General features: G+C 60.5%; 46 protein-coding genes and 1 tRNA gene (1 of these 47 only partly in view). 20 read left to right on the top strand and 27 right to left on the bottom strand.

Features of this window, described 5'->3' with window-relative positions; all coding sequences use genetic code 11:
• The 12 genes from HMPREF2630_RS01195 to HMPREF2630_RS01140 all read left to right on the top strand — a co-directional run.
• On the top strand, positions 1-1272 hold the 3' portion of the coding sequence (locus HMPREF2630_RS01195; RefSeq protein ID WP_070483039.1) for a fibrinogen-like YCDxxxxGGGW domain-containing protein. The gene continues 1089 nt to the left of window position 1, outside the view; only the last 1272 of its 2361 coding nucleotides appear in the window; its start codon lies off the left edge, out of view; the stop codon is at positions 1270-1272.
• A gap of 552 nt (positions 1273-1824) precedes the next feature.
• Entirely contained in the window at positions 1825-4182 is a 2358-nt protein-coding gene (locus tag HMPREF2630_RS01190; RefSeq protein WP_246822730.1) for a fibrinogen-like YCDxxxxGGGW domain-containing protein, read from the top strand.
• Positions 4183-4530: 348 nt separating this feature from the next.
• Positions 4531-5388, top strand: a complete 858-nt coding sequence (locus HMPREF2630_RS01185) for an IMS domain-containing protein (protein ID WP_070483033.1) — start codon at positions 4531-4533, stop codon at positions 5386-5388.
• 202 nt (positions 5389-5590) lie between these two features.
• Positions 5591-8950 (top strand): fibrinogen-like YCDxxxxGGGW domain-containing protein, encoded by a 3360-nt coding sequence (locus HMPREF2630_RS01180; protein WP_246822729.1) that lies wholly within the window; start codon positions 5591-5593, stop codon positions 8948-8950.
• Positions 8951-9431: 481 nt separating this feature from the next.
• Positions 9432-10220 carry a CDP-alcohol phosphatidyltransferase family protein gene (locus HMPREF2630_RS01175; RefSeq protein ID WP_070483027.1) on the top strand — a complete coding sequence of 263 codons (789 nt, stop codon included), beginning with the start codon at positions 9432-9434 and terminating at the stop codon, positions 10218-10220.
• A gap of 12 nt (positions 10221-10232) precedes the next feature.
• The gene (locus tag HMPREF2630_RS01170) at positions 10233-11183 is read left to right on the top strand and encodes a glycosyltransferase family 2 protein (protein WP_049343052.1); all 951 of its coding nucleotides are present in this window, start codon (positions 10233-10235) and stop codon (positions 11181-11183) included.
• Positions 11184-11201: 18 nt separating this feature from the next.
• Positions 11202-12548 carry an O-antigen ligase family protein gene (locus HMPREF2630_RS01165; protein ID WP_070483024.1) on the top strand — a complete coding sequence of 449 codons (1347 nt, stop codon included), beginning with the start codon at positions 11202-11204 and terminating at the stop codon, positions 12546-12548.
• Complete coding sequence (locus HMPREF2630_RS09160) at positions 12545-14419, top strand: oligosaccharide flippase family protein (protein ID WP_070483021.1); 1875 nt, start codon at positions 12545-12547, stop codon at positions 14417-14419. Before HMPREF2630_RS01165 ends, HMPREF2630_RS09160 begins: the two co-directional genes overlap by 4 nt.
• A gap of 54 nt (positions 14420-14473) precedes the next feature.
• Complete coding sequence (locus tag HMPREF2630_RS09155) at positions 14474-15706, top strand: GumC domain-containing protein (RefSeq protein ID WP_049332924.1); 1233 nt, start codon at positions 14474-14476, stop codon at positions 15704-15706.
• A 123-nt stretch (positions 15707-15829) separates the two neighbouring features.
• Positions 15830-16309, top strand: coding sequence for a PssD/Cps14F family polysaccharide biosynthesis glycosyltransferase (pssD, locus tag HMPREF2630_RS01150; RefSeq protein WP_049332927.1), 480 nt, complete (start codon positions 15830-15832; stop codon positions 16307-16309).
• A gap of 278 nt (positions 16310-16587) precedes the next feature.
• Positions 16588-17298 (top strand): glycosyltransferase, encoded by a 711-nt coding sequence (locus HMPREF2630_RS01145; RefSeq protein WP_070483017.1) that lies wholly within the window; start codon positions 16588-16590, stop codon positions 17296-17298.
• Between the two features lie 276 nt (positions 17299-17574).
• Positions 17575-18072, top strand: coding sequence for a DUF2505 domain-containing protein (locus HMPREF2630_RS01140; protein WP_049332932.1), 498 nt, complete (start codon positions 17575-17577; stop codon positions 18070-18072).
• 132 nt (positions 18073-18204) lie between these two features.
• Here the strand turns inward: HMPREF2630_RS01140 and HMPREF2630_RS01135 are convergent, their stop codons facing one another.
• From HMPREF2630_RS01135 to rfbB, 7 genes are all read right to left on the bottom strand, one after another.
• The gene (locus tag HMPREF2630_RS01135; RefSeq protein WP_070483012.1) at positions 18205-18702 is read right to left on the bottom strand and encodes an FAD synthase family protein; all 498 of its coding nucleotides are present in this window, start codon (positions 18700-18702) and stop codon (positions 18205-18207) included.
• A 287-nt stretch (positions 18703-18989) separates the two neighbouring features.
• Positions 18990-19460, bottom strand: a complete 471-nt coding sequence (sufU, locus tag HMPREF2630_RS01130; RefSeq protein WP_049343045.1) for a Fe-S cluster assembly sulfur transfer protein SufU — start codon at positions 19458-19460, stop codon at positions 18990-18992.
• 91 nt (positions 19461-19551) lie between these two features.
• The gene (locus HMPREF2630_RS01125; RefSeq protein ID WP_070483009.1) at positions 19552-20850 is read right to left on the bottom strand and encodes a cysteine desulfurase; all 1299 of its coding nucleotides are present in this window, start codon (positions 20848-20850) and stop codon (positions 19552-19554) included.
• Positions 20851-21005: 155 nt separating this feature from the next.
• On the bottom strand, positions 21006-21593 hold the full coding sequence (pth, locus tag HMPREF2630_RS01120; protein WP_070483006.1) for an aminoacyl-tRNA hydrolase: 588 nt from the start codon (positions 21591-21593) through the stop codon (positions 21006-21008).
• Positions 21594-21745: 152 nt separating this feature from the next.
• The gene (locus HMPREF2630_RS01115) at positions 21746-22405 is read right to left on the bottom strand and encodes a 50S ribosomal protein L25/general stress protein Ctc (RefSeq protein WP_012904012.1); all 660 of its coding nucleotides are present in this window, start codon (positions 22403-22405) and stop codon (positions 21746-21748) included.
• A gap of 243 nt (positions 22406-22648) precedes the next feature.
• Positions 22649-24073 (bottom strand): dTDP-4-dehydrorhamnose reductase, encoded by a 1425-nt coding sequence (gene rfbD, locus HMPREF2630_RS01110; protein WP_070483003.1) that lies wholly within the window; start codon positions 24071-24073, stop codon positions 22649-22651.
• The gene (rfbB, locus tag HMPREF2630_RS01105) at positions 24073-25071 is read right to left on the bottom strand and encodes a dTDP-glucose 4,6-dehydratase (RefSeq protein WP_049332946.1); all 999 of its coding nucleotides are present in this window, start codon (positions 25069-25071) and stop codon (positions 24073-24075) included. Before rfbB ends, rfbD begins: the two co-directional genes overlap by 1 nt.
• Positions 25072-25145: 74 nt before the next feature.
• On the opposite strand from rfbB, the gene rfbA reads away from it, so the two are divergent.
• From rfbA to HMPREF2630_RS01085, 4 genes are all read left to right on the top strand, one after another.
• The gene (gene rfbA / locus HMPREF2630_RS01100) at positions 25146-26006 is read left to right on the top strand and encodes a glucose-1-phosphate thymidylyltransferase RfbA (RefSeq protein ID WP_049332948.1); all 861 of its coding nucleotides are present in this window, start codon (positions 25146-25148) and stop codon (positions 26004-26006) included.
• A 108-nt stretch (positions 26007-26114) separates the two neighbouring features.
• Complete coding sequence (locus tag HMPREF2630_RS01095; RefSeq protein WP_070483001.1) at positions 26115-27599, top strand: tyrosine-protein kinase domain-containing protein; 1485 nt, start codon at positions 26115-26117, stop codon at positions 27597-27599.
• A 108-nt stretch (positions 27600-27707) separates the two neighbouring features.
• Positions 27708-28565 carry a nucleotidyltransferase family protein gene (locus tag HMPREF2630_RS01090; protein WP_083298869.1) on the top strand — a complete coding sequence of 286 codons (858 nt, stop codon included), beginning with the start codon at positions 27708-27710 and terminating at the stop codon, positions 28563-28565.
• The gene (locus HMPREF2630_RS01085) at positions 28562-28864 is read left to right on the top strand and encodes a PqqD family protein (RefSeq protein ID WP_049343038.1); all 303 of its coding nucleotides are present in this window, start codon (positions 28562-28564) and stop codon (positions 28862-28864) included. The genes HMPREF2630_RS01090 and HMPREF2630_RS01085 overlap by 4 nt, the downstream gene beginning before the upstream one ends.
• Positions 28865-28993: 129 nt before the next feature.
• Here the strand turns inward: HMPREF2630_RS01085 and HMPREF2630_RS01080 are convergent, their stop codons facing one another.
• The 11 genes from HMPREF2630_RS01080 to HMPREF2630_RS01030 form a co-directional block, all read right to left on the bottom strand.
• Complete coding sequence (locus tag HMPREF2630_RS01080) at positions 28994-30244, bottom strand: glycosyltransferase (RefSeq protein WP_049343037.1); 1251 nt, start codon at positions 30242-30244, stop codon at positions 28994-28996.
• A gap of 13 nt (positions 30245-30257) precedes the next feature.
• The gene (locus tag HMPREF2630_RS01075) at positions 30258-31202 is read right to left on the bottom strand and encodes a glycosyltransferase family 2 protein (RefSeq protein ID WP_070482998.1); all 945 of its coding nucleotides are present in this window, start codon (positions 31200-31202) and stop codon (positions 30258-30260) included.
• Between the two features lie 72 nt (positions 31203-31274).
• Positions 31275-32318, bottom strand: a complete 1044-nt coding sequence (locus HMPREF2630_RS01070) for a glycosyltransferase family 4 protein (protein WP_070482994.1) — start codon at positions 32316-32318, stop codon at positions 31275-31277.
• Between the two features lie 167 nt (positions 32319-32485).
• Complete coding sequence (locus tag HMPREF2630_RS01065; RefSeq protein WP_070482992.1) at positions 32486-33814, bottom strand: O-antigen ligase family protein; 1329 nt, start codon at positions 33812-33814, stop codon at positions 32486-32488.
• On the bottom strand, positions 33811-34938 hold the full coding sequence (locus HMPREF2630_RS01060) for a glycosyltransferase family 4 protein (protein ID WP_070482988.1): 1128 nt from the start codon (positions 34936-34938) through the stop codon (positions 33811-33813). The genes HMPREF2630_RS01065 and HMPREF2630_RS01060 overlap by 4 nt, the downstream gene beginning before the upstream one ends.
• Before the next feature lie 17 nt (positions 34939-34955).
• On the bottom strand, positions 34956-37199 hold the full coding sequence (locus HMPREF2630_RS01055; protein WP_049343032.1) for an N-acetylneuraminate synthase family protein: 2244 nt from the start codon (positions 37197-37199) through the stop codon (positions 34956-34958).
• An 87-nt stretch (positions 37200-37286) separates the two neighbouring features.
• Entirely contained in the window at positions 37287-38015 is a 729-nt protein-coding gene (locus tag HMPREF2630_RS01050; RefSeq protein WP_070482985.1) for an acylneuraminate cytidylyltransferase family protein, read from the bottom strand.
• A complete protein-coding gene (locus HMPREF2630_RS01045) occupies positions 38015-39115 on the bottom strand; it encodes a hypothetical protein (RefSeq protein WP_049332971.1) in 1101 nt (366 codons plus the stop codon). The genes HMPREF2630_RS01050 and HMPREF2630_RS01045 overlap by 1 nt, the downstream gene beginning before the upstream one ends.
• Positions 39106-40104: a CgeB family protein gene (locus HMPREF2630_RS01040; protein WP_070482982.1), complete on the bottom strand. Its 999-nt coding sequence runs from the start codon at positions 40102-40104 to the stop codon at positions 39106-39108. Before HMPREF2630_RS01040 ends, HMPREF2630_RS01045 begins: the two co-directional genes overlap by 10 nt.
• 224 nt (positions 40105-40328) lie before the next feature.
• Complete coding sequence (locus HMPREF2630_RS01035) at positions 40329-41249, bottom strand: glycosyltransferase family 2 protein (protein ID WP_070482979.1); 921 nt, start codon at positions 41247-41249, stop codon at positions 40329-40331.
• 146 nt (positions 41250-41395) lie between these two features.
• On the bottom strand, positions 41396-43111 hold the full coding sequence (locus tag HMPREF2630_RS01030; RefSeq protein ID WP_246822728.1) for an ABC transporter ATP-binding protein: 1716 nt from the start codon (positions 43109-43111) through the stop codon (positions 41396-41398).
• 424 nt (positions 43112-43535) lie between these two features.
• On the opposite strand from HMPREF2630_RS01030, the gene HMPREF2630_RS01025 reads away from it, so the two are divergent.
• Positions 43536-44702, top strand: coding sequence for an arsenate reductase/protein-tyrosine-phosphatase family protein (locus HMPREF2630_RS01025; RefSeq protein ID WP_070482974.1), 1167 nt, complete (start codon positions 43536-43538; stop codon positions 44700-44702).
• A gap of 107 nt (positions 44703-44809) precedes the next feature.
• Here HMPREF2630_RS01025 and HMPREF2630_RS01020 read toward each other — a convergent pair whose 3' ends face one another.
• The 3 genes from HMPREF2630_RS01020 to HMPREF2630_RS01010 all read right to left on the bottom strand — a co-directional run bounded on the left by HMPREF2630_RS01020 (position 44810) and on the right by HMPREF2630_RS01010 (position 47424).
• Positions 44810-45790, bottom strand: coding sequence for a ribose-phosphate diphosphokinase (locus HMPREF2630_RS01020; RefSeq protein ID WP_012904032.1), 981 nt, complete (start codon positions 45788-45790; stop codon positions 44810-44812).
• Positions 45791-45810: 20 nt separating this feature from the next.
• Positions 45811-47265 carry a bifunctional UDP-N-acetylglucosamine diphosphorylase/glucosamine-1-phosphate N-acetyltransferase GlmU gene (glmU, locus tag HMPREF2630_RS01015; protein ID WP_070482972.1) on the bottom strand — a complete coding sequence of 485 codons (1455 nt, stop codon included), beginning with the start codon at positions 47263-47265 and terminating at the stop codon, positions 45811-45813.
• Positions 47266-47353: 88 nt separating this feature from the next.
• Positions 47354-47424 (bottom strand) — tRNA-Gln (locus tag HMPREF2630_RS01010).
• A 253-nt stretch (positions 47425-47677) separates the two neighbouring features.
• Between HMPREF2630_RS01010 and HMPREF2630_RS01005 the strand changes: the two genes are divergently transcribed.
• The 3 genes from HMPREF2630_RS01005 to HMPREF2630_RS00995 all read left to right on the top strand — a co-directional run bounded on the left by HMPREF2630_RS01005 (position 47678) and on the right by HMPREF2630_RS00995 (position 51099).
• The gene (locus HMPREF2630_RS01005; protein ID WP_070482969.1) at positions 47678-49522 is read left to right on the top strand and encodes an ABC-F family ATP-binding cassette domain-containing protein; all 1845 of its coding nucleotides are present in this window, start codon (positions 47678-47680) and stop codon (positions 49520-49522) included.
• A 151-nt stretch (positions 49523-49673) separates the two neighbouring features.
• Positions 49674-50156 carry an acyltransferase gene (locus tag HMPREF2630_RS01000; protein WP_070482966.1) on the top strand — a complete coding sequence of 161 codons (483 nt, stop codon included), beginning with the start codon at positions 49674-49676 and terminating at the stop codon, positions 50154-50156.
• A 1-nt stretch (position 50157) separates the two neighbouring features.
• The gene (locus HMPREF2630_RS00995) at positions 50158-51099 is read left to right on the top strand and encodes a glycosyltransferase family 2 protein (protein WP_070482962.1); all 942 of its coding nucleotides are present in this window, start codon (positions 50158-50160) and stop codon (positions 51097-51099) included.
• Between the two features lie 82 nt (positions 51100-51181).
• Here HMPREF2630_RS00995 and HMPREF2630_RS00990 read toward each other — a convergent pair whose 3' ends face one another.
• The 6 genes from HMPREF2630_RS00990 to HMPREF2630_RS00965 all read right to left on the bottom strand — a co-directional run bounded on the left by HMPREF2630_RS00990 (position 51182) and on the right by HMPREF2630_RS00965 (position 57651).
• On the bottom strand, positions 51182-52375 hold the full coding sequence (locus HMPREF2630_RS00990; protein ID WP_070482959.1) for a glycosyltransferase: 1194 nt from the start codon (positions 52373-52375) through the stop codon (positions 51182-51184).
• An 84-nt stretch (positions 52376-52459) separates the two neighbouring features.
• The gene (locus HMPREF2630_RS00985) at positions 52460-53455 is read right to left on the bottom strand and encodes a 4-(cytidine 5'-diphospho)-2-C-methyl-D-erythritol kinase (RefSeq protein WP_070482956.1); all 996 of its coding nucleotides are present in this window, start codon (positions 53453-53455) and stop codon (positions 52460-52462) included.
• Between the two features lie 68 nt (positions 53456-53523).
• Entirely contained in the window at positions 53524-54396 is an 873-nt protein-coding gene (gene rsmA, locus HMPREF2630_RS00980) for a 16S rRNA (adenine(1518)-N(6)/adenine(1519)-N(6))-dimethyltransferase RsmA (RefSeq protein ID WP_070482953.1), read from the bottom strand.
• A gap of 45 nt (positions 54397-54441) precedes the next feature.
• Complete coding sequence (locus HMPREF2630_RS00975; protein WP_070482951.1) at positions 54442-55263, bottom strand: glycosyltransferase family 25 protein; 822 nt, start codon at positions 55261-55263, stop codon at positions 54442-54444.
• Between the two features lie 407 nt (positions 55264-55670).
• Complete coding sequence (locus tag HMPREF2630_RS00970) at positions 55671-56492, bottom strand: glycosyltransferase family 25 protein (protein WP_070482948.1); 822 nt, start codon at positions 56490-56492, stop codon at positions 55671-55673.
• 331 nt (positions 56493-56823) lie between these two features.
• Positions 56824-57651, bottom strand: a complete 828-nt coding sequence (locus HMPREF2630_RS00965) for a glycosyltransferase family 25 protein (RefSeq protein WP_070482946.1) — start codon at positions 57649-57651, stop codon at positions 56824-56826.
• Between the last annotated feature and the right edge of the window lie 20 nt (positions 57652-57671).

The raw sequence follows: 57671 nt of genomic DNA, 5'->3' as shown, positions 1-57671 counted from the left end.
GCCGGTTACAACGTGGATTCGGGCGAGCTGGTTCGTTCCTTCCGCCCGACCTTCAACGGTCAGATTAAGGCGCTTGAGGCCCTGCCGAATAACCGCCTGGCGGTTGGTGGCGAGTTCACCGAGGTCAACGGCGAGAAGGCCAACCACTTCGTGATTCTGGATGCGACTACCGGCCAGATTGACCGTACCTGGGATGTTCAGGTGCAGCGCCGTAACGGCGATGCGGCTCAGGTGAAGACCCTGCTGGTGCAGGACGGTTACCTCTACATCGGCGGTAACTTCACCCACGTGAAGGGCAACACTTCTAAGGCTTACGCATATTCACGTGGTGCCGCTCGTATTAAGCTTTCCAACGGTGCGGTGGACTGGAATTGGCGCCCGAACTTCAACGGCACGGTCAATGGCATTACCGCCGCTTCCGATAATTCGACGGTTCACGCCGCCGGTTACTTTACCGAGCTGAACAATCAGCGCGCTTTCCGTCTGGCCGCGTTGAAGGGCTCCGACGCTTCGAACATTAAGTGGGAGTGGGAACCCTCGCTGAAGCTGAACATTACTGACCGCATTGTGTACGCGTTCCAGTTCGATGTTCAGGATGCCGGCTCGACCGTGTGGACCGGCGGTGCCGACCACCTGATCGCTAACTACTCGAAGAACGGTTACGGCCGTATTTCTTCGTCCATCTCTAAGTACGGTGGCGACTGGCAGGACCTGCACCTGAGCGGTAACACGATTTACGGTGCTTGCCACTGCGGCGACGTCCTCTTCGAGGGCTCGACCGGCTACCACACGTACTGGAAGGAGTCGAAGGCCGTTCACCGCATGCGCCTGGTGGCCGCTTTCGATAAGGACAGCGGCGAGGTCATCGGCGAGTTCAGCCCGGTGCTCAAGGGCGCCAGCGGCTACGGCGTGTGGGAGTCCTTCGTGGATTCGCGCGGCAACCTGTGGGTGGGCGGCGACATTAACCGCTCGCTGGGTGCTAACGGTGAGCAGCGTACCGTGGGCTTTGCCCGCTTCGCGGCTCGCGACGTGACTCCCCCGGCTACTCCCTCGAACCTCTCGGCCCGTCGAGATGGTTCGACCGATAAGCTCTCGTGGTCCGGCGTTCGTGAGGGTGGCGTGCGCTACCAGGTGTTGCGCGATGACCGCGTGATTGCCACGGTGAGCGGCACCAGCTACGAGGTGGAGCACACCGACGGCGCCCGCTACTACGTGCGCGCCATCGATGGTTCCGAGAATTACTCGGCCTCCACGGGTGCGGTTCAGGCCTAGCACCCCCGTCGCGGGTTAAATGAGCCCGCATCTTTCCCGGCTGTCGCCTGCGAGAGGTTCCCCGCGGAACTCTCGCAGGCGGCGGCGCACCCGGGGTATCGCTACCCCCCCCTAGTTTTGGTTCTTTCCGAGCTCGACGCGGCCCGCAGGGTTCGCATCGGCGGTCAGACCCGTTCCGCATCTTCTTGACGGCCGTTCCGGCGACGTCAGGTGATGCGGTTGAACGCGTTCAGGGGCAGCCGGCGGGTCACCCGCTGACAGGTTCTGAACGTATTCATTCAATTTCCGATAACTACACTCACTGATTCCGATGGTGGACACGCTGTTAGCTCGGGTTGAGTGGCTTTCTTTAAGGCGCTCGCAGCACCGATGCGCAAGAGGCCGAGCATGAGAAACGCGCCCGCTACCGGTTGAGGTCTCTGAGGAGAGACAATGAATTTTCTTCCGTTGATGCGTCGGGGACGTTCTCGTTCCCTGACCTCCGGCGGCGACGCCGTTCCCCCCAGTTCTGGCGTAGCGTCCCGTTCGAGGTCCCGGGCTTGGGGCGCCGCGGTGGCTTCCGCCGCGATGGTGGTTGCTTCGCTGGGCCCGATTGCTTCGGGTGCACAGGCTGCCGACGCCGGCTACTATGATGGTTCCTCGAGCGAGCGAGCCGCGGCCAGCTGCTGGGAGGTTAAGCAGAACAAGTCGAACGCCAAGAGCGGCGCATACTGGCTGTACACCCCGCAGATGAGTGCCCCGGAGCAGTTCTACTGCGATCAGGAGACCGACGGCGGCGGCTGGGTCATGATTGGTCGAGGCCGCGAGAGCTGGACCGAGAACTACAACGGTCGTGGCGATGCCAAGCAGCTGTACCAGAACCCCACCGGTTTTGACGCGGTGCAGTTGCCGGGTCAGACGGTGAACGCGCTGCTGAACGGTACCCGTCCGCAGGATCTGCCCGATGGCGTGCGCTTCCACCGCGCCATGAACGTGAACGGTACCGCGTGGCAGGATTTCAAGGCGACGCGTGCCGCAAGCACCGAGTGGTCCTGGACCTTCCGCGCAACGATGTACTGGTCGAACATTTCGATTACTCATCCGCGACAGTACCGTGGCTACAACTACTACAGCCAGGATAAAACTGAGGGCAATATCTTCCGTTACGGCTATTCGGACGATTACCGTTCCCTGTACTTCGTGGAGAAGCCCTCGCAGGGTTACAAGCTGGGCTTTACCTACGGCCCGAACGCTAGGATTACGGGTTGGTTCCAGAATTACCTGCTGAACAGGACTTCTTCGTATATCTACCGTCCGGCGAACGACCATTCCACTCCCCTGGTCTTTACCCAGATTTTCCTGCGCCCGAAGCTGACGCAGAACGATCTGGCGGCTAAGGGTCTGCACGACTACGGCCAGCAGGGTGCCGAGGCAAGCAACCGCCGCGCGCTACCCAATAGCTACTCCGAGAAGTGGAAGTGGCGTACGAGTAAGACGACCGGTACCGGTAAGAACGGTGAGATGAACACCCAGGTTGAGGCCATTACCGAGGTGGGCGGCGCTGTCTTCACCGGCGGCGACTTTGCCTACGTCGAATCGGCCAGCGGCGAGAAGGTCGACCAGGCTTTCCTCGCGGCTTACGAGGTGGGTACCGGCGAGTTGCGCCGTTCCTTCCGCCCGAGCATCAACGGTCAGGTGAAGTCGGTTGAGGCGCTTCCGAACGGTCTGTTGGCTGTGGGCGGCACCTTCGACACGGTGAACGGTGAGAACCACAACGGCTTCGTGCTGCTGGATCCGAAGACCGGTCAGGTGGCGAAGCAGTGGGATATTCACGTTCAGAGCCGCATCTCTTCCCTGCCGGTGCAGGTGAAGACCCTGCACGTCCGCGACGGGTACCTGTACCTCGGTGGCTCCTTCACGCACCTGAAGGGTAACACCTCCCCCACGTACGCCTACTCCAGGAACCTGGCCCGCATCAAGCTGAGCAACGGCGAGGTGGACTGGAACTGGCGTCCGGTCTTCAACGGCACGGTGAACGGTGTGAGCGCTTCCGAGGGCAACAGCCACGTGTACGTGGCCGGCTATTTCACGCAGCTTAACGGCGGTGAGGCTTTCCGCCTCGCCAACATCACCAATCCCCGCCAGAGCGGCGGCGACTGGACCCACGAGCCCTCGTACGTTCCTTCCCGCGCCCAGACCTGGGACCTGAAGAACGAGCGTAGGATGTGGGGCTTCCAGTTCGACGTTCAGGACGCCGGCTCCTCCGTCTGGCTGGGCGGTACCGAGCACATGATTAGCCGCTACGATAAGTCGAGCATGCAGCGTACCTACAGCGCGATTACTCGCGAGGGCGGCGATTTCCAGGATCTGCATCTGAGCGGTAAGACTATCTACGGTGCCTGCCACTGCGGTGACTTCATCTACCAGGGCGCAACCAAGATTGATGCGGAGTGGAAGAACGCTACGGATGCCCAGACGATTCGTTTGGTCGCGGCCTTCGATAAGGACACCGGCCAGGTGCTGCCGGAGTGGGCCCCGATTATGAACGGCGCGCACGGCTACGGCGTGTGGGAGTCCTTCGTGGATTCGACCGGTACCCTGTGGGTCGGCGGCGACATCAGCAAGTCTCTGGGTGCTAACGGCGTGCAGGACACCGTGGGCTTCGCTCGCTACGCTGCTCGCGACGTGACTCCCCCGGAGACCCCGCAGAACCTGCAGGTGAAGCATAACGGTGCGAAGGATCAGCTGAGCTGGTCCGCTGTGCCGGAGAAGCGAGTGACCTACCAGGTGTTGCGCGATGACCGTCCGATTGCGACGGTGACGGACACGCACTACTCGGTTGATCATCGCGATGGCGCCAAGTATTACGTGCGTGCGGTGGATACCTCGGGCAATTATTCCGCGAGTACCCAGGCCGTGCGGGCAGCATAACCCCTTTTCAGAGCGGATATCGAGTAATATAACGTTTAATTCAACGTGATATTCGCCCTAATGCCCCGGGTTAGTTGTAAAACTAACCCGGGGCATTTTGCACATAGTGTATGCATTTCCCTCGGATGCATCACAGTTTTCTCACCTAAAGATATACATTTCCTTCATATGCAGGTTTATGCCCAGCAATACCTGTTCTTTATTCTCAAATGTTATGAAAATGCAATCTTTAAAGTCCGGGTATTTTCCCAGCTTGGCGTGATAGCCTTTAGGGGGCCGAGCCTCCGGGCGCGGTATTATCCTTCCGGAATATTGACCGTCTCACTCCAACCACCAAAGAGGCTTCCCATGTCTAACCTTTTCTCTGCGGGTTCTTCAAAAGCCCGTCGCCTCGGCGCTCTGAGCACCCTCGCGGTGTCTGCGCTTCTGTTCAGCGCCTGCGCTTCCGAGAACTCCACCGCGCAGAGCTCTTCGTCGGCCACGCCCTCGGCGAGCGCTTCCACCAGCGCCTCCGCAGCTCCGTCTTCCTCGGCTACCGACGCGCAGGCTTCGGCCTCGTCCAGCCGCATCCCCGATCAGGGCTCCTCGGAGGCTAACCCCTCCGCAAGCACTGAGGCTACCTCCTCTGACGGCCAGAAGCTGGAGGAGATTTACACCGGCTCTGAAGACATGAAGAAGGCCTCTCCGGTGCCCACCGATAATGCCGAGGTCAAGAAGACCACCGAGCTCGTAAACTCCTACGAGGACATCCTCTCCAAGGTTAAGCCGGCTCCCTCCGCCGCCGCTTCGCCGGAGGCAACTAGCGAGCCCACCAGCGATGAGGACGCTCAGGCGCAGAACACGGAGAAGGCTCGCGCGGTCCTCGATGAGGACACGATTCGTGCCATCGAAAACATTGCCGTGGATTCCGCCGCCTCCGAGTTTGCGGTGCAGGCCTCCGAATATGCTTTGGCTGGTTGGCACTATGAGGGTTCCTCCACCGTGGTGGGCACGCCCCGCATGGCCGATACCGAGTACAAGGGTCAGCCCGCACGCCTGCTGGAAGTGTGCATGGACTCTTCCTCGGTCAAGATTTACGATGAGAACAATCAGCCCGTCAAGGATGATAGTTCTCCCAAGCGTTCACTCAATATCTATACCCTCGTTCAGGTTAACGGTCAGTGGAAGATTGCAACCCACGATTTCCCGAATAACCCTGATTGCTAGGGACTAATTGAGGTGCCGGTCTGCGCGGTTTAGTTCGGGCCGGTATCGTACACAACGCATTAATGATGCTGCGTTTTCATACAATTTTTGGCATTCACCTGGAGATATTATGAAAGCCCTTTTTGAGATAACGGGGTCCGGCTTTTCTCGTTCCGCAATAACTCGTTCGACTCTGTGCCTCAGCATTGCAACCGCGTTGGCAATGCCCGCGGCTCTTCCCACACTGACACCGGGTGCCGCGGTCGAGAAGACCGCCGAGCAGACGAACGTTCAGAAAGATTCGTCCTTCTACAACGGCACCACCTCCGAGCGTGCCGCTGCCAGCTGTTGGGAGGCTAAGCAGGCCAACCCCGAGGCAAAGAGCGGCGCCTACTGGCTGTACACCCCGGCTATGAGTGCACCGACCCAGTTCTACTGCGATCAGGAGACCGACGGCGGCGGCTGGGTCAAGATTGCTGAGGGTCGCGACGGTTGGACCGAAGGCTACGAGGGTCAGGGCGACCCGGCTCAGCTGTATAGCTCCGCGGCGCCCGCTTCCTCCGGCCTGACGCTCAGCCAGGACCAGGTTCGTCCCTACTCTTCGCTGCCCGCGGCCACGACCCCGGTGCAGCTTTCGGGCACCACCATTAGCGAGCTGCTCAACGGCACCTCTCCTCAGGATCTCACCGATGGTTACCGCTTCCGCCGCGTGCTGAACACCTCCGGCACCAAGTGGCAGGAGGTAACCGTGCAGCGCCGTCAGACCTCCGAGTGGACCTGGGCCCTGCGTGCCGACGCTATCTGGTCCAACACCGTGATCCAGAACCCCGACGAATTCTCCGCGTACAACGAGAACGGTCGCCGGGATTGGGCCAACGGCACCTGGCAGGATCACCTGTTGCGTGGCCAGGATAACGGTTTCAAGGCTCTGCTCTTTGAGGAGATGCCCAAGCAGGATTACCGCATTGGCTTCCGCTACGGTAAGAATTCCCCCATCTCTCAGGACGGTTCCGAACCCTCCATGAGTGATTCGCGCAACTCCTACATCTACACCAACGAGGGTACGACCCAGAGCGCTTTGGGCTACACCCAGATGTTCCTGCGCCCCAAGCTGACCCAGAGCGACCTGAAGCTGACCCAAATTGGCGTGAAGGGCACCGAGGCCAGCCAGCGTCGTAAGCTGCCCAATAGCCGTTCGGCTACCTGGCGCTGGCGCACGAGTTCCGCGACTTCCAGCGGCAAGACCGACGAGATGCACACCTACGTTGAGGCCATCACCGAGGTCAAGCACGACGAGAACTCCTCTACCGTGTTCATCGGCGGTGATTTCAAGTACCTGGAGTCTTCCACGGGCGAGGTCGTGAACCAGTCCAACATCGCGGGCTTCGATCCGAAGACCGGCGAGCTGCGCCGTGACTTCCACCTGACGCTCAACGGCCAGGTCAAGGCGGTTGAGGCCCTGCCGAATAACCGTCTGGCAATCGGCGGCTACTTCACCACGGTAAACGGCCGCCCCTTCTCGGGTTTCGTGGTCGTAGACGCCTCCACCGGTGAGGTTGCCCCCGAGTGGGAAAACGTGAGCATCTCCAACCGCATTAAGGGCAATGAGCTCGTGGTGAAGACCATTCACCGCCAAGGCGACTACGTGTACATCGGTGGCTCCTTCACCCACGTCAAGGAGAGCGATAACTCGGGCGTCGCATACTCCCGCAATATCGCGCGCTTTAAGTTGGGCGCCCCCTCCAATGGTGTGCCCGGTATCGTGAGCATCGACCGCGACTGGCGCCAGGTGTTTAACGGCACCGTGAACGGCATCAGTGCTTCCAAAGATAACTCGCACGTGTACGTAGTCGGTTACTTTACCTGGCTGAACGGTGCCCTGGCGTACCGCGTGGCGGATATTACCGAGAACCTTCAGAAGGGCGGTAACTGGTCTTACCAGAACTCCGAGATTCCCGCCGGTGCGAACGTGAACGACCTGATGCACGAAACGAAGGTCTGGGGCTTCCAGTTCGACGTTCAGGATGCTGGATCCGGAGTCTGGGTTGGTGGTACGGAGCACCTCATCTCTCGCTACGACAAGAGCGATATGCGTCCTACCTACACCGCGATTACCCGTAATGGCGGCGACTTCCAGGATCTGCACCTGGATAAGGAACGTAATACTCTCTACGGTGCTTGCCACTGCGGCGATTTCCTGTACCAGAATTCGCACACCAAGCGTGCGCCGCTCACCGAATCCACCGTGATTCATTCGGTGAAGCTTGTGGCTGCCTTCGACCCGGAGACCGGTAAGATGCTGCCCGAATTCGCCCCCGCCATTAAGGGCGATCACGGCTTCGGCATCTGGGAGTCCTTCGTGGACTCCACCGGCACCCTGTGGGTCGGTGGCGATATTCACCGCACCCTGGGCGTCAACGGTGTCCAGAACACCGTTGGTTTTGCGCGTTTCGAGCAGCGTGACGTGACTCCGCCGGCTACGCCTCAGAACCTGAAGGTGGAGCTCAAGGACGATAAGGACGCTCTGACCTGGAATTCCGTGGCCGATAGCGGCACCGTGCGCTACCAGGTTCTACGCGACGACCGTCCGATTGCTACCGTCTCGGGCACCTCCTACGAGGTGGAGCACCGCGATGGCGCGCACTACTTTGTGCGTGCCGTGGATGCCTCGAATAACTTCTCGGCTTCGACCGGAGTCCAGATTTCGCCCGTCCGCCCGACCCCCGAGGCCACCGCCTCGGAGAGCCCCATCGAGACTCCCACCGCCAGCCCTTCGGAGAGCCCCACCGCTGAGGCCACCGCCTCGGAGAGCCCCGCGGAGACTCCCACGGCAAGCCCCACGGTTGAGAACCCGAAGACCGAGGAACCGCAGCCTGACCCTGCACCCAAGGAGCAGGTTGTCCTGCCCTACGGCTCCACCTGGAATTACGTTGTATCCGATAGGACACCGAACCGCGCGAAGGCGTGGAAGTACGACTTCCACTTCTCCCTCGAGGATCTGGCCACCACCAGCTGGAACAAGGGCCGCGCCCCCATCGGCCTGGGCGCGGGTAACTTCAACACCCGCGTTCCGATTCGTTACAGCCGCGTGTACAACAACATCTACGCCTACACCACGATTACCCTCACCCGCGATCAGGCAAGCCGCGACCTGAAGCTGACCACCTACGCGGACGATGCCGTTGCGGTGGCGGTCAACGGTCAGGAAGTGGGTCGCGCAGGTTTCGGTACCAAGCTGCCCCTCTGGAACACCGCCGTTGCGACGCGCAGCGTGTCTGCCGAGCAGGCCCAGAAGGCCCCGGTGACCTTCACGGTTCCGGCTTCTCAGCTGAAGGCGGGTACGAACCTCATCGCCGTTGAGGTGCACGGCGCTCGAGGCGGTTGGTTCACCCGCACGGGTGTCAGCTTCGATCTGCAGGCCATCGTCACCGCGGCCGCGCAGAACCAGGAAAAGCCTGCCGCCCAGAACAATGAGAACGGTGAGCGAGCCGCCACCGCTGAGAATGCTCAGCAGGGCCGCAGCGTCCGCACCGTGCGTGAGGGCGTGGGCACCCACGTTCCTCTTTCCACACGCCGAGGCTAAGCACTCCGTCTAGCGCGGGGCACATTCTGCGGATTCCGCCATGGGGTTTGATTTTCCGAATGATTTCGGAAAATCAAACCCCATTTGTGCGAATAAAATACTTTTTCGTGTTCGTGAGAGTGAATTATTCTCAAATGATTAGAGGCATCTAATTATTCGAGCCCCAGCGATATACCGGGGGTGTTAGTCGCACTCCAGAACGGGATTCGTACCGCTCAAATAGACCGGCGCATATCCCTCTTCACACAAGGGAAAATACACCAAAGGGCTTAGTCAGTGAGTTTTAAGACATATTGCTAGACACCTATCCTGCGAGAAGGTTTCCGCTTTATCTCGTTGTAAAATATCGATATAGTGGTGTACTGAGAAAAGGAGCTAACCACTCATTTCTTAGGCGAGACTTCCGGACTTTCTCGCGCCCATCCCGAAAGGGAGTAATTCGCTCTCCTTCACTCCTCTCACCGATTCAAAGGAATTGTGCATGTCCACCTCCGAGGCACCTCACACCCCGAATTCAACCCCCTCATCGGGATTCGCCGCCACCTTCTCCAGCACCCTGCGTTCCCTGGAGGCCGCTCAAAAGCCCGGTATTGGCGTGCCCGCCTACACCCGCTGGGTCAACCGTCGCGTCGCCCGCTACTTTGCTGCCTCCGCCGTGGCCCTGGGCATCACTCCCAACGGAGTCACCGCCATCTCCGCCGCCTGCTCCGCAGCCGGTCTTATCGTGCTCATCGCCTGCCCGCCCTCCGTGGGTGTGGGCATCTGCGTAGCCCTGCTCTTCGCGCTCGGTTACGGCCTGGACTCCGCCGACGGCCAGGTAGCCCGCGTGACCGGCGCATCCTCCCCCGCCGGCGAATGGCTCGACCACGTGGTCGACTCGATTCGAGTGCCCTCCGTGCACATGGCCACCCTGCTCTCCTTCTTCCTGTACCCCGCGCACTACTCCTTCAGCGGGTCCCACGCCTTCAACGGCTGGCTTATCGCCATGCCCATGATTTTCACCGCTCTCACCGCGGGCCACTTCATGAGCCAGATTCTTGCCGAGCAGCTGCGCAATAACCGCAAGACCGCCGCTCCCCCGACCGGTGGCCCCCTGCGTTCCTTCGTCAACCTGCACATGGACGCCGGAACCCTCTGCTGGATTTACATCTTCCTCGGCTTTGGTCCGCTCTTCGTGGTCGTGTACGCCCTGCTGCTGCTCGCCAACGCCGCCACGATTCTGGTGTCTATGCGCCGCAAGTACGTCAGCCTGTCCACCCCCGCCGAGTAAGGAGAAAGACCAATGATGCACTTCACCTCTCGCAACCCCGCCGTCTCCGCAGTCATCGCGACCAACGGCAAGCGCCCCGAGCTGCTGCGCGTGGCCGTGCGCTCCATCCTGGACCAGAGCTACCGCGGCTTCGTCGAGGTCATCGTCGTGTTCGACCGCGTTGAGCCCGACCGCCTCGAAGACATCGAGGTCGGCGAAAACCGTGCCCTGAAGATCGTCTCCAACACCCGCACCGGCGGCCTGGCCGGCGGCCGCAACAGCGGTATCCTCGCCTCGACCGGCGCCATGATTGGCTTCTGCGACGACGACGATTACTGGGTGCCTTCCAAGCTCACCCAGCAGGTTGCCCTCTGGCGCGAAAACCCCGAGGCCGCGGGTATCTCCTCGGGCATCACCGTGCGCTCCGGCGGCCAGGACATCGTGCGCCTGGCACCCGAGCGCGCAACCTTCGCGGATTTCCTGCGCTCTCGCATCACCGAGATTCACCCCTCCGCCATGCTGTACTCCCGCGAGGATCTGCTCGGTGTCGACGGTGCGCCCGCCCGCATCGGCCTAGTCGATGAGGAACTGCCCGCCGCCTACGGCGAGGACTACGACCTGCTGCTGCGCGCGACCCGCACCGGCGATATCCTGAGCGTGCCCGAGCCGCTGATTCTGGTGCTCTGGGATCGTCCCTCCTTCTTCTCGGGCAAGTGGCAGTCCATGGTGGACGGGCTGACCTACATCCTGCGTAAGTTCCCCGAGTTCGAGCAGGATCCCAAGGGCCTTGCCCGCATTGCCGGTCAGGTCGCGTACGCTCAGGCATCCCTGGGCAACAATAAGGAGGCGCGCGCCTACGCACGCGCCGCGTTGCGCCGCGACCCCAAGCAGCTGCGTGCCTGGGCCGCCTACGTGGTCTCCACCGGCATTATTAAGCCCGCGACCCTGCTCGAGCTCGTCCAGAAGACTGGCCGAGGCCTCTAACCCGGATACCGCACAGACATGGTTACTTCATCCGTTCCCTCCTATCCGGGTACCTCGCCACTCGCGCTGAAGGACTCCTCGACGGGGCTTCCCAGCGCGATTGCGCGCGCCCGGGTGCGGCTGCATCCGGAGCCGGTCGCGCAGAAGAAGCTGCCGGCTTGGCCGCTCATGACGCTGCTCTACGGTTTCCCCGCGCTGTGGGCGCTGGGCGTCCTGCAGATCGCTCCGATTGTGCTGGCCGCCATCATGCTCTTTTACCTCATCATCCGAGGTAATGTGCGGGTGCCCGGCCCGATGTGGGTGTGGGCCGCATTTAGCCTGTGGGTTGTGGTTGCGGCGCTCGCGCTGACCCGCTCCACCGACATTATCGGCTGGGGTCTGCGCTTCGTGAACATCCTCAGCGCCGGAGTCTACGCCCTCTACTACTACAACGCTCGGACTTCCATCAGCCTCAACAAGCTGCTGGGCGGCCTGGCGACCCTGTGGGGCACGCTCATTGTGCTCGGTTACGGCGGCGTGTTCTTCCCCGAGTTCCGTCTGCGCACCCCCATGAGCTTCATCATGCCCTCGGGCTTCATGCAGAACCCGCTCGTACGCGACTACATGCTGCCTCCCCTGGCGGAGGTGCAGCGCCCCTGGGGTGCCCCCGAAGCGTATGTGCGCCCCTCCGCGCCTTTCCCCTACGCCAATAGTTGGGGTCTGGCCTACACGCTACTCACCCCGGTGATGCTCGCTTGCCTGTTGCGTCTGCGCTCCATCTGGACGCGTATCGCGCTGCTCATCGCGATGGCCCTCTCCACGGTCCCCGCGATTGCTACCAGTAACCGAGGCATGTTCATTGGCCTGGGCATCAGCGCCGCCTACGTGCTGCTACGTCAATTCCTGGCTGCCAATTGGCGCGCCGTGGGTATCGGTGTTGCGGCGATTATGGCTGTGGTGGTGGCTCTCTTCGCCTCCGGTACTGTGGACCACATTCTGGGTCGACAGGATTACTCCGATTCGACGGGTGGACGTGCTGCCCTATACCGGGCCACGTGGAAGGCTACGCTCGAGTCCCCCATCATCGGTTATGGAACCCCTCGCATGGAGCCGAGCATCGGTGTGTCGATGGGTACCCAGGGCTACCTGTGGACCCTCATGTTCTGCTTCGGTTTTGTGGGTCTGGCACTGTTCCTGCTCTTCATCTTGAGCACGGTGGTGGCGGGGGCCCGAGTGAAGACCGCAGCGGGGTACTGGCTGCACAGTCTGCCGGTGGCTAGTTGCGTCGTCTTCATCTTCTACAGCTTCGATATCGCGCAGCTGAGTATCCTGCTGCTCGCCTCGATGGCTTGCCTCCGCTCGATTCGGGAGGGTGAGGGCCTATGACGAATCCCGCTGAGATAACCTCGGGAGGCGAGCACCCCCGCCGCCGGGCCCGCCTGCGTGAGGAGGCGGAAACCCAGGCCGAGGATGTCGCGCTAGCCGAAGAGTACGGGTACGATTTCGCCCCCACCGTGGACGATATCCGTTCGGGTCGTTTCCCGGCCACTACGGCCCTGTCGATTGTGCCTCCCGCTCAGGGCTTCGCGCCTGCCGGGGACGATTCGGTTCTCCTCGGGTCCTCCCCCGCCGTTGCTTCGGCCGCAGCCGCAGATGCGCGCCCGGGTGGTGCACATCGCGGCGGGCCTCACCGCATGGTGCAGGAGGGAACCACAAGCGAGGCTACCCCCGCGAGCGCGGTTCAGACGGCAAAGCCGGCGCAGGGCAAAAAGCAGCCCAGCCTCGCCAAGAGCGGTTCGCTAGCTTCGCTGTGCGTAATCTACGGTGCCGGCATCGCGTTCGTGACCACAATGGTGGTTTCCAACGGTATTGGCGCGGCAGGTTCGGGTGAGTTCTTCCGCCTTATGGCTCTCTTCGCCATCGCGATTTCGCTCGTAACCTTCGGTGCGGATACCGGTCTGGTGCGCACCATCTCGGCGCAGCGTGCCCTGGGGCGCTACGGGCTACTTCCGCAGCTCATCCGCTACGGCCTCGTGCCCTCGCTGGTGACGTCGGTTTTCCTCGTTGTGGGCGTGTACGTGTACTCGTCCCTGGTGCCGATGGCTCCCGAGTATCAAGCGGCCATGCGCGTCAGTTCGGCCTTTGTGCTGGTTGCGGCGCTCATGACGGTTTTCTTCGGGGCGTTGCGCGGTCTGCACCGCGTGGTGACCTTTACGATGCTCCAGAACGTGTTGCTGCCGACGCTGCGCTTTGGCGCGGTGGGGCTGGTGGTGCTCTTCTCGGGTCAGCTGATGGACCTGGTGTATGCCTGGACCGTTCCGGTGGCGATTACCGCTATTGTGGCGTTGTGGCTGTTGGAACGTGCCTTCCCGAATGAGGAACACGTGGAGGTCTTGCCTTCCGAGGATTCCCCGGAGGAGACTTTCCGTTCTTTCTGGAGCTTCAGCTCAGCCCGAGGCGTGGCCACCGTGGTCGAAACAATCCTGGAGTGGATTGACGTGCTGGTGGTGACGGCCTTCCTGGGCGCGGCCGCCGGCGGCGTCTACGGCGCGGTCAACCGTTGCGTCCGCGTGGGCACCATGATTGAGCACACCGGTCGCGTGGTGACCGGTCCGTCGATTAGCGCGGCGCTGGCGACCCGCCAGCTGGATCGAGCTCGGGATATCTTCCTGTCCACCACTCGTGTGCTGACGGCTCTGTCGTGGCCCTTCTACCTGTCCCTGGCGTTCTTCGGACCCGTGCTCTTGCATTTCTTCGGTAAGGGCTTCGAGTCCGGCGCGGGCATCCTCTGGGTAATTTGCCCGGCGGCGATGCTCTCGATGAGTGCCGGTGGCGTGCAGTCGGTGCTGCTAATGAGCGGTAAGAGCCGCTGGCAGCTGCTGAATAAGCTGTCCTCGCTGGTTGTGGCCGTGGTCCTGAACTTCACCCTGGTTCCCGTGTGGGGGCTGTACGGTGCGGTAACGGCCTGGTCTTCGGCTCTGCTCATCGATACGTTCCTGGCCAGCTATCAGGTGTTCCGCCTGGTGGGTATCCGCGCCTCGTGGCGTGAGATGGCTCCCTCGCTGTTCCTGGGGGCCGCGGTACCCACGGCGTGTGCGCTGGTGGCGCTGCTTCTGCTGGGGCAGAGCGTGCTGGGCGTGATTGTGTACGTGGTGCTTCTGGTGCCGGTGTACGGCGGTGTGCTCTTCCGCTTCCGCAAGGCGCTGGGCATCGAGCGATTCCTGTCGGCCCGCCGCGCGAAGTCCGCCGCCTCCTAACCTTCCAAACTTTCTCCGATATTAGTATCCGTTTTCTCTTCCAAGGATGTCCTCATGGATAACACCTCTCACACTTCCTCGGTGACGCTGGGTAGCCAGGTTCGCCGTATTCTTCGTCATCCCGTGCTGATCCTGGTATCGGTCGTGGTGTTCGCCCTGGCCGGTGCGGCCTACGGCTACATGACCAACGGCAAGTACACCGCCAAGGCTTCCCTGGTGGTCTACCCGATGGTGGTGGACCCGGCCGGTACCGGTAGCGCCAACTCCGCCAAGGTCGACATTGCCACCGAGTCTCGCGTGGCTTCCTCTCGTGAGGTGGCTACCCAGGCTGCTAAGACCCTGATTAGCGAGGGCGATACTCTCTCCGAGGCGCAGCTGACCAGCCGCCTCATGAACTCAGTGAAGGTGACCGGCACCTCCCAGACCTCGGTGCTGGATATCGAGGTCACCCGCTCCAACCCGGACGACGCCGCACGTTACGCGAACGCGATGGCAAACTCCTACCTGCAGGTCCGTTCCGATGCGCTCAAGAGCAGCGTGGACTCGGCAACCAAGCAGCTGGACGAGCAGATTGCCGCCGCGGAGGGGGATGCGAACCGCAACGCCCTGGTATCCCAGCTGCAGGAGCGTCGCGCTCAGATTCAGCTGACTTCTACTACCGGTGGCCGCGTGATGAGCCAGGCTCAGGTTCCTTCTTCTTCCTCGGCTCTTGGCCCGGTGAAGCTGGGTATTGTCGGCGCCGTGGCGGGTCTGCTGATCGGCCTGGTTCTGGCGTACGGCCGCGACCGCATGATGCGCAACGTCGGCTACGCTGACCGCCTGCAGGATGCCGGTATCCCCGTGCACGAGCTGGGTTCGACCTCGGAGGCGAACGATGCCTTCATGCTGCTGCGCACTGTGGGTGCTCCCGATGGTGATATCAAGAGCGCCGGCGCCTCCGGCGTGGTGATTCTGCCGGGCACCGACCGCGGCGTGGAGCACCTGTACCAGATGCTGAAGCGCGTCCTGCCCAGCGAGTACGCACGCTTCACCGATTACGCTTCGGTACGCGAGGACCTGACCCGTTACACTCCCGAATCGATGGTGACCAAGAGCGAGGCTCCGCTGGTCATCAGCCTGAGCACCGCCACTCCCCTGTCCACCCAGCTGCGTTTCGTGCAGGCTGCCGGCCTGGCCCTGGTTCCGGTCACCGCAGCTACTTCGCTGAAGTCGGTGCGTGAGCTGTTCCAGCAGCTGGAGCAGTTGGAGGGCGTCACCTCCCTGGCGGTCTTCCTGGACCGCGAGTAGCGTCGGGGCGCACCCGCGCGGGTATTCACTCTATGGTGCGGGGCTCGGCGATTCCGGTTTGTCGAGCCCCGACCGCTCATCACATTTTTGTTTCTCCCTTTGTGGGGTATTAGGAGAATACTTATGACTGAGGCAACCTCCGCCCAGGCTCGGCCCAAACTCCTGTTGGTTTCCAGCAGCGGTGGCCATTTGAAGCACCTGACGGCTACCGCCGCCGCCTGGCAGGATTACGATCGCGTGTGGGTTAGCTTTAAGCAGCCCGACGTGGAATCCTCGCTGGCCGATGAGAAGACTTATTGGGCGTACTATCCGACGACGCGCAATATTAAGAATGCTATTCGCAACCTTTTCTTGGCGTTTCGAATTTTTCCGAAGGAACGTCCGGATGCGGTGGTTTCCGCCGGTGCGGGTGTCGCGGTCCCGTTCTTTATTGCGGCGAAGCTTTTCCGGGTAAAGACCCTGTACATCGAGTGTTTTGACCGCCCGACTCTGCCGACGATGACGGGTAAAATGCTGTACACCATTGCTGATCGCATCATTGTTCAGAGCGATGAACAGCAGAAGAATTTCCCCGATTCTCGCGTAATTCACCCCATTTTTTAAGAGTGATTAACCTATCCCGAAAATAATACCTTCCAGTGCATAGAGGGTATTATTTTCGGGGTATAGTATTTATTAAACATACAGATACATAAAGGTCGTGCGCTCCGCTGAGGACTCACCATCCACACGAACTAACCACTCGTCAGAGAAGCGTATGCGGGGATTACTCACCATTCTCTCCGGCACGACGCCACCACGTATATCCATACGATGCCCTCCGGATTTTTGCATCGGATATGCGGGGTTACTACCGATAAATACATAGAGAGGAATAGGCGATGTCTATTCAGAACTTCCCCCAGGTCAGTGTCGATACCGCCAAGTTCGACCTGCCTGTATTTACCCCCGCTGTCGCACCGGTTCGCATCCCGACGAAGACATACGATCTGGTGGTTTCTCTTGGCACCGACGTTCACACTTTTGACCGTCTTCTGCGCTGGGTCGAGGCCTACCTTGAGGCTCACCCGCAGGTCACCTGCCTCGTGCAGCATGGCCACACCGCACCCATTAAGCACGCGGATAATCTGAAGCTTCTTCCCGCGGCCGAGCTGCTGGACTACTACGCCAACGCAAGCGTTGTGCTGGTTCAGGGCGGCCCCGGTTCCATCCAGGATGCGCGCCGCACCGGTGCCCTGCCCCTGGCCGTTCCGCGCCGCGCGGAGTTTGACGAGGTTGTCGATAACCATCAGGTCCCCTTCACCGCTCTGATGGAGAAGCGCGGCCACGCCGTTGTGGTGGAGAGCCGCGAGGACCTCTTCCACAAGCTGGATCTGGCGCTGTCGAACCCCTCTCTCTTCCGCACCGCCGAGCCCTACGTCTCCACTCCGGAAATCTCCGCGGCCCAGCTGGGTGAGGAGCTGCACGACCTACTGGCCGGTAAGATTCACCGCCGCGATTCCTTCTGGGGCCGTTGCAAGCAGGCCGTCCGCGCGCACCGTGCGGGTAAGGCCGAGATGGCACGCATCGACGCCATGGCTCCCAGCGCCTAGTAAGCGCCCTGTACCGGCGCCTAGCAGCACGGGCTGAATATTTCGGTCCGCTCCCCTATTCGTGCAAGACGCCCCTGAGTCTTGCATCTTAGACCGGCACGCGAACCTCCGACCGAGAACGCGGTGACCTGCGGGTATAGGCCCGTTGCCGCTATCTGCCCACGGCGTATTCTCGGCAGAATTCGCATCGTATTATTAGGTTGCGAAACCCCGCGCACCGTATCCTAGAGAGGAATGATGCGCGGGGTTTATCGCGCACTACGAAAGGAAAATTTCATGGCAGTTCAGGAATCGACCGTCATCAATGCTAGCGTCGACCAGGTCGTCGAGGCTTTCTCCAGCGAGGATTTCGCACGCTTCGTCTGCTCCGAGGTGGGCGTTGAGTTCGGTAGCTTCTCGGTCTCCGGTGACACCTCCGCCGAGTTCACCGCAACCACCGAGCGCACCATCCCGGCCGACCGCGTTCCGGATATCGCCCGCAAGTTCGTGGGCAACGGCGTCTCCATGACCCAGGTGGACAACGTGAGCGCCCCCGCGGCTGACGGTGCGCGCACCGTCGCAACCGAGGTGAAGGTCAACGGTATTCCCGTTTCGGCCAGCGCCACCCAGCACCTGATTCCCGAGGGCGACAAGACCCGTCTGGACGTCAACGGCGAGGTTTCCTGCTCCATCCCGCTGGTGGGCAAGAAGATTGCCGCCGCTGCCGAGCCGCAGGTTGGCCGCGTGCTGAAGGTTCTGGGCACCTCCGCCGAGAAGTGGATTGCTCAGCGCTAATCGTTTCAGCGCTAATCTTTCCCGCCCAGTAGGCCGGCGTACCGCTAGTCCTCACGAGGGTTAAAGAATCCCCGCCACCCGATTGGGTGGCGGGGATTTATGCGTCTTGGGGGTCACGAGAGCGGCAGGGTTTTAGGAGGCGATAATCGCCTCGGAGTACTCGCGGTCCCCCAGCAGCTCAGCGAAGCGGTGCATCTCCGCGCGCAGGTCGTGCTCGGCCTCGAGCAGGTCGACGACCTTGCGCAGCTTGGTGCTGGAGGTGTGCTCGGTGTAGGGGAAGTAGTGCACCTCCACGCACACCTCGGCGAAGCGTTCCTCGAGGGCGAGGCCCTTCTCGGTGCCCTTCCAGTCGTCGCCCTTGAAGAAGACGTTAAAGGGCTTCTGCTTCCAGGTTTCGAGCTTGTCGGGGGTGGTTTCGATGTGCACTTCGTCCACGTAATCGATGTGGCTGACGATGGCGGCGCGCTCCTCAATGGGGATGACGGGGCGGCGGCCCTTGGTGACTTCGAGGACATCGTCGTGCACGACGCCTGCGATCAGGTAGTCGCAGTTCTCCTTGGCCTTGCGGAGAATCTCGAGGTGACCGTAGTGGAAGAGGTCGTAGGCACCTGCGGCGTAGCCAATAATCATGAGGGGTTCCTTGTGGTTGGTAGCGGCGATGGTCACTCCGGCGCCCCGAAGGAGTCGGAGGGTGAGGAACGCATCCGCCCCGTTCATGCGGGCGGGGCTGGTCCGAAAAAGGTTCCTCGCGGGGCGCTGGTTAGGCGAACCGCACCTATTATTTTACCAGTCATCTTTTCCCGCGGGGCTCGGATAAAACGCGGAATGAGGCGGACGCGCTGTAGCGTCCGCCTCATTCCGTTGCGATCATCTTTGGGCCGCCCAGCAAGGAGCTGGTGGGAGCCGCGCGGGCTGTGCTAGTCCTCCAGAGCGGCTTCCTTGGCGGCCTCCTCGACGGCTACCCAGGAGAGCATCGCGCACTTCACGCGAGCCACAAACTTCGAAACGCCCGCGAAGGCAGCCATATCGCCGTACTCCTCCTCGTCCAGGGTCACCTGGCCGCGGGAACGCAGCATCTCGCGGAACGCATCCACGTGGCGCTGCAGCTCAGAGAGGGTCATGCCCGGAGCCATATCCGAGAGCACGGAAGCAGCCGCCATCGAGATGGAGCAGCCGTCGCCCTCCCAGGAGACCGACTCAATGGTCTTCTCCCCGTCCTTCAGCTCGTCAGAGAGCACCACGCGCAGGTTGATCTCGTCGCCGCAGGTGGGGTTGTACTGGTGGTTATCAGCGCTCGCATGGCCGGCGGGAACCTCCACGAGGTGCTCGCCGATGCGCTCCTTAGAATGCTCCAGGATGATGTCCTGGTAGAGAGCTTCGAGAGACATTTTGGTCTTCTTCCGTGTGTTGAATCGTCTAGTGAGGATAACGCGGCCGCGCACGGCGGCCCGGGTATGCCCGCCGTGCGCGCCGTAGAGGTTAGAGGCCGAAGTAGGGGCGCACCTCGGCGAGAGCCTTCAGGAACGCGTCCACGTCCTCGGTCGTGTTGTAGATGTAGGTGGAGGCGCGGGTCGAGGCGGTCACGCCGGCGCAGCGGTGCAGCGGCTGCGCGCAGTGGTGACCCACGCGCACGGCGATACCCTGCGTATCGAGCAGCTGGCCCACGTCGTGCGGGTGCACACCGTCAATGGCGAGGGCCACCAGGCCCGCGCGCTGGGCGGGATCGGTCGGGCCCAGCAGGCGCACGCCCTCGATCTTCTGCACGCCCTCAACCAGGCGAGCGCCCAGCTCGTGTTCCCACGCTTCAACGTTCTCCATGCCCAGGTGCTGCAGGTAGCGCACGGCGGCGGCGAAGGCGACCGCCTGCGAGACGCGCTGGGTGCCGGCCTCAAACTTGATGGGGGCGGGCATGTACTCGGCGTCCTGCAGCCCGACGCGGGTGATCATGGAGCCGCCGGTCAGGAAGGGCGGCAGGGCGTTCAGCAGTTCCGCGCGGCCGTAGAGGGCACCGATGCCGGTGGGAGCCAGCATCTTGTGACCGGAGAAGGCGGCGAAGTCGACGTCCAGGGCATGGAAGTCCACGGGCATGTGCGGTACGGACTGGCAGGCGTCCAGCACGACGAGTGCGCCGTGCTTGCGGGCCAGAGACACCAGGCGCGGCACGTCGGTAATCGCGCCGGTCACGTTGGAGACATGGGTGAAGGCCAGGATGCGGGTCTTCTCATTGACGATGCCCTCGGCGGCCTCGTAGTCGATGCGGCCGTCCTCGGTGGCGGGGATGTGGCGCAGGGTTGCGCCGGTGCGCTGGGCAAGAATCTGCCAGGGAATCAGGTTCGCGTGGTGCTCAATCTCGGTGGTGACGATTTCGTCGCCGGGGCCCAGCGCAAAACGCTCGGCAGGCTTGCCGCCGATGCCCTGGGAGGCGTTACCGATGCTGTAGGCGATGAGGTTCAGCGCCTCGGTGGCGTTGGAGGTCCACACCAGCTCCTCCTCCGTGGCACCCACGAAGCCGGCCACGGTGCGGCGAGCGTCCTCGAAGAGGTCGGTCGCCTCGACGGCAAGGGTGTGCGCGCCGCGGTGTACGGCGGAGTTGGCGCGCAGGTAGAAGTCGCGTTCTGCGTCGAGAACCTGCAGGGGTTTCTGGCTCGTAGCCCCGGAATCCAGGTAGACCAGGGGGTGCCCGTTGACCTCGGTGTTGAGGATCGGGAAGTCCCGGCGGAGCTGACGCACAACGTCGTCGCTCAGGGGGATATTGGCGGGGGTGGAGTATTCAGCCACGGGGACCTTCTTCTCTCGCTCATACGCTCCACGGGGCGGGTATTTTCCCGTCGTGGAGCGTATAACGTCATTCTTTTCTAGCTTATTCCCTTGAGTGGCTCTTGCATAGTTAGGTAGAGCCTAGTTCGCGGGGCGCACAGCGGCGAGGCAATCGGCTAGGATGCGGCCCCGTGGTAGCGCTGCTGGGTAGCCTGTAGGCCCTCCTTGATGAGCATGACGGTTGCATCCGCGGCGTTCGAGATGAGGAACGGCAGAGCCTTCGCCTCGGTACTGCTGAAGGGTTTGAGCACGAAGTCCGCGGTGTCCATGCGTCCGGGCGGACGACCGATGCCGGTACGCACACGGTAGTAGTCCTTGGTGCCCAGAGCCTTGGTGATGTCGCGCAGACCGTTATGGCCGCCCTCTCCCCCGCCAATCTTAAGCTTGATGGTGTCGAAGGGGATGTCGAGCTCGTCGTGGACCGCGATGATACGGTCGGGGTTAATATCGTAGAACTTGGCGATGGCGCTAACGGGGCCGCCCGAGGTGTTCATGTAGCCGAGGGACTTCATGAGCACCACCTTGGGGCCGCCGAAGCCCAGGCGCCCCTCCACCACGACCGCGGATGCCTTGGAATGCTTCTTGAAGCTGCCGCCAACTTCCTTGGCGAGCTCGTCCAGGACCATCTGGCCGATATTGTGGCGGGTTTTCTCGTACTCCGGGCCCGGGTTCCCCAGACCAACAATGAGCCACGCATCAGACATATCTTCGCCCTTTCCACGGCGCTGTAAAAGGTTTTTAGAAAATTCATGGACTACACCATTCTATGAGTATGGCCCGCTACCACCTCAGAAGAGAGGTAGCGGCGGGCCATCCACAAATCATTGTTGCGCTTGCGCTAGGCGCAGGGCGCGGTCTAGTGCTTTGAGTTATCTGAGTCGTGAGCTTCGCCAGCCTGATCTGATTCCTCGGAAGCTTCAACGATGTCACCCTCGGGTGCGTTTTCGCCTTCTTCACCGGGCTCGGGAACGTCGAGTTCCTCGGGCTCAGAAACGTTAACGATCAGCAGTTCAGCGTCTGCAACCAGGGTTACGCCTGAGGGCAGTTCAACGTCTGATGCCAGAACGTGAGCGCCAGCTTCGCGGCCTTCGATGCTCACGGTCAAAGCTTCGGGTGCCTTCAGTGCGTCAGCTTCAACCAGAAGAACGGTTTCTTCCTGGTTAGCAACGGCGCCAACAGCAGGCTCGCCTTCAACGTGTACAGGAACCTCAATCTCAACGCGCTCGCCGCGCTTAACGGTCAGCAGGTCGATGTGCTGCAGTTCGGGGCGGATTGCGTGACGCTGGATGTCCTTGATCATTGCGAGGTGTGATTCACCTTCGATGTCGAGGTCGAGGATAGCGTTGGGGACGCGGGCAGCCAGGGTGGTTGCGTGGCCGGGGAGTACTACGTGCTTGGGCTCTTCGCCGTGGCCGTAGATGACGGCGGGGATGTCGCCTGCCATGCGGATGCGGCGCGCGTAGCCCTTGCCGAAGTCGCTACGTACGGTAGCTGAAATTTTGATGGTATCTGACATGAGTTGTCCACCCTTTCTTGGTTAGAAGTTATGCGCCAAGTGGAATAGGGACTGGCGCCAGAAATCTCTTTCCAACCAGCCACCGTCAGTTACGGACCTACACGTTTCGTGTATTCCACCGCCTTGGCCAAGACAATATTGTACAGGTTCCCGGCTCTTCTTCAAGAGCCGGGAACCTGTGATATGGCGATTTTCACGCCTTTTATGCTGTTGTCAGCGGTATGAGTCCGAATCCTTAAGGGATTAGGAGCCCATTTCTGCAAGGTAGGCGGCGAGCGCCTCGCGGTGATCGCGCGGGGTGAAGCCCGCGGCAATCAGCTTGGACAGGTCCATCGCCGAGTTCGTCGGACGGTGAGCGAAAAGCTCAACGTTGGCGAAGTAGGCCTCGGTGGTGGTGTCGCTGACGCGTGCCGGGTCGTGGCCGGTACCCTCGTACACCGCGCGGGCGAACTGGGCCCAGTTGATGACCTCACCGGTGTTCGACACGTTGTAGGTGCCGTATTCCGCGCCCGAGAAGAGCAGGTGCAGAGCAGCAGCTGCCAAATCCTGGGTGAAGGTCGGGCGACCCCACTGGTCGGCAACCACGGACGGGTCGATGCCGCGCTCTGCCAGGGAGGCCATGGTGCCCACGAAGTTCTTACCGGCACCAACAACCCAGCTGGTGCGCAGGGTGTAGTGCTTACGCCATGCGGCGGCGGCAACCTCACCGGCTGCCTTGGACGCGCCGTAAACACTCAGCGGTGCCAGGGGGTAATCCTCCGGGTACTCCTCGCCCAGGGGCAGGGAGCCGTCGAAGACGTAGTCGGTGGACACGTGCACCAGCGGCAGGTTGGCTTCCTCGCAGATGGAGGCGAGCGCGCTCACGCCCAGGGCGTTGGCTGCCCAGGCTTCACGACGACCCTCGGGGGTCTCGGCCTGATCCACGGCGGTGTAGGCCGCAGCGTTGATGACCGCGCGGAAGGAGCGCCAGCGGAAGGCGTCGCGCCACTGCTCGGGCTTACCCAGGTCCAGGCGGTCGCGGTCGACGGCCAGGAAGGGCACCTTCTGCTCGGTCAGCTGGCGAACCAGCTCGGTGCCGAGCTGACCGCCCGCGCCAATAATCAGGATCGGGTCGGCTTCGAGGGGCTTAATCTCGCTCAGGCGCGGGTGGTTGCGGTCCTTCTCGGAGAGCTCAGCCTTTGCCAGGTCGATAGGCCAGTCGATGGCGACGGTCTCATCGGCCAGGTTCAGGAAGCTGTAGCCGGATACCGCATCCGCCGACCAGTGGTCGTTGACCAGGTAGGTGTAGGCGGTGTTCTCTTCCAGGGTCTGGAAGGAGTTGCCCACGCCGCGGGGCACGAAGATTGCGGTGTCCGGGCCCAGCTCAACGGTGACGACCTTGCCGAAGGACTCGCCGGCACGCAGGTCAACCCATGCGCCGAAGATGCGGCCGGTCGCAACCGACACGTACTTGTCCCAGGGCTCGGCGTGGATACCGCGGGTGGTACCCACCGAAGCGTTGAACGAAATGTTGTTCTGCACCGGGTTGAAGTCGGGCAGGCCGGCGGCGACCATCTTTTCGCGCTGCCAGTTCTCCTTAAACCAGCCGCGGTTATCGCCGTGCACCGGCAGGTCGATGATGAGCAGGCCGGGAATCTCGGTCTCGGTAACCTTCAGCTCCTTGGTCATTACTGACCAGCCTTCGCGTACTTAGCCTCGACCTCAGCCTTCAGGGGCTCCCACCAGCCGCGGTTGTCGGTGTACCACTTGATGGTGTCTGCCAGGCCGGACTCGAAGTCGGTGAACTTCGGCTCCCAGCCGAGCTCTGCACGCAGGCGGCTACCGTCGATGGCGTAGCGCAGGTCGTGACCGGGGCGGTCGACAACGTGCTCGAAGTCGTTCTCGTCCTTGCCCATCAGGCGCAGGATGGTGCGCAGAACGGTGATGTTGTTCTCTTCGCCGTCCGCACCAATGAGGTAGGTTTCGCCAATCTTACCCTGCTCCAGGATGCGCAGCACGGCCGAGGAGTGGTCGGATGCGTGAATCCAGTCACGAACGTTCAGGCCCTCGCCGTACAGCTTCGGGGTCAGGCCCGAGAGGATGTTGGTGATCTGGCGAGGAATGAACTTCTCGATGTGCTGGTAGGGGCCGTAGTTGTTCGAGCAGTTCGAGATGGTGGCCTCGATGCCGAAGGAACGAACCCAGGCGCGCACAAGCAGGTCGGAGCCTGCCTTGGTGGAGGAGTACGGGGAGGAGGGGTTATAGGGGGTGGTTTCAGTGAACTTAGCGGGATCGTCCAGCTCGAGGTCGCCGAAGACCTCGTCGGTGGAGATGTGGTGGTAGCGGGTACCGTGCTTACGGACCGCCTCCAGCAGGCTGAAGGTACCCACCAGGTTGGTGTGAATAAAGGGTTCGGGGTTGGCCAGCGAGTTGTCGTTGTGAGACTCCGCTGCGTAGTGAACAACGGCGTCAGCCTTGCCGACCAGTTCGTCTGCCAGCTCGCGATCCGCAATGTCGCCGACGACGAGCTTGAAACGAGATTCGGGAAGACCTTCCAAAGACGCAGCATTTGCGGCGTAGGTCATCTTATCCAGCACGGTAATCGTGTGATCAGTGTTATCGATGAGGTGGTGAACAAAGTTCGAACCAATAAAACCGGCACCGCCGGTAACAAGAATGTGAGCCATACGGTAGATTTTACCCGGCTAAAGAGCGATTTTTACGCCTCAACAAAGAGATAAACATGACACAATAAGAAGTTATGAAGGGAATTATTCTTGCCGGCGGTACCGGTAGTCGTTTGCACCCCATCACTCAGGGTATTAGCAAGCAGCTCACTCCGGTCTATGACAAGCCGATGATTTACTACCCGCTGTCCACTCTGATGCTTGCGGGTATTCGCGATATTTTGATTATTACCACTCCGGCCGATCAGGAGCAGTTTAAGCGTTTGCTCGGCGACGGTTCTCGTTTTGGTATTAATCTCGAATATAAAGTTCAGCCTTCCCCGGACGGCCTGGCTCAGGCATTTATTCTGGGCGCCGATTTTATTGGCAATGATCCCGTAGCGCTCGTGCTCGGTGACAATATTTTCTACGGCCCCGGTCTCGGCACCCAGCTGGCCACTTACGAGCAGAAGGACGGCGCGACCGTCTTTGCATATCGCGTGGCTGATCCCCGCGCCTACGGTGTGGTGGAATTTGATGAGGACTTCAATGCCCTCTCTATTGAGGAGAAGCCCGAGAACCCCAAGAGCGATTACGCGATTCCGGGTCTGTACTTCTACGATTCGAAGGTCGTAGAGTACGCCCGACAGATTAAGCCTTCGCCCCGCGGTGAGTTGGAAATCACTGACCTTAACCGCGTCTACCTGGAACAGGGTAAACTGAAGGTTGAGGTTTTGCCGCGCGGCACCGCATGGCTCGATACCGGAACCTTTGATTCACTCGCTGATGCCACTAACTTCATCCGCACCGTCCAGAGCCGTCAGGGTCTGTCCGTCGGTTGCCCGGAGGAAATTGCGTGGCGTCACGGTTGGCTTTCCGACGAGCAGCTCCGCGAGATTGCTACCCCGCTTACCAAGAGCGGTTACGGTAGCTACCTGCTCGGATTGCTCCGCTAAGCTTCACACCGCAACCCAGGGGATATACCGTATCCCTTCACCGCCCGCGGCAGTACTCCACGTCACGGGCACACACTAACTCAAACTTTCTGGAGTATTCTCACTACTATGACCATTTTGGAATTCTTCCGCACCACGAGGGCTAACCTCTGGTTGCTGATTATTGGCATCATCATTGGTGCCGCGGTGGGCTTCGGCTATGCATCCCTGCAGCCGAAGGTGTACGCCGCCTCGTCCTCGGGCTACGTGACCGTGGGCGAGTCCGGTACGGTGGATGTTCTCTCGGGCTCTACAGCCGCTAAGGAGCGTGCTCGCTCCTACGCAGCTATCGTCTCCTCTGAGGCCGTGGCACAGAAGATTAAGCAGAACACCCCTGAGCTCTCCCTAACCACCGGTCAGATTCGTTCTAGCCTCACCGCAACTGCAGGTGACAATGCTGCGCTGATTACCGTGAGCGCCCAGGCTTCTTCCCCGAAGAACGCACAGCTGCTCGCCAACAGCGCTCTGCAGGCTACCGCTGACTACATCAAGGAAATTGAGCAGAACCCCGGTAACGCTCAGGCCCTGGTTAACGGCGATAGCAACGCTGCGGCAACCCCCCCGGCAAACAGCAATACCGTCCGTGTGATTCCGCTGAACAACGCAAGCGTCAACCCGCCGCTGGTTTCCCCGAACTACCAGCAGAACACTCTGATTGGCGCCGTTATCGGCCTGGTCGTGGTGTACACCGCCATCTTCCTGCGCCGCGCACTGGATCAGCGCATCCGCACCCGTGACGACGCCACCAAGGCAACCGGCGCAAGCATCCTGGGTGTGCTGCCCGTCAGTGAGGACCTGAACGAAGAGAACATCGTGAACGGTGACACCGACGACCACATCGCGCAGGAATCGATTCGTCAGCTGCGTACCAACCTGCGCTTCGTGAATGTTGATACTCCCCCGCGCTCATTCATCGTCACCTCCGCTGTACCCGGTGAAGGTAAGTCGACCGTGTCGCTCTCGCTGGCTCGCTCCCTGGCCGACGCCGGTTCACCCGTCATCCTCATTGACGCCGACCTCCGCCGCCCGACCGTGGCTAAGAAGCTGAAGCTCGACGCCAAGGTCGGTCTGACCCAGGTTCTGGCCGGTCAGGTGGAGATTGCAAACGCCGTGCACCAGCTGGGCGATTCGAACCTCTTCGTGCTTCCCGCGGGCCGCATCCCCCCGAACCCCTCTGAGCTTCTGGGCTCGGACAAGATGCGCCAGCTCATCAAGGAACTCTCCGAAGAGTTCATCGTGGTCGTCGACGTTCCGCCGCTGCTGCCCGTGACCGACGCGTCGTTGCTCTCCCACTCCGTGGACGGCGTGATTCTGGTCGGTTCGATTGGCCGCAGCCACCGCGAGCAGATGACCGAGGCTTCCAGCATCCTGAAGAAGGTCAACGCAAACCTCTTCGGTCTTGTTCTGAACCGTGCACCCCGTAAGGGCCTGGGTAACTCCTACTACGGCTTCGGTTACGCAAGCACCTACGTGGGCTACGCAACCTACTACGGCTACGGTAAGGACGGCGATAAGAAGTCCTCGAAGTCGAAGTCCTCAGCCCCCAAGGCATAACCTTTCGACCCTCTCCCCACGGGGAGCAACATACGGCGGGAAGGGCAGTGTTTCTGTCCCTCCCGCCGTATACTTATTTGGTATAGACCGGTGCACCGAAAGGTTATTGTGACCACTCACTCCACCAATACCCCGGAGCCGCTCACCACTCCGCTCGCGGCACGGATTCGGCTTGCGCACGCCTACTTCCAGCACATAGCCGATAAGCATTCCATCGACGTTCTGCATATCAAGGGCTATGCGTTCTCGCAGGAAATTTACCGCAAGGGTAGGTACAGCTCCGACGCTGACCTGTTGGTCCGTCCATCGCAGGTGGACCGCTTTGTGCAGATTCTCCTGGCGGATGGCTGGCGTATCCAGGCCCACTTTGAGACGGGCTCAGTGTTCGAGCACGCCATGACCCTCTACCATGCCTCCTGGGGCCTGACCGATATTCATCGATTCTTCCCCGGCCTCGGCCGCCACGGTGACTACGAGAAGACCTTTGACCGTGTGTGGACAGCCCACCGTACCCGATTCATCGCTCACCGGCCCTGTACGGTCCCCTCAGACCTGGATGCGCGCCTTATCGTGGTGCTACACCGCGCCCGAGCTGCGTCCCGTTACAGCGCGGATATCAACTATCTGGTGAACCGCATGTCCTACGCAGACTGGCAGCGGCTTAAGGAACGTGCCAACGAGCTCGATTCAAACCTGGCCTACAGCGCGGCCATGGGCGGGCTTGAACAGTACCGAGGCGATCGCGACTATCTGCTGTGGCTTTCCGTTTCGCAGGATGTCCCCCACTACGTTCAGTGGATTGGTCGGCTTCGGTCGGCAACCACCCTGCGCGATAAGCTACGCACCCTGAAGAATATCTTCTTCGTCAATAAGGACCACCTGGCCATGCAGCTTGGCCGTACCCCCACGCGTGCCGAGGTGCGTGCCAAGTTCTTTGAACGCTTTGGAATCGAGGTGAAAAAATGACCGCAGAATCCCCTCAGCCCGTGTATGGTATCCCGGAAAATATCGCCTACGTACATTCCGAGGAGTTCGCCAAGTACTCCCCCACCGCCACGTATATCGCGAATCTAGACACCGGGGAGCACTCTATCCTGCAGGGCTCGGCCTCCATCATCTGGGGTCTTTTCGAGGAACCCACGAGCGAGGAGGAAGCGATTGAGACCATCTGTGAGCTCTACGAACAGCCCGCAGAGGTTATCGCGCCGCAGATTGAGGATTTCATTCCCGAGCTGCTCTCCAAGAACCTCTTGGAGACTCTCTAGGGCCTCTCTGTAGCTCGAAAGCGGGTATAACGTAAAGAAGGCCGGGGCGGTCAGACTTTTAGTCTGACCGCCCCGCCTTCTTTGTCTCCATGAACGATCGGAGAGCACGGACAAGCGAGAGAAGCGCCTTTACTGGTCTTCGGGAAGCGCCTGGATGTAGGACTTCAGTCGGCTGATGAACCGTGCCTCCGAGAAACTATCCACGTGCTCACGGATGTAGTCGGCGTCCCAGTCCTTCGGGTTGAAGACCTCCAGAGCTGCCTGCAGCTGCTCCACCGTGGGCTGCTCGATGAACACGCCCGTCTTACCTTCCTGAATCGTATCCAGGAAGCCACCCGCGCGGTAGGCGATGACCGCCTTGCCGCTCGCTCCGGCCTCCAGCGGAGTGATGCCGAAGTCCTCGTAGGAAATTGCCAGCAGCGCCAGGCAGTGGCGGTAGGCGTAGCGCAGCTGCGCATCCGTCACACCCGAGGCAATCCGAATCGTGTCACCCGCAATTTGCTGCAGGTGTTCCTTCTCGGGACCGTGACCAATCACCAGCAGTTTCTTGCCCAGGTTATTGCAGGCTTCCACGGCCTTGTCCACGTTCTTGTAGGGCAGCAGACGCGAAACAATCAGGAAGTAATCCTCCCCGCTCATGAACTCTTCAAGACCCGGAATCGGCTCCGTCGGAGCTTTAGGGTCCACCGAGTGCGGAGGGAAGAAGATCGGAACGTCCTTCTTGCCGTACACGTTCTCGATGCGCTTCTTAATGACGCTGGCGTTCGCCACGTAAACCGCCGAGCGGTGCGCAGCCCAGTGATCCCACAGCATCAGCGCCGGACGTAGCGTCTTCAGCAGCAGCGGCACGGGACCGGTGCTCTTCTCGCCCAGGTACTGATCGCTCAGGTAGAGCCAGCGAGCCGGCGAGTGGCAGTAGATAAACTTGCGACCCGCGTAGTTGAAGCCGTGCGCCCAACCCGTCGTCGATACCACGGCACGCTCCGCGGGAACCTTCAGAAGGGAGGAAGCCAGCGGAAGAATCGGCAGGGCCATGCGGTGGTTACGGCGCAGGTAGCCAATCTTGTTCAGAGGACTCGTGATGATTTTAGCGTCCTTGAACTCGGGGAACGTTCCCTCCGGATCGTACAGGGTCGTGTAAATCGGGGCGTCCGGGAACGCGCGATGCATAGCCAAGACCACGCGCTCGGCGCCTCCACGCTGAGTCAGGTAGTCGTGAGCAATTGCGATTTCCTCTGTTGCCTCCGGCTTCACAAAGGGTACGTAGCGACGCACCAGGTGCGCCACCTTCTTCAAGCCCTTCGGAATATCTGCCAGCACCGCGTCGGGATTCTTCGGCCCGGTAAACGGAGCGGAGGTCAAGAGCTGAGCGAGTGACATTTTCTTTTCCCTCCTAGAAAACTTTCTGTGCGCGTTCGGGATAGTGAATACCTGCGTAGGATGCAGCCTCAACCTGCAGAGCCACCAGCTTCTCGGCCAGCTTCGCCGGCAGTTTGAGCAGAATCTTATCGCTCGCATCGCCCAGGGTCTTGATGGTCTTCTCGGTCGTGAACCGGGCCAGGGTCTTGACCAAGAAACCCCACGGGCCGCTCGGGTTCGGGGCCGGATGTGCAGCATCTCCGTGCTTACGGACGAAAATCGTGCGGGCAGATCCCGAGTGCAGGGCGCGCAGGGCACGCACCGCGGTGGTGGTGGCCTCAGCATAGTGCTTGACCTCAACATCGTCAGAAATAATGATGCGGCCACCGGCATCGTGCACCATCTTGCCCATGTCTACGTCTTCCCAACCGTAGAGGCGGTAAGCCGGATCATAGCCTCCGGTACGCTCGTAGAACTCAGCGGAAATCGACGAGTTTCCGTTCCAGTACAGCCAGCGTCCCTCTTCGGCCACGCTCAGGGCACCTTGCTTAAAGCGCGCATCGCGGAAGTTACCGTACACACGGGAGTACGGGGTGTCCGGGTACACGTTCTTGAGGGTACCAATCACGCCGTCGTAGTCGCGGTGCAGACGAATCTGGTTAGCGACGTAATCGGGAGCCGGCTGCAGGTCGTCATCGCAACGGATGAGGATATCGGCATCAGCCGCGCGGTGGCCGGCGTTCAGCGCCGCCACTCGGCCGCGGTTCTCCTCAAAGACAATCTTGGTCAGGTTCAGCTTGCCCTCGGCGATGTAGCGATCAACCACGGCCTCGCTGTTATCGATATCGCCATCGAGGACCACGATGACCTGGAAGTCCTTCTCCGTCTGCTCGGCAAGCGCATCCAGCGGGTAGTGCAGAATCTCCGCGCCACCGCGAGAGGGGATAATGACCGCAGCCTTGTAACGGTGAGTCGTCATGCTTTTCCTTCGGGTTGAGGTGAGATGAGAGTTTGAGTGAAGTATCCCGTGGGGAGGGATCAGACATAGGGATTAGCGAGCGAAGCGTTCCAGAACCTCGCCCACGCGAACCTTGCCCGCCTCGGGAGAGTAGTTCTCCTGCCAACGCCAGAACAGTTCGGAGGTACGTTCTGCCAGGTCGGAGGAGTTCTCGCGCAGCTCCTCCCCCAGGCTCTTGATGGCGGCGGCCAAATCCAGAGGCTGACCGGCCGAGACGATATAGGGGTAGGATTCACCACCCACGACCTCGGCCAGGGCACCGGCATCGCTCACAATCACGGGGATGCGGGCGCTCATCGCTTCAGCAACCACAAGACCGAAGGACTCGGGGGCGATGGAGGGAACCACCAGCATATCGATGGAACCAAAAAGCTGGTCCGGGGTGGTCCAGCCGAGTCGGGTACTGAAAGACGACACCTGCTTCAGCGCTTCCTCCACCTCGGTGCGCTCCTCATCCGAGGCGAACACGGGTTCACCGCCAATGACCAGGTCGTAGGCGACCTCATCAGAGTTCAAGGCGCTCATGGCCGAGCAGAGGGTCGCAATACCCTTCGAGGGGGTCAGACGACCCAGGTACCCCACGCGCAGGCGGCGGTCGCCCACGCTGTGGTCCAGGGCGGTGGACACGCCGCTCACCCAGTTTGCAAAGACTTCGCTGCCGGGGCAGGAGTGCTCCACATAGCGGCTGGGAACCAGAGTCACGGAAGCCTTGCGGCGGGCGAAAGGCACCAGCTTGGCGTTCAATCCGGCCGGTAGCTGGTGCAGGTGCACAATGCGGTTCTTACGACCGCCAGTGGCCGCTGCAGGAACCAGGCCGTTGCACCAGAGCAGAACGTCCTTGTGGCGAGCGTGCCAGGCGCGCAGTGCCAGCATGTACTGGGCTCGGTTTTTCGCCGGAAGCACGACGCGGGCGAAGCCCTCATCGGCGGCCGCCTCCACGAGCTGATTGGGCTCGGAGGGACCGACGATGGTGACCTTATAGCCAAGGCTCCGGGCCGCGCGGGCCACGTTCAGGAGCATGACCTCGCCGCCGCCCATGTCACCGTTATTGGTAGCAATATACAGTTCTTTTTTCATTGTTCTACTCCTAGAGCAATTCACCAGGGAAGGGGATATTGTTCTTCTACAGAACCATCTAGGTTCCCCGGATACGCCAGAACAAGGCGCTCCAATAAGCGTTGCGCGCTATGCTCAAGACTTAGAGAAACTGCCTGTCGAGGCAGAGGATACAAAGTGGATATCCTCTACGCCTTATGGGCATTCTGGGCAGCTATTACGTGGTTATCGGCTTCTTCAGCATCACGAACCTCAATTCGCTCGTCGAAGCCTTCGACGCTCGACTCATCATGGCCGGTGCCCAGACTCTGTTCGCGTTCCAGTACCAACACGCGAATTGCCAAACCGCAGGCCACAGCCCACGGCCAGGTGTAGAACACCTCGCCCAGACGCGATGCACAAATCATGATGGCAACTCCGGCGCCCTGGACAACGTAGAACTTAGCCGGCAGGGTCTTCTTACCGCTAAATACGTTCACGATGTAGAGCACGGTAATGGCTACGACCAGAATCATCCAGAGCCAGCCGCCCTCCACCAGAGCAGACCAGTACGAGTTGTGGAAGAACCACGTCTTGGACCCGGTATGGGTCAGGTAAACATACGCTTCACCCAAGCCCTGGCCGAAGAAGCCGGTGTTCTGCACCTTGACCTCCGCAGCCTGGTCAATCAGCGAGCGCAACGCATCGGTACCGGTACGGTCCGCGAAGACGCCGGACTGCGCGTAGTCGCTGGTCAAAATATCAATCAGCCAGTACAGGGCAACGCCCAGCGCAATACGACCAAAAGTCTTCAGGCGGTTCGCAATGACAATCCAAATCAGGCCCGCTACATACGCCGCAATCGAGGTACGCGAACCCGTAGCCCACAGCAGACCGGAGAAAACCACCACGGCAAGGATGACTTCAATCTTGTTGCGGGCAAAGCTCAAAATCAGCAGGCCAAAGAGACAGTACACCAGACCCGAGAAGTTCTTATCGTTCAGCCAACCGGTCAGGTAGCCGTAGTAACCAGTCACCGGAGCAAAACCAGCAAAATAAGCTACCGCGTTGAAAATGATTGCTGCAGAATATCCCAAAACAATGGAACGAATATGCAGACGCCCATCCGCGATGACCCAGATGAGGACTGTCGCCGCAACCAGGCGGAGCAGACGTCTCGTCCAGTCTGATGCGTCTTCGGAGTGCACGCCGTTAAGCGAGACAATTGCGAGGTAACCCATCGCGATAAACATGATGGTCCGCAGGGTTGCGTAGCGGCTCACGTCAAAAGTCGGTTTACGGGTCAAACCGTATGCCGCCAAGACAATAACAACCACCTGGTTAAAGGGCAGACCGACACCCGGCACAGCGTCACCAAACAGCAGAAGAAACGCCATGATGAATTCAGGCATGCGAATCTGACCGCTCTGGCGACGCACGTATTCGCTACCGCGGGACACGGTTTCAGAGAAGCGCGAAACCTCGGGCTTCTCAGCGGGCTCATTCAAGTGCGCGGAAACCTGCGAAGTCTGGCTCATCGTCGGCCTCCTCGAAGTACACGTGCGTAAATATCAACCGTTTGAGCAGCCATCTGCTCGTTCGAAATCCAGGTGAAAGGCTCCTTATCGCCCTTCTGTAGCTGCCGGCGCATCGCCTGCAGAACCTCTTCGGTGAGCTTGAGGCTCTGACGGTCCACCAGTTCGTCGGCGTTCAGAATCTCCGGGTTACCGCCCACGGCGGTTGCCACGGTCTTCAGCCCGGCTGCTTTGGCGTCCAACAGGGTGTAGGAGCAGTTCTCCCACACCGAAAGCTGAACGATCATATCGCTGCGGCCCATCGCCTCAATGGGGTTAACGAAGCCGCTAAAGGTCACCGAATCGCCCAGGTTCAGACGCTTAGCGTGGGCTTTCAGCTCCTCCCCCAAATCGCCCGAACCGGCAATCTCGAGGTGAGCCTGCGGGTACTCCTCGCGCAGGCGCGCGAAGGCGTCCAGCAACACGTCGATGCCCTTCTCAGGCGACAGACGCGAGAGTGAGAGAATGCGCGGGCCGCCCTCGGCGGGCACGCGCTTCTCGGCGACGGCGGCGGCCACTACGGGGATGTCCACGCCGTTGTATACCAGCTCCACGCCGCGAGCACCCCACTTGGAGCGCATCTGGTCGGCGGTCGAGCGGGACACGGCAATCGCGCGGTTGGTGCCCCACAGGCGCACGCGGTGCACGGTCTCCATGAGCTTCGAACGCCAGGAGCTACCGTGGTACACCGAGTCATTACCGGCGATGCCGTGCTCAGTGGTCAGAAGCTTCGGCACGCAGGTACCACGCTTGATAACGCTACGGATGCGCAGGGCATTCACCACGGCAGCAGCCACAACATCCGCATACGCCAGGTGGCTGTGCACAATCTCCGGGCGAAGCTGCTCAATAGCCTTCTTCAAAGAAGCAAAGGAAGTCTTAAAACCGTAATTGGGGCCGAACTCGGCCTTCACGACGGTGACGCCCAGTTCCTCAAGACGCTCGGTCAGCTTACCCTCGGGTGCGAGAACCACCAGGTTAAAGCCGGGGAGCCCGGCACGTGCCATATCGACAACGTGCCGAGCTACTCCACCAAAATCGGGAACCGGAACGACCCACAGGGCCGTGGGAACTCCGTTTGAATTCATGAGTGAGTGTCTACTTTCTACAGCCACTTCTCGAGGCGGTCCAGGGCGGTGAAGAAGCCTTCACCGTTGTTGATGTGGCCCTGCCAGATTTCGGGAATGAAGGATGCCTTCGGGGCCAGCTCACGCAGCTGCTTGCCCAGCGCGGCCCAGTCCACGTCGCCTTCGCCAACCTGAACGCCCTCACCGTCAACACCAACGCCGTCCACCAGGTGCAGGTGAATCGACAGCGGTGCCAGCTGCTCAACAGCCTCCGACAGCGGAATGTTCAGGAAGTTAGAAGCCAGCATGGTGTGGGAGATGTCCAGGCAGAGCGCGGTGTCGTAGGCACGCGAGAACTCCGCGGTGTCCTTCGGATCCAGGAACAGGTTGTGGTACTGCTGACCACCCATCAGCCAGGGGTACGGGGGCAGGGTCTGAGCGGCCAGGCGCACGCCAGATGCGTCCAGGTGCTTCAGAGCCTCGCCGATACGCTCGTACTTTTCGGCACGCTCGGAGACGGGGATGTGCTTGTCCTTGGTGAAGCCGCCCATGGTCACAACCATGATCGGGTCCTCGTCCACGGTGAAGTAGCGGGTCAGGTCACGGGTGATGTCGATGGTGCGCTGCACCTCGGCGATGGAGCGTTCCCACACCTCGGGGTCCTTCGAGGCGAGGTCCACGAGGAAGTCGCCGGCGAAGAGGTCGGGCAGGTGGGTGGTGAAGCCCATGTCCAGCTTGGAGTCGAAGACATCGTCGATGTTGATGTCCAGGTCCTTGTAGGAGAAGTGGAACTCCAGGAAGTCCGGCTTAGCCTCTTCAATCAGCGGCTTGTAGTCGTGGTAGCGGACGGGCAGACCCCAGGGGCGATCGAACTTGAAGTCGCGGCGGGTGACCAGGTCATCCTTCAGGTCGCCCTCGAAGAAGAACGAGCCTTCTTCAACGTCGCGCTGCATGGTACGGCCGACCAGCTGCGGCAGGTGGTTCGGCTGCAGGCCGCGGCCGGGGGACTTCACGGCCACGTCGGCCTCGGTCACGACCTCGCCCTTAGCGATGTGGCGGGTAGCGACCAGGGACTTGGCCAGGTTCACGCGGTTCATCAGCTCACCGGTGGACACCTCGCGGGGAGCGGCAGAACCGATAGCTGCCTCAACCTCGCGAATCTGCTGGACCATGGCCTTGAATTCCTCGGGCAGCAGAGAGACGGTGTGGTCGTTACCCTCGAGGGTCTTGTCGGTGGTGAAGTGCTTCTCGATGATCTTTGCACCGCGAGCAACGGCGGCAATCGGCACGTGGTAGCCACGCTCGTGGCCCGAGTAACCGACCAGGCACTGGCCAATCTCGGCCAGGCGGTCCATGTAGGCCAGGTTCACGTCCTTGAAGGGTGCGGGGTAGGCCGACTGGCACTGCAGCAGGGCGTAGGATGCGCCGGCGTTACGCAGCAGGGCCACGGACTCGCGAATCTCTTCCTCGCGGCTCATACCGGTGGAAACCAGCATGGGCAGACCGCGGGATGCGACGTCGCGCAGCAGCTCGTGGTTGGTCAGGTCGGCAGAAGCAATCTTCATGCCCTGAATACCGTAGTCGACCAGTGCCTGCACCGAGGGGGCATCCCAGGGGGTGCACATGATATCCATGTTGTGCTGCTTGACGTGGTCGAAGACCTCGTACATCTGGTCCACGCTCAGGGAGAAGCGGGAGAGCAGGTCCAGGGTGTACTGCACGCCCAGGTCCTCGCCAGCGGTGGCGGCACCGCGCTGACGGTAGAGGGCGTCCATGTCACGCAGCTGGAACTTCACGGCGTCGGCACCGGACTCAACGGCCAGGTCCACCAGTTCCTTAGCGAAATCAACGCTACCCTGGTGGTTGTTGCCGATCTCGGCGATGATGAAGGCCGGGGAGTCCTCGCTGATGGTGTGCTTACCGATGCGCAGGACGTCCTGCTCGTCCATGGCGAGCGCCACGAGGTGGCCGCGCTCGTCGGTCAGCGGAACGTGGTTGATGCCCTTGGCAAAGTATGCGCGCAGGGTCTCGGGGTCGGCATCTGCCGGAGCGGTCTGCGGGTTGGTGTTAGCGGCATCCAGGGCGCTGGTCTCCAGGGATGCGGTCGGGTTGGCAATCAGCCAGCGGCGGAAATCGCCGTCGGAGAGAGAACCGCGCAGAATACCGGACTCGTTGACCAGGAAGATGATGCGCTGGCCGTTGGCAGAAATCTTCTGCAGTGCGGTAAGAATCGGGTCTTCAGCGAAGACCACATACGGGGCGATATTACGTTCAATAATCATAGGTTTGAACCTTTTCGTGAGTGTTCTATTGAATGACTGAGTGCCGGTCAATCCGGGACGGCGACGAGAATGTCGCCGGGACGAGGGTTACTTGCTCTCGTTCAGAATCTGAGTGAGCTGATGTTCCGCCACGGAGAAGTCAATCGGCGCGTCGATGTCGACGCCCTCAACCTCGTTGAGCATGAACAAGTCAATCGTACCGCCGGGGTAGCCGGCCAGGCGGTTGTGGTGCTCAGTGTACACAGGAGTCTTCGTGATGTACATGGAGCCGTTCTCGCGGTAGCGGAAGGTTTCCTTAGTCAGCTCCTGACGGCGCGGACGATGCATAATCTCGAAGGCTGCGGTGGGTTCCCCATCGGCGTGCCAGGTCCAAATGAACGGACCGATCGGAATCACGCCGACCATGGAGTCCTTGTCGTTCTCGACGAACTGGCGGACCGCGCGTGCCAGGGTACCGGGCAGACGCACGGGGCTGGTTGCCTGCAGCAGCATGACGGCTTCGGGTGCCCAGTCGTTCTCGGTGTAGAACTCGATGGCGTGCTCGACGACCGGCTCGGTTGCGGTGGTGTCCTCCGCCAGGTGGGCCGGGCGAATGAACGGCACCTCGGCACCGTACTCGCGGGCGATATCGGCCAGCTCGGCATCATCGGTGGAGACGACAACGCGCAGCTCGTGCTCACCGGCAAGCTCTTCCTTCGCGGCCAGGGCCTGCTCGATGGTCCATGCGACCAGCGGCTTACCCGCGATGGGGCGCAGGTTCTTGCGCGGAATGCCCTTCGAGCCGCCGCGTACGGGAATGACGCAGAGAATACGCATTATGCCTCCAGAGTTTCGATGATGAGTTCTGCGATGCGGCGTGCCGGTTCCTTCTCGGGCTGAACCGGGGCGGGGGTGGGTTCGCTCCCCCACCGGTTCATGCCGTAGCGGTCCCAGAATTCCACAAGCCATGCGGGCGGTGCCGGGTGGTACACCCAGGCCGGGATGCCGCGGATAGCCGCCTCCAGCACACCGGTGGAGAAAATCGACACGACGGGGTTCGGTACCTCGTTCAGAGGGGTTCCGGAACGATCAATGCGGATGCCTTCCTTCTCCCACAGCTTGTGGGTCAGCACCGACAGCTTGTCCTTCTCGCTCGGGTGCGGGCGGTAGATACCGCCGTACTTCTTCAGGAAGGAGTGCGCGGCGAAAGCGAAGGATGCTCGCGGCAGCTCGGCGCCGTGCATCTGGCCCAGGAAGATGGGTTCCAAATCGTTCTGCTTCTGCGCCTCGGCACCGGCGGCTTTCTGAGCGGCCAGGTAGAGCAGCTGGGAACCCACCGCGTGGGTGGTCACGTCGCGGCGACCCGACGCCCAGAACTCTGCGTCGGCTTCGCTGAACGCCAACAGAGTTGCGCCAACCGGCAGGGGCGGTGCCTGCGGCACGAGCAGACCGTGCTGTACGACCCAGTACTCAGCACCAATCGCGCGAGAGTACTCGTAGGCGGCCGCGCCGCGGGCCAGGTAGTGGCCGAGGGAAAGGACCACGCGCACACCGGGCAGGAGCCCCTGCAGCTGGTCGCCCGTCACTTCCTGTTCGGTCCAGGCATCACGGCCGTAACGCTCGGTGGCGTACTGGCCGTTGAGGTACTCCGAGGCATCCTCGGGGACCCACAGGGCCACGCCCACGTTCTCGAGGTACTTGAGCGGCTCCAGCAGGGAGTTACGGCTCGTCGGAGAGAAAGAATCGAGCACGATGAGCACGCGGGGTACGGCGCCGCGGGTGTAGAGAACACCGCCAACAGGGGCTTCCTGTTCCGCCGCGCCCCCGCGCAGACGTCCGATAAGGCTGCGGGCCTCGCCCTTAGCCCAACGCAGGGTGTTCTGGCGCTTCTGCCAGGCGGCCCATGCATCAATGTCGAGGGGGTAGGTTAGGCCCATAGTTGCTCCAAAATCTTGACGCGCTGATCAAAGGTGTGCTCGGCCAGGGTTCGCTTCTGACCGGCTTCACGAATCTTTCGCGCCCACTTCGGGTCACGGAAAATGCGGGTACAAATCTCGATGAGCTCATCGATGCTCTCGTACACCAGAACCTCTTCACCCGGAATGTAGTAGCGGTCCACGTCGGGGCGGTCAATCACCTGCAGGGCGCCCACGCCGGGCGCCTCGAAGGTACGCATGGTGAAGCCGTCCTGGTTGTTGTGGATGTTCAGGGTAGCAGGGGAAGACGCCATGATGCCGTAGGCCTCGGAGCGGTCGATGTCGCGGCCGGCGGGAACGCCGGAGTCCTTGAACTGCTTGGTGCGCAGAATATCGTAGGGGTGACGCGACCAAGCACGACCGTAAGCACGCACCGGCAGACCGGCGGCGACGAGGGCCTGCAGGGTCTCCTCGCGGTTGGGGTACTTGGCGCCCACAAAGTTAATGGAGTCCTCGCGGACGGGAACAATCGGGCAGTGGGTGTCGTAGGCGTTCGGCATGTCGAGCACCTCGAATCCCTGTTCACGCAGGTGCTGCGCATCCAGCGGGCTGTAGCTTGCCAGCGAGCCCAGGTGGTGCAGGTCCTCTTCGGTGTAGCTCATGCGTCGCATTTCGTCGTAGAGCCAGGTGCCGTAGCGAACGCCGGAGGTCTCCAGCAGGTCCCACCATTCGCGGGAGAGCATATCGCCCTTAATGACCAGCACAATATCGGGGTGGAACTCGTTGAAAGCATCGATAGCCTTTCGAGTTGCCTGAGCCGCGAAGCTTTCGGGGCGGTACTTCTCGGGTAGCTCGTGGGCGAGCTTGTTGAGGATGCGCTCGGAGAGGGTACCCGGAGCATCATAGATGTGGGTGCGCACATCGTATCCGTGCACTTCCAGGGATGCCTGAATCGCCTTCCAGTACCCGTGGAATGCGGGTGAGAGTAGTAGAAGTTTGGGCTGAGTCATATGAGGATTGGATCCTGTCGGCGTTTGCTATAAGAACCCGCAGGGCAAAACCGTGCGGTGCTATGTGTTGGAGTGAAGCAGAGAGGCACGTTTCAAGCAGAGCTTGCGCTCAAACATACCTACTAAAATTTTACAACGAAAGCAGAAGATGACACATGCTTACGCAGTGTGTCACCTCCAACGTTTAGCTATGGGGCGCTCCGCACCGGGTGCGGACACTAGAGCTAGTTTTCGCGGCGCTCGGCCTTGGCGATGCGCTCCAGGTCGGCGGCGAGGAACCCGCGAGCGTCTACATCCTTATTGCGCAGCGCACGCACAGAGTTCACGAGGAAGTTCGCGTAGCTGGTCGCACGCAGGGCTACGGCCAGCTTCTTTTCCCAGCCCCACTTGTCGGCGTAGATGAAGCGTGCGGTGGTCAGCCACTGGATGCGACGCTCCGAGGGGGAAGACCCGCCGCCCTCGTGGGTAACGGTCACCGAGGGAATCAGGTAGCGGTCCACGCCGGCCTGCGAGAGGCGGTATTGGAAGTCCACCTCTTCGCTGTTCATGTAGAAGCGCTCGTCCATGCCGCCGAGGCGGTTGAATACGGCGCGAGGCACGACCATGCAGGCACCCATAACCCAGTCGACCTTCGCGTCGGAGGTTCCGGTGCATGCCTCAACATCGTGTCCAACGCCGCGGTGCCACCACTTCGTCGGCTTGAAGCGAGCCAAGGGGGTGAACCATTCCCAGGCGATATGTCCGGCGGTGGGGAACTTGCGGGCCACCCACTGCTGCTGGCCGTCGTGGCCGATGACCTGCGGGCTGGCCAGAACCTGGCCGTGTGCCTCGGTTGCGGCGAGCATGCGGGAGATGAAGGTGTCATCCAGCTCCAGGTCGCTGTTGAGGATGAACACCCATTCGCCGGTCGCAGCAGCGACGCCGGAGTTCACGGCCTTACCGAAGCCGCCGTTGACGGCACGGCGCACGACGGTCACGCCCTCAACCTCGGGGAAGGGAACGGGCGAGACGTCGTCCGAAACGACGATCTCGACATCGGAGGGGTCAATCCCCTTCTGCGCGCGGAGGGTGTCAATGATGGAGAGAACCGGTTCCGGCTCGCCGTAAAACGGGATAACCGCAGAGATGCGGGGTGAGTGGGTCATAACATGTCCTTTGAGCGAGGGGGGCGGGCCGCATCAGCGGATGGGGCCCGGCGGTAAGAAAAGAAGCTGAGGCGTGGAGAGGGGCGATTGCGCCAACGCGTCTGTACTATTCGTACCACTGCGTCGCCACAACCGCCCCGCGTCTGCTAGTCCGGCAGCTGGCCCAGGCGAACGAGGTTCGCAAATTCTTCGTTGGCCGCCTGAACTTCCTTGAAGGTGCCCTTATTAGCGATGCGGCCCTGAGAGAGGTACACCAGCTGATCAACGTTGCGCACCGTGGAAAGGCGGTGTGCCACGATAATCACGGTAATCTCCTGAGAGATGCGGTTAATGGTCTGAGTAATCTTGTGCTCGGTCTCGTTGTCCAGCGCACTGGTTGCCTCATCCATAATCAGCAGGCTCGGGTTGCGGTACATCGCACGCGCAATACCCACGCGCTGACGCTGACCACCCGAAAGACGGTTACCGTTCTCACCAATCGGGGTGTTGATGCCGTTTTCCAGAGTCTCGACAACGGGCATCAGCTCCGCCAGCTCGAGGCAGTAGAGCACTCGCTCATCATCGATGTACTGATTGGGAATGCCGAAGGCGACAGCCTCGCGCAGAGTGCCGTTACCCAGGTAGGGGTCCTGAGGAACATAACCAATCTTCTGGTACCAGGAGGGCAGGTCCGTATTGACGTCCTTACCCTGGCTGGAGATAACGCCTCGAGTCGGGGTGAGCAGGCCGAGGATGAGGTCCACAAGGGTCGTCTTACCCGAACCGGAACCGCCCACGAAAGCCACCGAAGTGCCTGCGGGCACATCAAGCTGGATATCGCGCAGAACATCCTTATCGCCATCCGGGTAGCGGTAGACCAGGTTATCGACCAGAACATCCACGGGCTCATTAGTCGGGTTAATAATGGTTGCCGGATCAATATCACCCTTGAATTCAATCATCCGTAGGCGCTGCTCTTCAGGGCTCATCGAGCGGATAACCTTAGCGACTTCTTCACTAGCAAATTCATTCGCGCGAATGCCACCTAGGGAAGCAACCATACGGGTAGCGTTCGGCAGAATACGGATACATGCGGTTGCGAAAAGCATCAGGGCAGGCAAGCTATCGGCGCCCTGGGTAGAGGTCATCAGACCCAGAAGACCCGCAATACCGACGATGAAGATAATTTCCAGAGCATACTTAGGGAAATCAGCGAAGAAGGAAATATTGACGTCACTATTGACGCTACGCAGCGCATGCTGGCGGTACTCTTCAACAGTCAATTCGCGCGAGTTAGAAATACGAATCTCGCGGAAGCCCTTGACGTTATCGAAGAGAGAGCGGAGGGCGTCACGACCGGCGCGGGCAGAAATCTCACCGTACTTAGCGTTTCCTCGACGCAGGAAGAGCTGCATCACAGAGATCGTGACACCGAAGTACACGAAGGCAATCAACGCAGGAACGGGCATAACGAACAGAATCATCGCCAGCAGCACAAGAATTGAGAGCATATCACCGACGAAGTTGATAATTGAGCCAACAAAGCCGCGGTAAGCGAACACCACGTAGGTACCAATCAGGTACACGGTGTCTTCGGGCTGAGACTTCCTGTGATTGAAGTAGCTATCCTTCATGTAGTGGTTAAGGATAGTCGTCGACGTCGCCAGCTGCTGATAACCGGTGAACTTCAGGCTCCAACGTTTAAAAGCGAGCGATGCAATGCCCTTAATGACGAAGGCAAGCACCAGAACGGTACCCAGGTAGAGCACCAAATCAGAACGCTGAGGGTTGCCGAAGATATCAGAAATTACAGCCAGGTAGCCGGTAATTTCAGCGCCCATCGCAATATTCACGATGGGAAGAACAGCAGCAACACCGACCATTTCCATTAGCGAAAGAAGGAATAGGCCGATTAGATTCACAATTAGTAGCGTAAAGCTCCGTCCTGGGAAAAAGATACGAAGCTTAGTGTAAATACTCTTCATTGGTCCTCGTTGGTGAGTGTTTGCACTGGCTTCCGAGTGAGAAGAAGCCCAGCATTTCACGCCAATTCTAGCATGTGACCTCTAAACCCTTTCACTATAAAGTTTGTACTTTAGGTCATCATCACGTCCCCAAGTTGAAACTTTCAGAGCGACCTACATTGAAGATGTATCGGACGAGGCCTTAGGGAATTCGCCACACTCGAGATTCAGAGACCTTTGAAGAGTCAAGCAACTCGGTATGATAGATACTATTCGTTCAACTTCACCCGACACTTCCGGCTTCCCTGTTCACCGTTGGGTACGTCAAGAGAAAAGGCTTTTGATGGGCATCTTCAACATCAAGTCCTTGAAGGACAAGTACACCCGGGGCTCCGCAGAGGAGATCACCGACTCCTCCAAGGCCCCCGAAACCACCGCGACCACTGCGCCGGCATCCGCCCCCTCCATTGCGGAAGGGGTCCGCTCGCTGATCCAGAACAACCCCGACCTGGCAGGCAAGAACCGCCGCGGGGCCGCCCAGCGCTCCATGGTCCCTTCGGGTTCGCTCCGCGAAGTCATGGGCGAGTATGAGGCTCACTCCCCCGCCGAGGTCGCCGCCCAGACGCCCCTTCCCAAAGCATCCGAGCCTTCCCACGCCGAAGAAATCTCTGAGGACGGCACCGTCACCATTGATGCGCAGCCGCTGAACCTCACCGAAACCTCGGGTACCGCCGCCGATATCCTCCCCCTGGACGAACCGTCTGCAGAGGGCTCCTCCTCACGCTCCGTTCACGTCGAGGAACACCACGCACCCACCGTCGCCTCGGGTGTTCTGGCCGACACCGCAGAAGAACCCGCTCCGACAGCCCTCGCGGCACGTGAGGAGACCGCAAGCGCCCCGCAGGGTGAACGCGAACGCACCCCGCTCTTCAAGCTCTCCCCCGGCACCTTCACCCGTAGCGGCGCACACGACACCGACGGCCCCTTCCAGGCGCTCTTCGTGTGCACCGGCAACATTGCCCGCAGCGCCTCCGGCGAGGTTATTTCCAAGCACCTGGCCGCAGAGTACGGGCTGGAGGACAAGTGGACCTTCGCCAGCGCCGGTACCGGCGCGCTGGTCGGTCAGGGCGTGTACGAACTCATCGCCAACGAGCTCATCGAGCGTGGCTACAACCCCGAGGGTTTCGCCTCCCGTCAGCTGACCGAGGAGATCATTAAGAACGCGACCATCATCCTGGTCGCGGAGAAGGTGCACGCCGACTGGATCGTGCGCGAGTGGCCCCAGTACCACTCCAAGATCATGCTACTCAAGCAGGCTGCTCGCCTTCGTGAGGAAGCGCGCCGTGCCGAGCCGCTCTCCTACCTCTACTCCTACGGTGGCACTCCCCTCGCGAGCGATAAGCTCGAGGACCCCTACCGTCGAGGCCCGGCCGCCGCGAAGAAGGCCGTAGACGAGGTTGAAGAGTCGCTACGCGTGATTCTGCCGTGGCTGGCGCGAGCCCACCGCTAAATCTCCGCAATACAGAATCTGCAGGGGTCTGCCCCCCTCAGAAACGTAGAAAATCCCCCGCTACCACAACCGTGGTAGCGGGGGATTTTCTACAGCCTATTCAAGCCCTAGTGATCGAAAATCTCGGTCACGGAGCCCTCGTCAAAGACCTCACGAATAGCGCGAGCGATGAGGGGCGCGATGGAGAGAACGGTCAGGTTCTCGAAGCGCTTTTCCTCCGGGACGGGCAGGGTGTTGGTCACCACGACCTCGACCGCGCCGCACTCGGACAGACGCTCAACGGCGGGATCGGAGAGAACCGGGTGGGTTGCCGCGATGATAACTTCCTTCGCGCCCTTATCCATGAGGACCTTCACGGCGCCGGCGATGGTTCCGCCGGTGTCAATCATGTCGTCAATCAGCACGCAGGTGCGGCCCTCAACGTTACCCACAACGGTCTTGGAGACCGCGTGGTTCGGAACGTTGATGTCTCGGGTCTTGTGCACGAAGGCCAGGGGTGCGCCGTTCAGCAGGGTGGCCCAGTGCTCGGCCACGCGCACACGACCGGTGTCCGGGGACACCACGGTCACGTTCGACAGGTCCTCAACGCGCTCGCGGATGTGCTTAGCCAGCACCGGAATTGCGAAGAGGTGGTCCAGCGGGCCGTCGAAGAAGCCCTGAATCTGCGAGGTGTGCAGATCGACGCACATCAGGCGATCCGCGCCGGCGGTCTTGTACAGGTCAGAAATCAGGCGAGCCGAGATGGGTTCGCGGCCCTTGTGCTTCTTGTCCTGACGAGCGTAGGGGTAGAACGGGGACACCACGGTAATGGAGCGAGCGGAGGCACGCTTGAGCGCATCAATCATGATGAGCTGCTCCATGAGCCACTCGTTAATCGGTGCCGGGTGCGACTGAATCACGAATGCGTCCGCACCGCGCACAGACTCCTCAAAACGGACGTAGGTCTCGCCGTTGGCGAAGGTGTATGCGGAGGTGGGCAACAGGTCGTGGTCAAGGGCCTGCGCAATCTCCTCGGCGAGCTTGGGGTGTGCTCGACCGGAGACCACTACAAGCTTGCGCTCACCGGGGTTGGTAATCTCGCTACTCATGGTGTTGTTCTTTCCTCGGATTAGGATTCTGCCGGTTCCTGTGCGCCCGCGGCCTTTGCAGCCTCAGCGGGTTCGGTACCGGCACGGTTCTTCAGAACCCAGCCCTCGATGGTGCGCTGGGAAGTCTCAGAGTAGGCGAGGGCGCCCGCAGGAACATCCTTGCGGATCAGCGCGCCCGCGCCGGAGTAGGCACCGTCACCCACGGTGACCGGTGCAACGTAGATGCCCGCGGATCCCATGCGGGCATGTGCGCCAATAACGGAACGGTTCTTCACCAGACCGTTGTAGTTGGCGAAAATGGAACCCGCACCAATGTTGGCGCCCTCACCGATGGTGGCGTCGCCAACGTAGGACAGGTGCGGAACCTTCGCGCCGTCACCAATCTGCGAGTTCTTGGCCTCGCAGAAGGTGCCGAGCTTCGACCCCTTACCCAGGGTCGTACCGGGGCGCAGGTAGGCGAAGGGACCGACGGTTGCGCCCTCGCCAATCACGGCGCCAAAGCCGTGGGCGCGGATGACGGTAGCGTCTGCCTCAACGGTCATATCGGTCAGGGTGGTGTCGGGGCCAATGGTTGCGCCGGTGGCAACGGTGGTGGAGCCGTGCAGCTGCACGCCGGGCAGGAGGGTCACGTCATTCTCGATGCGCACGGTCACGTCAATCCAGGTGTTCTGCGGGTCGACAATGGTCACGCCGTTACGCATGTGAGCCTCGAGGATGCGGTTGTTGAGCATGCGGCCCAGCTGAGCCAGCTGCACACGGTCGTTAGCGCCCTCAACTTCCCAACGGTCCTCAATGGCCAGGGCGGAGGTACGGTGGCCCTTCGAACGGGCGATGGACAGCACATCGGTAATGTACTTCTCGCCCTGAGCGTTATCGGTGGTCACCTCAAGCAGGGCTTCGCGCAGCACGTCGGCGTCAAAGGCGTAGATACCGGAGTTGATCTCGGTAATCTCGAGCTCTTCGGGGGAGGCGTCCTTCGCCTCGACGATGGCGGTCACCTCGCCAGCCTGGTTACGCACGATACGGCCGTAGGAGCCGGGCTCGTCCACGTGGGTGGTCAGCACGGTGACGGAGTTCTTGTCCTGCTCGTGGAAAGCGATAAGCTCGCGCAGAGTCTCAGGACGCAGCAGGGGCACATCGCCATAGGTCACCAGCACGGTACCCGAGACAGGGGCCTGCGCATCCAGAGCATTCAGGCCGACCTCAACGGCGCGACCGGTGCCGGGGACTTCGTCCTGGTCAACGATGGTCACGTCGGGGTCGAAAGCGAGCACGTGCTCGGCGACCTTGTCGCGCTGGTGGCGCACCACTACAGCGAGGCGTTCAGGGTTCAAGTCACGGGCCGCGGCAACGGCGTGCTCCACCATGGAGCGGCCACCAATACCGTGCATGACTTTGGGGGTTGCGGACTTCATGCGCGTGCCAGCGCCGGCGGCGAGAACAATCACCGCGGAGGGTGCCAGTTCAGTGTTCACTGAGAAGACTCCTTATACGAGGTTGTAAGAGTGAGAGGTGAGCGCGGAACCGCCGACTCTCATTCAACGATTCCGTTGAGTGCTTACGCTCCGCCACTAGGACTCGAACCTAGACAAACGGCTCCAAAGGCCGCTGTGCTGCCATTACACCATGGCGGATTATTCCCGTGCCGGTGCGGGTACCGCCTCTGGTGGCAGTCGCCATTCGCTACCCTAATTTTGGGCAGAGAACAGCGCCGTGCAGGAAATGCTTCCCTCAGTTTATCAAATATCCGCCGTGGGCTCGCCCCACGCACGGCGCAAACGCGGGCTTTCGACGGGTACTTCAGCTATCTTTTCAAACCTTCAACCGTTCCCCCATCGATTACATCACCGGCACCTGAAAATATCCTCACCCTGTACCCTAGAAGGCGTGGCACATCTACTTGGCGGCGAATCGCTGCATCTTGAGTTTCCTACCCGAACCATTTTCGAGGGCATCACGGTCGGCCTGAACGAGGGCGACCGCATCGGCATTGTCGGCCGTAACGGCGACGGCAAATCCACCCTCATGAAGATCCTTGCCGGCCGGCTCGAACCGGACTCCGGCCGCGTTACCGTGCGCGGCGGCACCCGCATCGGCTACCTTGACCAGTCCGATGTTCTCGACGACGACCACACCGTCGGCTACGCGATTGTGGGCGACACCCCCGAATACGAGTGGGCCTCGCAGGCTCGCATCCGCGACGTCATCTCGGGCCTGGTCTCCGACCTGCCCTGGGATGCGCCGGTCTCGTCCCTCTCCGGCGGCCAGCGCCGCCGCGTGGCCCTGGCCTCCCTGCTCGCGCAGGAGTGGGACGTGCTCATGCTCGACGAGCCCACCAACCACCTGGACGTCGAGGCCATCACCTGGCTCGCCGGCCACCTGAAGTCCCGCTGGTCGAAGAACGCCGGAGGCCTCATGGTCGTTACCCACGACCGCTGGTTCCTCGATGAAATCTGTACCGACACCTGGGAGGTGCACGACCGCATCGTCGAGCCCTTCGAGGGCGGCTACGCTGCGTACATCCTGCAGCGCGTTGAGCGTGACCGTCAGGCAGCCGCGGCTGAGGCTAAGCGCCAGAACCTGATGCGCAAGGAGCTCGCGTGGCTGCGCCGTGGCGCCCCCGCGCGTACCTCCAAGCCGAAGTTCCGCATCGATGCGGCCAACGCCCTGATTGCGGACGTTCCGCCCGTGCGCGACACCGTGGAGCTGAAGAAGATGGCGGTCTCCCGCCTCGGCAAGGACGTGGTGGACCTCGAGAACGTCTCGGTCACCTACGACGACCCCTCCCTACCCGGCGGCAAGCGCCCCGTTCTGAAGAAGGTCACCTGGCGTATTGCCCCCGGTGAGCGCACCGGTATCCTGGGCGTGAACGGTGCGGGCAAGTCCACCCTGCTTTCGCTGGTGACCGGCGACCTGAAGCCGACCGAGGGACGCGTCAAGCACGGCAAGACCGTGAAGATTGCGACCCTCACCCAGCAGCTGGACGAGCTGAAGGAGGTCGAGAACGACCGCGTCTCCGACGTGATCGGCCGTAAGAAGCGCAGCTACATTGCCGACGGCAAGGAGCTCTCCCCCTCGCAGATGCTCGAGCGTCTAGGCTTCACCAGCGCTCAGCTCTCCACCCCCGTCAAGGACCTTTCGGGTGGTCAGAAGCGTCGCCTGCAGCTGATGCTGATTCTGCTGGACGAGCCGAACGTGCTGATTCTCGACGAGCCCTCCAACGACCTGGATACCGATATGCTCGCGGCCATGGAGGATCTGCTGGATACCTGGCCGGGCACCCTGCTGGTGGTCAGCCACGACCGCTACCTCATGGAACGCGTGACCGATCAGCAGTACGCGGTCATTGACGGTTCGTTCCGCCATCTGCCCGGCGGCGTGGACGAGTACCTGGCACTCTCGGCGGCCGGTGCTGGCGGCTCTGCGGCAGGTAGCGCGCAGGCCCGTTCCACCGCCCCGACCCAGAAGGCTTCGACGCAGGAGGCTGAGGCATCCGCCAAGCCGAAGGTTTCCGGCGCCGAGCAGCGCGCGGCGCAGAAGGAATCGGGAGCGATTGAGCGTCGCCTCGCCAAGCTGGCGGCGGAACAGGAGAAGCTCTCCGAGCAGATGAGCGCGCACGACGCCTCAGACTACGCCGGTTTGGCGGCACTCGGCGAGCAGCAGCAGGCACTTCAGGATGAGATTGACGAGCTAGAAATGCGCTGGCTCGAACTCTCCGAGCTGCTGGGGTAACGCCAACTTCACGTGCCACATATAACAGCGGATTTCTACTCCGCACACGCGGGATGCTACCTCCTTTTGAGGCGGCGTCCCGCTACTATTAGGTAGTAGCTTTTAATACTCTTAGGGAGCAATTTTCCCGCCCACCCTGATGAAGGTATCCATGCTCAGCACTCTCAAACAGCTCAAGCATCAGCATTTTCTGAAGCAGAAGGCTAAGCGCCGCGCGGCACGCATCGAAAAGTTCCGCACCTCCGGCGTCACCATTGGTGACGGCACCTATGTGCACCCCAGCTCCGAAATTCTTCCCGGTGCCCAGATTGGTTCCGGTTGCTGGGTCAACCGCGATATCTTTATCGACCGCGCTGCCCAGATTGGCGACCGCGTCTACCTGGGTCCGCGCGTCACGCTGTGCACCGCAAGCCACGAAATGGGTCCCTCCCGTCAGCGTGCAGGCGAGAATATTGAGGCCCCCATCGTGATTGGCGATGGTTCCTGGCTCGGCCAGAATGTATCCGTCATTGCCGGTGTGACCATCGGTGCCGGATGCATGATTGCTGCGGGTGCCGTGGTGGTCTCCGACTGCGAGCCGAACGGCCTCTACGCCGGTGTTCCCGCCCGACGAATTAAGGATCTGGGTGAATAGCATGAGCGAAAAGTACGAGTACGACGCTACCGTCATTATTCCCGTCTACAACGGTGCCGCTTTCATCGAAAAGCAGTTGCAGGCAATCGCGGCGCAGCAGACCAACCGCTCCTTTGAAGTGCTGGTCAGCGATAACGGCAGCACCGACAACACCGTCGCGCTGGTAGAAGCTTTTAACGCCCCCTACCCCCTGCGCTGCGTGGACTCCAGCAACATTAAGGGCCCCGCCAACGCCCGTAACGTCGGCGCGCGCGAGGCTCGTGGCAAGATTCTCGTCTACTGCGACTCCGACGACTACGTAGAAACCGGGTGGCTAGACGGCCACCTGGCAGTCCAGGATGAGCACGGTCCGGCACTCGTTTCGGGCGCCAACCTGCATAACAACAACCCCGTCGAGGTGCTCAAGGCCTACGGTGTTCCCCTCGACTCTGACGAGAAGGTCCTGGCGAACAGCACCCTCCTCGAGACCGAAGAAGAAATCCCGCCCTTCGCTGGTTTCCGGCCCTCAATTACCGGCTGCAATTTCTCTGTTCCCCGCGATGTGTACCTGCGCAACGGCGGCATGGACTGCAGCTACATCGCGGGCTCCGAAGAGACCGACTTCTCCTGGCGAGTCAGCCAGAGCGGCATCCCCTTCTACAAGACCTACGCATCGCTGGTGCACTACCGTCTTCGCTCCACCCCGAAGAAAATCTTCCGTCAGCAGCGCAATTACCAGCACTACCGCATACTCCTGTGGACGCGTTTCAAAGATCAGGGTATGAACGGCCCCAGCATCAAGTACTCGGTCATTGCCCTGGCGAAGTCCCTGCCACTTCTACTCTCCCCCGCTACTCGCTTGGTGGGTGCACGAGAAGCCGGTGCGAACCTGGGCGCTCTTGAAGGTATGTTCCAGTACCGTTTCCGTGCGGTTCCCGAGCGTCAGCTCATGAACAATCGCTAATCACTCATAAAAGAATGCCGGTTCTAGCAATAAACTAGAACCGGCATTCTTTTATATTCGGTGTCTATATTTGTGCTATAGATTAGCGCTGAATCGAAGCAAAAACCTCTTCCCAGCGGCGAACAATATGCTCCGGAGTGTATTCCTTCGCCTTCTGGAAGCAACGCTCAGACTTCTCCGCACGCTGCGCATCATCGCTCATCGCCACACGCAGCTGCTCGGTCAGCGCCTCCACACTGCGCTCCTGCGCCAGGTAACCCACCTGCGGAAGCACATCGCGCAGAACCCAGCACGAGGGGTACGAGACCATGGGGGTACCCACACGCATCGCCTCCTGCAGGGACATCGGCGCGCCCTCAAAATCAGAGGCGCCAATGGTCAATGACGCATCGGCATAGGCCTCGAGCACCTGCTCGGAGTTCAGAGGACCACCCACCACGATACGCTCAGCCAGCGCAGAATCCAGGGAAGCGATACGCTCCTTCATCTGACGCTCAATCGTTTCATCACCACTACCGTTGAGCTTCAAAACCCATTCCGGGAACTCCGGCGCGCACGCAATAAAGCTCTCCAGAATACGCATCAGGCCCTTCTCTTCAGAGTAACGACCGATAAACTGCACCACCGGCTTCTTCTGCTGCGCCAGAGCCAGGACCTTCTGCTCAACGGCAGGGTCCAGCGAAGCGTTCAAATTCGACACAGCATCCACCGGGCGGTTCAGCCATTCAGCGAAGAGCTGCGCATCGCCCTCAGAAAGCGCGACAAAAGAGTCAAAAGTCTCGGAGATCTGACGCAGTTCCTTCTCCGCGTCCAGACGATATGAGCTGTCATAGCTACTGTGGAACTCGTACAGGTAACCGATACCCTGCTTCTGCGCACTGCGCGCAAAATCCACCAGGTACGCCGCGATGCCGGTCATCGTAGTCAAAATGACGGTTTCCTCACCCAGAGATTGCAGGTAACGGCGGGTACGTGCCGCGTTGTAGCGATCCCACAGAGCCGTAAAACCCTTCTTAGCCGCCAGCACGGTGCCCAGGGGACCAGGGTTATCAAACGCCATCTTATTGTGTGTAGTCTTCGAAACGAGGTCGCCAGAATGCACCACAAAATCAGGGGTCACAGCATCCGGGTTATTACCCGTATTGTCGAAAAGCGCCATATAGCTGACGTTGTAGCCAGCCTCTTTAAACGCGCGGCCCAGCAGCTTATTCACGGTCGTAATACCGCCCAGAAGGCTAAAACGGTCCTGGGCGATAACAATATTTTTAACCTTCATCGTATTCTCCCTTTCAGCCAGAGAACGGTAGAAGTCAGTGAGTGATAGAACTGTTATCTATAGTGCCAGATATAGGCGTGGTATTCAGGCACTCAGCGCGCTCACGGCGTGGTGGCCCGCGGCACGGAGAGAGGCAGCAAGAGACTCCGCATGAGCCTGTGAAGAGGTCAGCAGAAGCACCGTCGGTCCGGAGCCCGATACCAGGGAGGCGTACACGCCCTCGCTCTCGCGCAGGTTCAGGGTCGGCTCCAGCTGCGGTGCGCACGAAAGAGCGGGAGCCTGCAGGTCATTACGCAGCAGAGGCGCCAAGGAGGCGAGCGCCGCCTCCGAACCGTCGTATGAGTTCAGTGCTTCCAGAAGCTCTGCGGGTTCTAGCAGCTCACCGGAGGCGGGGTACTCACCTGCGGCGCGGCCGGCATCCAGCTGCTTGAACACGCTGGGGGTTGAGAGGCCAAACTGTGCGGCAACAATCACCAGGTGCAGGGGCTCCCGAGGCGCAGCAACGTTCTGAAGCTCGGTGCCTGTCCCCTGTCCCAGGGCGAGGGTCTGACCCAGCGCGGCACGCACGCTGAAGGGAATATCTGCGCCCAGCTGCGCGGCAAGACGTTCATATTCCGTCTGGGTCAGTAGCGCGCCGGTGCGGCCGGTTGCGTACAGGTAGCGGTCCGTGGCGATCAGTGCCGCTGCGGCGTCTGCTGAGCCGCCCGCCATGCCGCCTGCCACGGGCACAGCCTTCGCAATATGCAGGTGCAGTGCCAGGGCAGAATCAATACCGTGCTCCGCAAGGATTAGCTCCGCGGCACGGTACACGAGGTTCCGCTCATCCATCGGCACATCGGCTGGGTCGAATTGCCCCGCCTGCATCTGCTGATTTACCAGGGAGCCGGGCACAATGTCCATGCTCAGGCTCAGCCCGGGTGCAGCCCCTTCAGAAACCGTGATGGTCTCCGTCAGAGAGACCGCCGCAAAAAGCGTAGTCAGCGGGTGGTAGCCGTCCGGGCGGACGTCCCCCACAGCAAGGTACAGATTGACCTTGCCGGGAGCATCAACCGAAATAGCGGTCTGGGAGGCGGTACTCATCAGCGCATACACCTTTCGCGCGGAAACTCGCGTGAGAACGTCAGTGAAAAATTTAGAGCGGGAAGAAGCTACTCCGCTACAGGCTCAGCCGGAATAGTCAGCGAAGCCTCCGCAATGCGGATAAAACCGTGAATATCCAGCTTCTCGCCGCGCTCCGTCGGAGCGATACCGGCAGCCACCAAAATCTGCTCCGCACGCGCACCCGAGCCCGCCCAGGAGCTCAACGCAGCGCGCAGAGTCTTACGGCGCTGAGCGAAGGCCGCGTCCACGATCGTGAACACCAGGTCGCGGTCAACGGTAGAGAGAGGCTCCTCGCGCATACGGAAGCCGACCAGGCCAGAGTTAATCTTCGGCGCAGGCCAGAACACGTTCTTGCCAATCACGCCCGCCTTATACACCTCGGCATACCAATTAGCCTTCACCGAGGGCACACCGTAAATCTTCGAACCCGGGGTGGCCGAAAGACGGTCGGCAACCTCGTCCTGAACCATCACCAGGGCGTGACGGATGCTCGGGAACTGCGCAAACAGGTGCAGAAGCACCGGAACCGCAACGTTATAGGGCAGGTTCGCCACCAGAGCGTCCGGAGTGCGAGGCAGCTCGGTGACCTTCAGTGCATCCATGAGCACCACGTCAATATCGCCCGCCTTCTCGGGGCGGAACTTCTCAATCGTGTGCGGAAGCTGCTGCGCCAGCGGCGGGTCAATCTCGACCGCCACCATGTCCTTCGCAGCATCCAGGATGCCGAGGGTCAACGAGCCCAGGCCCGGGCCGACCTCCAGCACCGTCTCCTCCGGTGAAATCTCTGCCGCGTTGACAATACGACGAATCGTATTGGGGTCAATCACAAAGTTCTGCCCAAGAGTCTTCGTGGGGCGAATACCGAGCGTCTCGGCAAGCTCGCGAATCTCAGCAGGGCCGAGCAGGGGCAGATCGTTCACAGCGTTCCTTCACATGGGTGGATGGTGGGGAGGTTACAGTTTAGATTACCGCGAGAAACGCTGCTTTACCTCATCAAGAGTGGCTTCCAGAGCGTTCTTAGCGTTTGTAATACGCTTCTTCGGAGCCAAAGCAATACGCACTCGATCCAGAGGACCAGTACCGTGCTGGAGGCTATTCACCTTATCCAGATGACGCTTACCGGACTCCAGGATGACGCTACTGCCCTCCCAGCCGCACAGGCCCGGCTGCACAAAACGCACATCCACACCCCACTGCTGGTACAGCTTGTAATCATCAGCCACAGTACCCGGCACCTTGTCCTCAAACTGCTTGAGCAGCAGCTCAGCACCCGAACGGGAAATCAAATACAAGCCGGTGCAAATCAGGGGCCAGCCACCGTAGGGCTTACCCATACGGTACTTACCGTGCACAAAAGGAGACAGCAGGGACAGGCGGATGTATTCCACCTGCGGGTTCAGCTTGCCGGCTTCATTCGCAAAAGAATCGCTGAGGTTTACCAGGTGCACCTGCGGGTACTTCGTGATAATCGCGTTCACGACCGCCTCAGCATCCGGAGAAAGAAGGATGTCGTCTTCGGCAATCAGCGCCCAATCGGCGTCACTTGCAACAAAGTCACGCCACATCTTCACATGGCTGAGCATGCAACCCTTCTCCGCGGGGCTAGGGTCACGATGCCAACGGCTACGGAAAAACTCAACGTCAAATTCTTCATCAGCGACGTGATTATCGCGGTTATCCACCGCAGAATAACGGATAAAGCCCTGCGCCGGCGCACCCACAGAATAGAACGAGTCGAAACGGTTCGCGCCATCCAGGCCCAGAACATACTTCAGAATCTTTGCCATCTTTTCCCTTCAATAGCTCATCCAGAAAACCTAAGCAATAGAAGATCGCAAAGGTTAATGATGAGTTTTCAGAACATCAGACCACCTGCACAACAGAAGGGCTCGTCAATCTTAAAAATCAGTGCGTAATGCGTAAATGGCATGAAATCTGAATATTGAGCGTGTGATAAATACACACACTACTGTGCAATGTAGAAAGAATTCTATCATTCACCATGCACCAATCTCAGGTGTCCGCAGGTTAAAACGCGGTACGGCACGCGTGTACCGGTGCACAGCAAAAACAATCCCCGCCCTACCGCATACACACGATAGGGAGGGGATAAATGACAGGGCAGAAGACCCACGTATTTACATTTTCATGTGATGACAGTACCCCAATCTATCGCTGGGTTACCGTCTCTGGATTATCGTCCCAGACGCTGCTTCACATCTTCGAGAGTGGCATCCAGAATGTTCTTCGCGTTCGCAATACGCTTCTTCGGCGCCAGGGCGATGCGCAACCGGTCGAGAAAACCGGTGCCATGCTGCGTGCTCTTGAGACTTTCCAAGTGACGAACGCCAGAAGTTTGAATGAGGCTGGTGCCTTCCCAACCGCACAGGCCGGGCTGCACCAAATATACGTCCACTCCCCATTCACGGTAGAGAGAATAATCATCAGCAACAACACCGGGAACCGTCTCGCCAAAACATTCTACGAGTCGTTCAGCCCCAGAACGCGAAAGAAGATACAAGGCAGCACCATACAGAGGCTTTGAACCATAGGCACTACCCATACGGTACTTGCCGTACACAAAAGGAGAAAGCAACGAAAGACGGGGGTAATCAACCCGCGGGTTGAGCTTGCCAGCTTCAGAAGCGTAGATATCACCCAGGTTAACCATCTGCACGTGAGGATACTTTTCGATAATCCTCTCCACTACAGGCTGCAGGTCAGGGGATATGAGGACATCGTCCTCTGCCAGCAAAGCCCAGTCGGCATCTGAAGCGAGGAAGTCCTTCCACATGTGGTAGTGGCTCAAAGCGCAACCCTTTTCGGCAGGCCTCGGCTCTTTACCGTAACGAGTCAAGAACAGCTTGCTATCGAATTGTGCATCAGTGAGGTGATCATCACGGTTATCCACCGCGGAGAATCGTTGAAAATCCCGAGCGGGTGCCCCCACCGAGAAGAAAGAATCAAACCGGTTAGCGCCGTCCAGTCCCAGAACGTATTTTAGGACTTTTGCCATGATGTTCCCTTTTCGATGGCACGCTCATACAGCCTTTATGCGATACGACATGAGCCCTGCATGAGTTGCCGATGTGTGGACCGGGCAACAACATGTACGAGGCGCTCCAAAGCGCACGCGTACCATGGAATATCACCTAGTCGATGAGTGTGAATGGTATGTATAGAACACCCTATCATTCAAGCCAAGATAGCCCCAATTATTGGCGTACGGCTTCCTGTTATATCTCGCACTTTTATATATAGCCTCACCCGCGAGGCCTGAAAACACCCGTAAAAAATCCCTCCCCACCACGCGTGTGATGGGGAGGGACCTGCGCGAAGAGACTTACTTACTTCGCCTTACCCAGGCGCTGCTTCACATCTTCAACGGTAGACAGCAAAGCGTTCTTGGCGTTCGCAAGGCGCATCTTCGGCGCGAGGGCGATGCGCAGTCGGTCCAACGCGCACGTTCCACGCTGGTTGGCGTTGAGAGACTCTAGATGACTCATTCCCGATTCCAGCAGAGTGCTACTTCCTTCCCAGCTGCACAGGCCGGGCTGCACAAAGCGCACATCCAAGCCCCACTCCTCGTACAGGGGGTAATCATCAGCCACAGTACCCGGAGCCTTACCCTCAAAATGTTTCACGAGCTGCTCCGCGCCCAAGCGGGACAGCAGGTACAGGCCAGCACACCCCAGACGGTGGGGGCCGTACATTTTACCCATACGGTACTTGCCGTACACGAACGGGGAGAGAAGAGAGAGACGAATGTAATCCACGCGCGGATTCATCACGCCAGCGTGGGAAGAGTAACCGTCGCAGAGGTTAACAAGCTGTACCTCGGGGTGGCGCTCGATAATCCGCTGCACTACCTTATCGGCATCAGCGGAGACGAGGGCGTCATCCTCAGCAAAAACGCCCCAGTCAGCGTCGCTTTCCAGAAAATCACGCCACATATTCAGGTGACTGAGCATGCATCCCTTCTCGGCTGCCGAAGGATCACGGTCCCAGCGTTTACGGAAAGACTCGGTATCAAAGTCTGAATCAGCCAGGTGGTCATCTCGGTTATCCACCGCGGAGAATCGTTGAAAATCCCGAGCGGGAGCCCCAACGGAGAAAAAAGAGTCAAAACGATTAGCCGCGTCCAAGCCCAGGACGTATTTCAGGACTTTTGCCATGATGTTCCCTTTTCGATGGC

It is taken from the genome of Rothia sp. HMSC072B03 (assembly GCF_001809565.1).
Classification (GTDB): domain Bacteria; phylum Actinomycetota; class Actinomycetes; order Actinomycetales; family Micrococcaceae; genus Rothia; species Rothia mucilaginosa_A.
The sequence above is the reverse complement of the archived record's forward strand: the minus strand, read 5'-3'. Positions and strand labels throughout refer to the sequence as shown.

Excerpts from the sequence above, each read along its gene's own strand:
- HMPREF2630_RS01185 (WP_070483033.1), top strand. The coding sequence starts at position 4,531 with ATGTCTAACCTTTTCTCTGCGGGTTCTTCAAAAGCCCGTCGCCTCGGC.
- HMPREF2630_RS01180 (WP_246822729.1), top strand. The coding sequence starts at position 5,591 with ATGCCCGCGGCTCTTCCCACACTGACACCGGGTGCCGCGGTCGAGAAG.
- HMPREF2630_RS01175 (WP_070483027.1), top strand. The coding sequence starts at position 9,432 with ATGTCCACCTCCGAGGCACCTCACACCCCGAATTCAACCCCCTCATCG.
- HMPREF2630_RS01170 (WP_049343052.1), top strand. The coding sequence starts at position 10,233 with ATGATGCACTTCACCTCTCGCAACCCCGCCGTCTCCGCAGTCATCGCG.
- HMPREF2630_RS01165 (WP_070483024.1), top strand. The coding sequence starts at position 11,202 with ATGGTTACTTCATCCGTTCCCTCCTATCCGGGTACCTCGCCACTCGCG.
- HMPREF2630_RS09160 (WP_070483021.1), top strand. The coding sequence starts at position 12,545 with ATGACGAATCCCGCTGAGATAACCTCGGGAGGCGAGCACCCCCGCCGC.
- HMPREF2630_RS09155 (WP_049332924.1), top strand. The coding sequence starts at position 14,474 with ATGGATAACACCTCTCACACTTCCTCGGTGACGCTGGGTAGCCAGGTT.
- pssD (WP_049332927.1), top strand. The coding sequence starts at position 15,830 with ATGACTGAGGCAACCTCCGCCCAGGCTCGGCCCAAACTCCTGTTGGTT.
- HMPREF2630_RS01145 (WP_070483017.1), top strand. The coding sequence starts at position 16,588 with ATGTCTATTCAGAACTTCCCCCAGGTCAGTGTCGATACCGCCAAGTTC.
- HMPREF2630_RS01140 (WP_049332932.1), top strand. The coding sequence starts at position 17,575 with ATGGCAGTTCAGGAATCGACCGTCATCAATGCTAGCGTCGACCAGGTC.
- HMPREF2630_RS01135 (WP_070483012.1), bottom strand. The coding sequence starts at position 18,702 with ATGATTATTGGCTACGCCGCAGGTGCCTACGACCTCTTCCACTACGGT.
- sufU (WP_049343045.1), bottom strand. The coding sequence starts at position 19,460 with ATGTCTCTCGAAGCTCTCTACCAGGACATCATCCTGGAGCATTCTAAG.
- pth (WP_070483006.1), bottom strand. The coding sequence starts at position 21,593 with ATGTCTGATGCGTGGCTCATTGTTGGTCTGGGGAACCCGGGCCCGGAG.
- HMPREF2630_RS01115 (WP_012904012.1), bottom strand. The coding sequence starts at position 22,405 with ATGTCAGATACCATCAAAATTTCAGCTACCGTACGTAGCGACTTCGGC.
- rfbD (WP_070483003.1), bottom strand. The coding sequence starts at position 24,073 with ATGACCAAGGAGCTGAAGGTTACCGAGACCGAGATTCCCGGCCTGCTC.
- rfbB (WP_049332946.1), bottom strand. The coding sequence starts at position 25,071 with ATGGCTCACATTCTTGTTACCGGCGGTGCCGGTTTTATTGGTTCGAAC.
- rfbA (WP_049332948.1), top strand. The coding sequence starts at position 25,146 with ATGAAGGGAATTATTCTTGCCGGCGGTACCGGTAGTCGTTTGCACCCC.
- HMPREF2630_RS01095 (WP_070483001.1), top strand. The coding sequence starts at position 26,115 with ATGACCATTTTGGAATTCTTCCGCACCACGAGGGCTAACCTCTGGTTG.
- HMPREF2630_RS01085 (WP_049343038.1), top strand. The coding sequence starts at position 28,562 with ATGACCGCAGAATCCCCTCAGCCCGTGTATGGTATCCCGGAAAATATC.
- HMPREF2630_RS01080 (WP_049343037.1), bottom strand. The coding sequence starts at position 30,244 with ATGTCACTCGCTCAGCTCTTGACCTCCGCTCCGTTTACCGGGCCGAAG.
- HMPREF2630_RS01075 (WP_070482998.1), bottom strand. The coding sequence starts at position 31,202 with ATGACGACTCACCGTTACAAGGCTGCGGTCATTATCCCCTCTCGCGGT.
- HMPREF2630_RS01070 (WP_070482994.1), bottom strand. The coding sequence starts at position 32,318 with ATGAAAAAAGAACTGTATATTGCTACCAATAACGGTGACATGGGCGGC.
- HMPREF2630_RS01065 (WP_070482992.1), bottom strand. The coding sequence starts at position 33,814 with ATGAGCCAGACTTCGCAGGTTTCCGCGCACTTGAATGAGCCCGCTGAG.
- HMPREF2630_RS01060 (WP_070482988.1), bottom strand. The coding sequence starts at position 34,938 with ATGAATTCAAACGGAGTTCCCACGGCCCTGTGGGTCGTTCCGGTTCCC.
- HMPREF2630_RS01055 (WP_049343032.1), bottom strand. The coding sequence starts at position 37,199 with ATGATTATTGAACGTAATATCGCCCCGTATGTGGTCTTCGCTGAAGAC.
- HMPREF2630_RS01050 (WP_070482985.1), bottom strand. The coding sequence starts at position 38,015 with ATGCGTATTCTCTGCGTCATTCCCGTACGCGGCGGCTCGAAGGGCATT.
- HMPREF2630_RS01045 (WP_049332971.1), bottom strand. The coding sequence starts at position 39,115 with ATGGGCCTAACCTACCCCCTCGACATTGATGCATGGGCCGCCTGGCAG.
- HMPREF2630_RS01040 (WP_070482982.1), bottom strand. The coding sequence starts at position 40,104 with ATGACTCAGCCCAAACTTCTACTACTCTCACCCGCATTCCACGGGTAC.
- HMPREF2630_RS01035 (WP_070482979.1), bottom strand. The coding sequence starts at position 41,249 with ATGACCCACTCACCCCGCATCTCTGCGGTTATCCCGTTTTACGGCGAG.
- HMPREF2630_RS01030 (WP_246822728.1), bottom strand. The coding sequence starts at position 43,111 with ATGGTCGGTGTTGCTGCTGTTCTTCCCATCGTGAATATTGCGATGGGC.
- HMPREF2630_RS01025 (WP_070482974.1), top strand. The coding sequence starts at position 43,536 with ATGGGCATCTTCAACATCAAGTCCTTGAAGGACAAGTACACCCGGGGC.
- HMPREF2630_RS01020 (WP_012904032.1), bottom strand. The coding sequence starts at position 45,790 with ATGAGTAGCGAGATTACCAACCCCGGTGAGCGCAAGCTTGTAGTGGTC.
- HMPREF2630_RS01000 (WP_070482966.1), top strand. The coding sequence starts at position 49,674 with ATGCTCAGCACTCTCAAACAGCTCAAGCATCAGCATTTTCTGAAGCAG.
- HMPREF2630_RS00995 (WP_070482962.1), top strand. The coding sequence starts at position 50,158 with ATGAGCGAAAAGTACGAGTACGACGCTACCGTCATTATTCCCGTCTAC.
- HMPREF2630_RS00990 (WP_070482959.1), bottom strand. The coding sequence starts at position 52,375 with ATGAAGGTTAAAAATATTGTTATCGCCCAGGACCGTTTTAGCCTTCTG.
- HMPREF2630_RS00985 (WP_070482956.1), bottom strand. The coding sequence starts at position 53,455 with ATGAGTACCGCCTCCCAGACCGCTATTTCGGTTGATGCTCCCGGCAAG.
- HMPREF2630_RS00975 (WP_070482951.1), bottom strand. The coding sequence starts at position 55,263 with ATGGCAAAGATTCTGAAGTATGTTCTGGGCCTGGATGGCGCGAACCGT.
- HMPREF2630_RS00970 (WP_070482948.1), bottom strand. The coding sequence starts at position 56,492 with ATGGCAAAAGTCCTAAAATACGTTCTGGGACTGGACGGCGCTAACCGG.
- HMPREF2630_RS00965 (WP_070482946.1), bottom strand. The coding sequence starts at position 57,651 with ATGGCAAAAGTCCTGAAATACGTCCTGGGCTTGGACGCGGCTAATCGT.